The 57671-nt window shown below is 44.5% G+C and carries 44 protein-coding genes and 1 CRISPR repeat array (1 of these 45 running past the window's edge); of the genes, 25 read left to right on the top strand and 19 right to left on the bottom strand.

Going from position 1 to position 57671, the window contains the following annotated elements:
• The 3 genes in view from LU351_RS00220 to LU351_RS00210 are tightly spaced (at most 35 nt apart) and all read right to left on the bottom strand, a layout consistent with a single transcriptional unit that may run on beyond the window.
• On the bottom strand, positions 1–1394 hold the beginning of the coding sequence (locus tag LU351_RS00220) for a tetratricopeptide repeat protein (RefSeq protein ID WP_232591983.1). 1549 nt of this gene lie to the left of the window's left edge; only the first 1394 of its 2943 coding nucleotides appear in the window; it begins with the start codon at positions 1392–1394; the stop codon falls past the left edge of the window.
• A complete protein-coding gene (locus tag LU351_RS00215) occupies positions 1384–3108 on the bottom strand; it encodes a tetratricopeptide repeat protein (RefSeq protein WP_232591982.1) in 1725 nt (574 codons plus the stop codon). Before LU351_RS00215 ends, LU351_RS00220 begins: the two co-directional genes overlap by 11 nt.
• Positions 3109–3143: 35 nt before the next feature.
• On the bottom strand, positions 3144–3764 hold the full coding sequence (locus tag LU351_RS00210; RefSeq protein ID WP_232591981.1) for an AraC family transcriptional regulator: 621 nt from the start codon (positions 3762–3764) through the stop codon (positions 3144–3146).
• Positions 3765–4317: 553 nt separating this feature from the next.
• Here LU351_RS00210 and LU351_RS00205 point away from each other — a divergent pair.
• From LU351_RS00205 to LU351_RS00175, 7 genes are all read left to right on the top strand, one after another.
• Positions 4318–4965, top strand: a complete 648-nt coding sequence (locus LU351_RS00205) for an outer membrane beta-barrel domain-containing protein (RefSeq protein ID WP_232591980.1) — start codon at positions 4318–4320, stop codon at positions 4963–4965.
• 37 nt (positions 4966–5002) lie between these two features.
• Positions 5003–5761, top strand: coding sequence for an SH3 domain-containing protein (locus LU351_RS00200; RefSeq protein WP_232591979.1), 759 nt, complete (start codon positions 5003–5005; stop codon positions 5759–5761).
• Positions 5731–6342 (top strand): outer membrane beta-barrel domain-containing protein, encoded by a 612-nt coding sequence (locus tag LU351_RS00195; RefSeq protein ID WP_232591978.1) that lies wholly within the window; start codon positions 5731–5733, stop codon positions 6340–6342. Before LU351_RS00200 ends, LU351_RS00195 begins: the two co-directional genes overlap by 31 nt.
• A gap of 217 nt (positions 6343–6559) precedes the next feature.
• Positions 6560–8221: a cation diffusion facilitator family transporter gene (locus LU351_RS00190; RefSeq protein WP_232591977.1), complete on the top strand. Its 1662-nt coding sequence runs from the start codon at positions 6560–6562 to the stop codon at positions 8219–8221.
• Positions 8222–8310: 89 nt separating this feature from the next.
• Entirely contained in the window at positions 8311–9204 is an 894-nt protein-coding gene (gene hflC / locus LU351_RS00185; protein ID WP_232591976.1) for a protease modulator HflC, read from the top strand.
• An 88-nt stretch (positions 9205–9292) separates the two neighbouring features.
• Positions 9293–10276: an FtsH protease activity modulator HflK gene (gene hflK, locus LU351_RS00180; RefSeq protein ID WP_232591975.1), complete on the top strand. Its 984-nt coding sequence runs from the start codon at positions 9293–9295 to the stop codon at positions 10274–10276.
• A gap of 671 nt (positions 10277–10947) precedes the next feature.
• Positions 10948–12126 (top strand): acetyl-CoA C-acyltransferase, encoded by a 1179-nt coding sequence (locus LU351_RS00175; RefSeq protein WP_232591974.1) that lies wholly within the window; start codon positions 10948–10950, stop codon positions 12124–12126.
• Between the two features lie 127 nt (positions 12127–12253).
• Here the strand turns inward: LU351_RS00175 and LU351_RS00170 are convergent, their stop codons facing one another.
• Both LU351_RS00170 and LU351_RS00165 read right to left on the bottom strand, forming a co-directional pair.
• Positions 12254–13981: a hypothetical protein gene (locus LU351_RS00170; RefSeq protein WP_232591973.1), complete on the bottom strand. Its 1728-nt coding sequence runs from the start codon at positions 13979–13981 to the stop codon at positions 12254–12256.
• Positions 13982–14101: 120 nt separating this feature from the next.
• Positions 14102–16030 (bottom strand): alkaline phosphatase PhoX, encoded by a 1929-nt coding sequence (locus tag LU351_RS00165; protein WP_232591972.1) that lies wholly within the window; start codon positions 16028–16030, stop codon positions 14102–14104.
• A 621-nt stretch (positions 16031–16651) separates the two neighbouring features.
• On the opposite strand from LU351_RS00165, the gene LU351_RS00160 reads away from it, so the two are divergent.
• Complete coding sequence (locus LU351_RS00160) at positions 16652–17260, top strand: YceI family protein (RefSeq protein WP_232591971.1); 609 nt, start codon at positions 16652–16654, stop codon at positions 17258–17260.
• Positions 17261–17389: 129 nt separating this feature from the next.
• Complete coding sequence (locus tag LU351_RS00155; protein WP_269783212.1) at positions 17390–18682, top strand: aspartate aminotransferase type Ic; 1293 nt, start codon at positions 17390–17392, stop codon at positions 18680–18682.
• A 693-nt stretch (positions 18683–19375) separates the two neighbouring features.
• On the opposite strand, the gene LU351_RS00150 is transcribed toward LU351_RS00155, so the two are convergent.
• Entirely contained in the window at positions 19376–19549 is a 174-nt protein-coding gene (locus tag LU351_RS00150) for a hypothetical protein (RefSeq protein WP_232591970.1), read from the bottom strand.
• Between the two features lie 327 nt (positions 19550–19876).
• On the opposite strand from LU351_RS00150, the gene LU351_RS00145 reads away from it, so the two are divergent.
• Together LU351_RS00145 and LU351_RS00140 are read left to right on the top strand one after the other, a co-directional pair.
• Positions 19877–20482: an AHH domain-containing protein gene (locus LU351_RS00145; RefSeq protein WP_232591969.1), complete on the top strand. Its 606-nt coding sequence runs from the start codon at positions 19877–19879 to the stop codon at positions 20480–20482.
• Positions 20482–21084, top strand: a complete 603-nt coding sequence (locus LU351_RS00140; RefSeq protein WP_232591968.1) for a hypothetical protein — start codon at positions 20482–20484, stop codon at positions 21082–21084. Before LU351_RS00145 ends, LU351_RS00140 begins: the two co-directional genes overlap by 1 nt.
• 321 nt (positions 21085–21405) lie before the next feature.
• Here the strand turns inward: LU351_RS00140 and LU351_RS00135 are convergent, their stop codons facing one another.
• The 4 genes from LU351_RS00135 to LU351_RS00120 all read right to left on the bottom strand — a co-directional run bounded on the left by LU351_RS00135 (position 21406) and on the right by LU351_RS00120 (position 26728).
• A complete protein-coding gene (locus LU351_RS00135) occupies positions 21406–21987 on the bottom strand; it encodes a hypothetical protein (RefSeq protein ID WP_232591967.1) in 582 nt (193 codons plus the stop codon).
• Complete coding sequence (locus LU351_RS00130; protein WP_232591966.1) at positions 21984–22604, bottom strand: AHH domain-containing protein; 621 nt, start codon at positions 22602–22604, stop codon at positions 21984–21986. Before LU351_RS00130 ends, LU351_RS00135 begins: the two co-directional genes overlap by 4 nt.
• A 237-nt stretch (positions 22605–22841) precedes the next feature.
• Positions 22842–25209: direct repeats of the CRISPR family, unit length 28 nt; unit sequence TTTCTTAGCTGCCTATTCGGCAGTGCAC.
• Positions 25210–25545: 336 nt separating this feature from the next.
• A complete protein-coding gene (locus LU351_RS00125; protein ID WP_232591965.1) occupies positions 25546–26343 on the bottom strand; it encodes an alpha/beta fold hydrolase in 798 nt (265 codons plus the stop codon).
• Positions 26344–26398: 55 nt separating this feature from the next.
• On the bottom strand, positions 26399–26728 hold the full coding sequence (locus LU351_RS00120; RefSeq protein ID WP_232591964.1) for a DUF1820 family protein: 330 nt from the start codon (positions 26726–26728) through the stop codon (positions 26399–26401).
• Positions 26729–26904: 176 nt separating this feature from the next.
• Between LU351_RS00120 and miaB the strand changes: the two genes are divergently transcribed.
• The 6 genes from miaB (at position 26905) to LU351_RS00090 (ending at position 33952) form a co-directional block, all read left to right on the top strand.
• Entirely contained in the window at positions 26905–28317 is a 1413-nt protein-coding gene (gene miaB, locus LU351_RS00115) for a tRNA (N6-isopentenyl adenosine(37)-C2)-methylthiotransferase MiaB (RefSeq protein ID WP_269783211.1), read from the top strand.
• 224 nt (positions 28318–28541) lie between these two features.
• Entirely contained in the window at positions 28542–29699 is a 1158-nt protein-coding gene (locus LU351_RS00110) for a PhoH family protein (protein ID WP_232591963.1), read from the top strand.
• Positions 29696–30232 (top strand): rRNA maturation RNase YbeY, encoded by a 537-nt coding sequence (gene ybeY, locus LU351_RS00105; protein ID WP_232591962.1) that lies wholly within the window; start codon positions 29696–29698, stop codon positions 30230–30232. The genes LU351_RS00110 and ybeY overlap by 4 nt, the downstream gene beginning before the upstream one ends.
• A complete protein-coding gene (locus LU351_RS00100) occupies positions 30222–31082 on the top strand; it encodes an HlyC/CorC family transporter (protein ID WP_232591961.1) in 861 nt (286 codons plus the stop codon). The genes ybeY and LU351_RS00100 overlap by 11 nt, the downstream gene beginning before the upstream one ends.
• 224 nt (positions 31083–31306) lie before the next feature.
• Positions 31307–32905 (top strand): apolipoprotein N-acyltransferase, encoded by a 1599-nt coding sequence (gene lnt, locus LU351_RS00095; RefSeq protein WP_232591960.1) that lies wholly within the window; start codon positions 31307–31309, stop codon positions 32903–32905.
• Positions 32906–33049: 144 nt separating this feature from the next.
• A complete protein-coding gene (locus LU351_RS00090; protein ID WP_232591959.1) occupies positions 33050–33952 on the top strand; it encodes a DUF6279 family lipoprotein in 903 nt (300 codons plus the stop codon).
• Positions 33953–33961: 9 nt separating this feature from the next.
• Here the strand turns inward: LU351_RS00090 and LU351_RS00085 are convergent, their stop codons facing one another.
• The gene (locus LU351_RS00085; RefSeq protein WP_232591958.1) at positions 33962–35011 is read right to left on the bottom strand and encodes a lytic murein transglycosylase; all 1050 of its coding nucleotides are present in this window, start codon (positions 35009–35011) and stop codon (positions 33962–33964) included.
• 642 nt (positions 35012–35653) lie between these two features.
• On the opposite strand from LU351_RS00085, the gene LU351_RS00080 reads away from it, so the two are divergent.
• The 5 genes from LU351_RS00080 to holA all read left to right on the top strand — a co-directional run bounded on the left by LU351_RS00080 (position 35654) and on the right by holA (position 42349).
• On the top strand, positions 35654–36133 hold the full coding sequence (locus tag LU351_RS00080) for a hypothetical protein (RefSeq protein ID WP_232591957.1): 480 nt from the start codon (positions 35654–35656) through the stop codon (positions 36131–36133).
• Positions 36134–36268: 135 nt separating this feature from the next.
• Positions 36269–37879 (top strand): exosortase E/protease, VPEID-CTERM system, encoded by a 1611-nt coding sequence (gene xrtE, locus LU351_RS00075; RefSeq protein WP_232591956.1) that lies wholly within the window; start codon positions 36269–36271, stop codon positions 37877–37879.
• Positions 37880–37981: 102 nt separating this feature from the next.
• Entirely contained in the window at positions 37982–40576 is a 2595-nt protein-coding gene (gene leuS / locus LU351_RS00070) for a leucine--tRNA ligase (protein WP_232591955.1), read from the top strand.
• A gap of 94 nt (positions 40577–40670) precedes the next feature.
• The gene (locus tag LU351_RS00065) at positions 40671–41285 is read left to right on the top strand and encodes an LPS-assembly lipoprotein LptE (RefSeq protein ID WP_232591954.1); all 615 of its coding nucleotides are present in this window, start codon (positions 40671–40673) and stop codon (positions 41283–41285) included.
• An 11-nt stretch (positions 41286–41296) separates the two neighbouring features.
• Positions 41297–42349, top strand: a complete 1053-nt coding sequence (holA, locus tag LU351_RS00060) for a DNA polymerase III subunit delta (protein ID WP_232591953.1) — start codon at positions 41297–41299, stop codon at positions 42347–42349.
• 54 nt (positions 42350–42403) lie between these two features.
• Here holA and LU351_RS00055 read toward each other — a convergent pair whose 3' ends face one another.
• The 8 genes from LU351_RS00055 to LU351_RS00020 all read right to left on the bottom strand — a co-directional run bounded on the left by LU351_RS00055 (position 42404) and on the right by LU351_RS00020 (position 51064).
• The gene (locus LU351_RS00055) at positions 42404–43171 is read right to left on the bottom strand and encodes a hypothetical protein (RefSeq protein ID WP_232591952.1); all 768 of its coding nucleotides are present in this window, start codon (positions 43169–43171) and stop codon (positions 42404–42406) included.
• A 94-nt stretch (positions 43172–43265) separates the two neighbouring features.
• The gene (locus LU351_RS00050; protein WP_232591951.1) at positions 43266–43739 is read right to left on the bottom strand and encodes a hypothetical protein; all 474 of its coding nucleotides are present in this window, start codon (positions 43737–43739) and stop codon (positions 43266–43268) included.
• Positions 43740–43946: 207 nt separating this feature from the next.
• Positions 43947–44810: a hypothetical protein gene (locus LU351_RS00045; RefSeq protein WP_232591950.1), complete on the bottom strand. Its 864-nt coding sequence runs from the start codon at positions 44808–44810 to the stop codon at positions 43947–43949.
• 67 nt (positions 44811–44877) lie between these two features.
• On the bottom strand, positions 44878–45654 hold the full coding sequence (locus LU351_RS00040) for an ATP-binding protein (RefSeq protein ID WP_232591949.1): 777 nt from the start codon (positions 45652–45654) through the stop codon (positions 44878–44880).
• 167 nt (positions 45655–45821) lie between these two features.
• A complete protein-coding gene (locus tag LU351_RS00035) occupies positions 45822–47405 on the bottom strand; it encodes an ABC transporter ATP-binding protein (protein WP_232591948.1) in 1584 nt (527 codons plus the stop codon).
• Positions 47406–47509: 104 nt separating this feature from the next.
• On the bottom strand, positions 47510–48436 hold the full coding sequence (locus LU351_RS00030) for an ABC transporter permease (RefSeq protein ID WP_232592180.1): 927 nt from the start codon (positions 48434–48436) through the stop codon (positions 47510–47512).
• 5 nt (positions 48437–48441) lie between these two features.
• Positions 48442–49377, bottom strand: a complete 936-nt coding sequence (locus LU351_RS00025) for an ABC transporter permease (RefSeq protein WP_232591947.1) — start codon at positions 49375–49377, stop codon at positions 48442–48444.
• A 4-nt stretch (positions 49378–49381) separates the two neighbouring features.
• A complete protein-coding gene (locus tag LU351_RS00020) occupies positions 49382–51064 on the bottom strand; it encodes a peptide ABC transporter substrate-binding protein (protein ID WP_232591946.1) in 1683 nt (560 codons plus the stop codon).
• Between the two features lie 851 nt (positions 51065–51915).
• On the opposite strand from LU351_RS00020, the gene LU351_RS00015 reads away from it, so the two are divergent.
• The 3 genes from LU351_RS00015 to LU351_RS00005 all read left to right on the top strand — a co-directional run bounded on the left by LU351_RS00015 (position 51916) and on the right by LU351_RS00005 (position 57274).
• Complete coding sequence (locus LU351_RS00015) at positions 51916–52506, top strand: RNA polymerase sigma factor (protein WP_232591945.1); 591 nt, start codon at positions 51916–51918, stop codon at positions 52504–52506.
• Between the two features lie 499 nt (positions 52507–53005).
• Positions 53006–54115: a FecR family protein gene (locus LU351_RS00010; protein WP_232591944.1), complete on the top strand. Its 1110-nt coding sequence runs from the start codon at positions 53006–53008 to the stop codon at positions 54113–54115.
• 180 nt (positions 54116–54295) lie between these two features.
• On the top strand, positions 54296–57274 hold the full coding sequence (locus tag LU351_RS00005) for a TonB-dependent receptor (RefSeq protein WP_232591943.1): 2979 nt from the start codon (positions 54296–54298) through the stop codon (positions 57272–57274).
• Positions 57275–57671: the final 397 nt, after the last annotated feature.

Raw genomic sequence — 57671 nt, 5'->3', positions numbered from 1 at the left:
TAAAGAATTTCTGGCAGTCTCGGATCTTGCGGGAAAGTCAATGCATATTCTGAGTAAAATTGTGTCGCTTTATAAAAAGATTCCTTTGCTTGTTTTTTAAGAGTTTCTATCTTCGCAATTTGCTGAGGCGAAGGAATCACCGATTCTGCTGCTTCATCCAATTCTTTTTGATCATCAGAAGCTTTTGTAACAAGCTTTTGTGCACGAGAGTGATAATGAGAGGCTAATTCATCAATATACACTTTCAGCGCCGACAGTACCTCTTCCGTTGTCTCGCCATTTATGGAGGCATACTCAGAACTTATTCCATAATGGGAAACATATTGTTCTTTTTCTTCAAGCGCCAATAACGAAAAACCACCATCCGCATAACTTTCAATCATCTTCTTATGTAGAATGGGTGCATGCTGAGAAAAACGATTTCTTTTTACAAAATGCCGAAAAGTCGCAGCAGAATCTTCAAAACGCTCCTTTTCTAAATAATACTCACCTAAGTGATCATAAACCTTCCAAAGATATGATTTACCCTGCAAAGACGCTACCTGAGCAATCATATCCGGGCCACCCGATTTGGATAACGCCAAACTCATTGAATTGAGAGAATCTTCTTCTAATGATTTTAAAGAGGCATCTAATTCAAGTAGTGACTCTTCTTCAGAGATAGATTCAGCGACTTGTTGATCACCGTCTTTGACAGTTTCAATTGATGATTCAGGGGTATAAATCAAAGCCAATACTTGAGCAAATGAGCGGATACTTGAAGAATATTTAAATTGCTTGTAATAAGCCCACCCCAGCATATAGTGCGCATTCATGAGTAACTGGCGGTCGGTATATTGAGTGACAATCTCGTACTCTTTTTGAGCATTTTTATACTCTTGGCGATTGAAATAAATATCACCAACCCTGAAATGCACTTCTGCAATATTTTTATAAGCCGGATGATACTTTGCTAACTGAGTTAGCATTTTCATCGCCTCATCCTGATGACCATCCAACTCATACGCTCTGGCTAGCTGATAAAGCACATCAGCGTTATCAGGAGAGTTAGGGTATTTTTTCAAAATCTCGTGATAGCTTTTAATCGCCTCATCGTAATAACTACGATACTCTTTCTGATCAATCTGCTGCTGAGAGCCTTCGAGCATATAAACGTCTGCTATTCTGCGTTGAATTTGCTCTTTAATATCATCTTCTTTAAACAGGCTCATTAATTCTTGATATTCACTACGAACATCTTCATAACTTACCTGTTCAAATTCAATGGGCTCTTCCGCCTCTTCTTTATACTCTAAATCACCTAGTGTTTTTACTCCCCCCAACTGACACGCAGGAAGCAAAGGCAGTAAACCGGTAAAGAAAATCGCTTGCTTAATTAATTTATTACTTTTCATTGTCCGACTTCTCTGTCTTTTTCTCAGACTTAGCTTTATCCAATGTCATTAAAGTGGTATCAAAAAGCCGTGCACGTGCTAAACGTGATTGAGCCATATAATATTTCATTCGTTCTTCATGCTTCGATAATTCTGATTCAATCAGGCGTCGAACAATTGGCTCAAGCTTTTGAATGTAGCTATTGGTTTGCACCAAACGGAGTTCAATTTGATTGTGATAATCTTGTATTGTGGTTCGATAACTGGGTGGCTGGCTATAAGGCCTTTCCACATTTGACAAGACCTCTATTCTGCCTTCCAGAGTACGAATCTCACTATCAATATTTTCGATTTGCGCTTCAAATCTAGCTTGGTCTTTCTCTGTCAAAGATAAAGAATATAACTTCAAATCACTTTTCTTTTCTTCTAATGATTTTTTAATATTAGACGCCTCTTGAAGCGACTCTTTCATTTTCTCGCTATACTGCTTCTTTAGAGTATTTTCCAGAATCAACAAATGCTGTGAGGATTCTCTCTGCCACATTAATAAGTTATCTTGCAAAGCATACAAATCCGACAATTCACGCAACGTTTCTGAGAAGGCATGGCTTGAAATAAGATCAATCACAAAAGGAGTAAATTTTTGATAATCTACTGTTGGCTCAACAGCATACCAATCACTGACACCAACAATAGCGTCAAAATTCTTTACAAATTCTCGCGGAACGTCTTGTCGAGCAATAATTTCTCTAGACTCCTCAATATTACTCAGTCCGATTTCAAAAGCTTCTACTGCTAAAATATTATGCTTTAACGCCTTACGTACTTCTCCGCTTTGCTCATATAAGTGGGCAAGCAATACTTTTGTTTCCTGCACTTCAGGGATAGCGATATCACGATCATTAAGAATTTTCAGAGCTGGAATAGCCTCTGTAAAACGCTCGGTTTCAATAGCCGCCCATGCATAGGTCAGTAACGCCCTATTTGAATAAAGGCCCTGTGTTCGAATTTCGGTCAAATAAATCCATGCATTGAGTATGTCACCTTGCTGTAAATACAGTTGGGCCAACCCATGCCTAGCCCGATCGGCTAGAGCCAATAACTCTTTGCTTGAACCACTGTATGCGGCCACTTTGCGTAAGTTACCAATCGCGGATGGAATATCTTCTTGAGCTAACTGGCTAATGGCTAAATTAAACAAAATATAAGAGTACTGAGGATCAAACTCTTCTAACGTCTTCAAATGATCCAATGCAGAAAGCGGCTCATGGTCATAGTTGGCCAAAAGGCTTCTCAAGTAGTGGTACTCAACCAGCAAATGTATAGGCAAATTACCCTTGATATTATTGAGGGCTGAAAACGCTTTTTCATCCTCTGACTTATAATGAAAGATGTTCGCAAGATAATACCAAGCCGAATTACGCACTTCCTCGCTTAACGTATTCCCACTTAATAATTTTGAAAAAATAGCCTCTGATTCATCAGCAATACCATAGGAAAGCATCATCCCGCCTTTTAATAGCTCTCCTTCATGGCTCTTTGCTATAGAGTTATCTAGCTGAACAATATAGTCATATTCTACTAATGCAGAAAAATAGTCTTTTTGAAAATAATCAAATAAGACACTACCCCATTCCAAATCTTCGGGAGTGGAAACATTCTTATAAAAGACATCGGCTAAGCCTGTCACTGAAAATAGACAGGCAAAGAAAATACTGATTATTTTTACTCGCATTGAATCCGCTATCCTGTGCGTTTTTCGCATGGCCTTTACCATTGCTTCATTCTAACAATAGGTTCTTGAGAAGAAGCATCATCACCAATAGACAACTCTAGGTATTCCCCGGTATCACCTTTTTCAAACTCTAGAGTTTGTGCGAGCTTATAGGCTCTACCATTGGGACCAACACCTGTAAAAAATGCCGTAGCAGTGTGATTCCCTTGGCTAAGGTTAGTAATGTAGAGCTTTTGAACACCACCACGAGATAAAGATTGGCGCTGGCTTTCTGAATACATATGTGTGGCTACAAATTCACCATCCAGCTTAAGCTTGACACTTTCTAGGGTAAAAAAGGTGCCTGAACTGAGTGATACAAATACGGAATATTTCGTACTAGAAGGAAAAAGCAATTTCTCCTCCATCTCACGAAGGCCACTATTCAACTCAATGACATTTCGCTTCAGTTGTTGTAAACCATTAGAGATCTCAGAAAGTTCTTTTAAAGCTTCTTGCTGGGCCTGCTCGGCACTGACGGAATTACTTGTCTCATCACCTGAGCTGGCATTAGAAGCATCAGAATAAGCACTAGGTATGATGGCCATACAAATAGCCATTACAGTGAATACGGCTGTTAACAGAGATTTCACTCTTTGCACTATTACGAACGGCATTTCTTGCCCCCCTTCTTTCATCTCGTCCTTAAGCTGCTCGCCCAAACTGAGGGCGCTGTGCAAAAGGTTATTTTTCTTTTTCTGCCACTAGAGAGCTGTCGACTCCCATAACCACTCCCTTTTGCACCCTAAGAAAAAACCAGTTAACTAAAACCAAGCTATCCAGTTATCAATTTTGAAAAAAAACCTTAATTTTTCTTAATTTCAAGCAATGCAAAAGATCAACAATTGTGCGCGAATCATACAGTAGAGAATAAAATCAATAACACTATGCCAACACCATTAGTTGAGCTCATTCACATTTTTTTTAACGCCAAAAGCAAAACCTAAACCTTTGTCACAATTACTTTTTTTTCCGTTCGATGGAATGAGTAAAGTCTTTACGATATCCGTGACTTTGATGCGTAAACAATCACACTTTTAACCGAATCGTTCTTCACAAACTTGGCACTTTTAATCACTAGATAAGCAAGAATAATTATGTTAGTGACAAAAAATTGACGAATTTTACAAAATCCTGTGAAAAACGAGATAAATATGGAACACGGAAAACATGTTAAGGTGGACTCGAATCCAGAGATTACTGCCCGTAACCCTGGGATTACTTCTCTTTCAAAGTGCGAACTCTTTCGCACAAACCAGCCCAGATGTCACCATTATCGAGCCTTCTAAAAAAGTCGATACTGTCAAGTACGCAGCTTTAGACGATGAGCAATTTGAATTTGGCATCTCCGTTGGCAGTCTTTCTATTGAAGACTTTGGCAACAGTGCGGTCACTACATTCAAATTTGCATACCACGTCACACCTAAGTGGATGACTCAATTTGAATATGGCCGTTCCGAAGTCGGAGTCGCGTCTTTTGAAGAAGTGGTAAACAATCGCTTTTTAAGTGACGAAGACCGAAGGTTTACCTATACCAATTTAACCTTGGGCTATCGCGCCTTATACGGTCGATCCTTCTTCGGGGGTAAAAATCGATTTAACTCCAATATTTATTTAAACGCAGGTGTTGAAAATATCGACTTCGCGGGGCAAAGCAACACTGGCCTTGTTATTGGCACCACCTATAAAACCGTGTTGACCGACTGGCTAACACTCAATCTAGATTTAAAAAATCACATTTTTGAACGTGAATTTCTCAATGATGAAAAGCTTACCCAAAATATAGAATTTGGCGTCGGCGCGATGATCATGTTTTAAACAGAGATATTAATTACGGATAACTAGGTAAAATACAATGAAGCTCGCTAGACTACTTTTCTCTATAGTGATCTGCTTCACTTCGTTTCATTACGCCCACGGAGAGGCAAAATCCTCAGGTGTAAAACTCGAAGTGATCGATCCTTTTATCGAAATTCACACTGGCCCAGGGGTCGGCTACCCTGTTTTTTACACAGTAGAACAGGGTGAAATGGTAGAAGTGCTCACCCGCCGTACTGGCTGGTATGAACTAAAAATTGCCAACCAACAAACCGGCTGGGCAAAAGCCTCTCAAATTGCTCGAACACTCTTACCCACAGGCGAGCCTGTTGACTTACCCACGATTTCCTACGGAGATTATCTTACCAATAAATTTCGTACAGGCTTCAGGGCAGGTCAATTCAGTGGCGACGATCTCAATAATATCGATTTTTTTAGCTTATCTGCAGGGTATCAGGTACTTAGTTGGCTAGGTATTGAGGCCGAAGCTGGAAAGCTCTACGACACCAACATTCGTGGTGATTTTTATGGGGCAAATATCGTTTTTGAACCTTTCAGCCGATATCGACTCTCGCCTATTTTACTTCTTGGTGGCGGTAACATTGAATTTGATTCACAGCCCGAGCTGACCCCCATCGACTTCGGTGAAGAGTCATACTACAACATCGGACTCGGCGCTAATTACTACTTAGGAAGAAACTTTGTACTTCAAGCTGGATACTCTAGCTACGTCATCAATTCTGAAAACGAAGAGGAACTGGAGCGATGGAATTTAGGCTTCAACGCTTTCTTTTAAGCGCGTTACTGACACTTGGAATAGCTGGATCACAGGTTTGTTTTGGTCAATCCGCAGACGAAAAGCCAAGCAACCTTAAAGATGTCGACACTGAGTATTTTGACATTGGTCTCTTCTACGGCTCGATGAACGTTGAAGATTTCACTAGCGCCTCAGTGATTGGTATTAACGCAACCTTCAACGCTGGAGAGAACTACTTTCTGCAAATGAATTATTTGCAATCGGATGTTGATCTTTCTTCCTTTGAAGAGAGCCAAGGGCAAATATTTTCTGGCAGTGACCGAACCTTACAACATTATGATGTTGTATTAGGATACAACTTGTTTCAGGGAGAGCACTTTATTTACGAAGGCAAAGCATTGCTTTCTTCTTTGTACGTTGTCGGTGGTATCGGTGATACAGAGTTTGGTGGAGAATCGAACTTTACTTATGTCGCCGGAGTGGGCTACCAAGTTGCTTTCACTCGAGATATTATCGGTCGTATTGACTACCGAGATTATATCTTCAAAACCAACGCTATTGGTGATGATGAATTCACGCACAATACTCAGTTTTCTGTAGGCCTTAGCTACTTATTCTAAAGTCTATATTGACTTTGTACATATTCCCCTCTGTTTTGTAAAAAGCCATTTAATCTTATCGTTGAATGGCTTTTCTTAGCCCTTCTCTTAGTCCCTCTTTAATCAGCTCCTCTCTTCGTCTTTGTTTTCTAATTCTTTACTCATCCTTTCTCATTAGTAACAAAAGTGACAAACGACGTTGTTACACTTTTGTTAACTCATCATTACTTAGGTCATCATGATTTCAGATCGCCGAATTCGTACGTCGCTCGTTGCCATTGGAGCGGACTGTTTGCTGACTGCTATGAAAGCATTTCTAGCCATCATTACGGGCAGCCAAGCTTTATTAGCCGATGCTTATCACTCGTTATCCGATTTTATTGTCTCAATATTGTTATTACTTGGCATTGTCATTCGCCATTATGCCGAGAAGCATCAAGACGAAACAAAAACACTGAGAGCCCGACGTCTGGAGTCCCTGTTAGCTGTAGTCGTTGCAGCCTCGATTCTCTATGTGCCAGTAGAGATTATTTCCAATACTTATGACCAACAAGAGACCGCCATTCGTAATCTAGGCTGGGGGATTTCCGGCACACTTGTCATTATTGCCTTAGTTTTTTTTATGGCAAAACTAAAAACCCATGTGGGAAAAGAGACCGATTCTCCCGCGTTAGAGGCAGATGGCTATCACAGTATGGTAGATGTTTTCTCTTCTGTAGCTGTACTGTTTTCGCTCGTGGGGTTAATGGTGGGTATCAACATCGATGAATTTGTTGCCCTCCTCATTGCGGCAATGATTGGTTATTCTGGTGTTGAACTGTTGTTGTCAGGTTTAAAAAGCCTTACCAAAGGCACAGAATTTGATCAACTTTCTTTAGGCGATATCCTACGTACGTTGTTCTTTCGAACCACCAATAGCAAAGCCATTTTTAATACCGTTGAAAACACCACTCGAATAATATTAAAACACCGTTATAACGTACTTGGCTTAGTATTAATTGCCTATGGCTTAAGTGGTTTTACCTCCGTCCCATTAGGACACACAGGTATTCAATATCACTTCAATAAAGCACAGTCCGATGCGCTTTCACCTGGCCTACATTATCACTGGCCTGCACCCTTTGGACGTATTTCTTTAATAGAAACAGGAACCGTGGAAGCCATTACGCTGGGGAGCCGCATTGAAATCTCTACCACTGAAGACGGCGCGACCTTATGGCGGGAACTCAAAGAAAGCCGTGTACTATCAGACGATGTTGAATATCTTGTCACGGCAAACGAAAATTTAATCGACTTGACACTGACACTTCAATATCGTCTTTCTAATGCAGCCACGTCTTATCAGCAATTCGACCAGAGTCAAAAAGTCATCGCACGCTTTGCAGAAGCAGCATTATGGAAAACCGTCGCTCAATTTCGCTATGACGACATCATTAGTCAACGATCCATATCGTTTAGTGCAGCAGTAGAAAAACAACTTTTAAAAAGCCTTGCTACCGTTCATTTGCCCATTGATATCATCCACACGAATATCGTCGCCGCACAACCTCCGGCTATGGTTGTCGGTGCCTATCGAGATGTGCTTACAGCCGATCAGGAACAAAATCAGCGTGTTAATCGAGCCGAAGCAGAACAGTTAAATGACTTACCTTTGGCTCGCGCAAAAGCTCATCAAGAGATAACCGAAGCGTATTCTTCAGCACTTGAAATAGAGCTCAGAGCCCTTGGTGAAGTAGAACGCATTTCTTCACTGGCCAGTATTTATCAACAATACCCTGACGCCTTTGAGTTTAATCAACACATCACAACACTAGAAAATGTGCTCAAAGATAAGTCACTTATTATTACCGACCCTAAAGTAAATCCACGGGAATTGCAGGTTTGGCAAACACAACCTTGATTGAATAGCCAATAACAAGTGTATGTTTAATAGAGTTCATCACCTTTACCGCACTTTTCCAGCGTTATCGACATTTTTGAGGTAAGACATTGAATAGAAAAATTGCCCTGCTTTTAATCGGCATTGTTACCCTATACTCGCTTGCTACCAGTATCGTTGCCGTCAAAGAGTCTGAAATCGCCATTGTATTCGAGTTTGGCCGACCAGTGCGTGTTATTGATACGGCCGGGCCCGCCTTCAAGCTGCCCAACCCAATTCAAACGGTACGCACATTGGATAAACGTATTCAGCTTTTTGATATACCCACAGGAGAATTTGGGACGTCCGACCGGCGCAACCTTATTGTCAGTACATTTGTCATCTGGAAAATCAGCGATGCCAAAACCTTCCTTACCAGCGTGAGAAATAAAGAAGTCGCGGAACAACGTCTGGAAACCATCACTACAGCCGAAATTGGTGCCGCTATTGGTGCAACAACATTGGATCGTATTTTTACCACAGAAGAAGGTGACAGCCAGGTTGCAAAAATATTCAACGACATTTCCACCGCTGCTAACCACATCGCCAATCAAGAATTAGGTATAGAGATTGTCGCTATTGAACCCAGTCATATTGGTTTTCCAAAACAAAATTTATTGGCCATCTACAAGCGTATGGAATCGGAATGGGAAAAACTGGCTAAACAATATCGCGCCGAGGGTCAAGAACAAGCAGCAAAAATTCGTTCTGCAACAGAACGAGAGGTGAGAGAATTACAAGCAAAAGCTTACCGAGAAGCACAAGCCACACGAGGAAAAAGTGAAGCAGAAGCCGCCAAAATTTATGCCGAAGCCTTCCAGGAAAATCGTCAGTTTTACGAATTTACACGCTCCATGGAAGCCTACGAAAAAATCTTAAACAAAGATACTCAGCTGATATTATCTTCTGAACTGCCTGTATTTAATACATTATTACAACCACCAAAGACTCATTCATTACAATAGCGTCGAATCACAGACTTGAGAACGCCGACAACAGACCGGAACATAAACAAACTCATCACGCTATTTTATCCAACTCAGTGAAAATACCATGAGACTGACTGACGACATCGTAACCGTTTATCAAGCCTATCAACAAAAAGGTTTAATATTAGCCGCGTGCATTATCCCAGCACTCTATGTCATGAGTGGTTTTTATTCCGTCGGGCCGGAACAGCGAGCCATCGTTACTCGACTTGGTAAAATCGTCAACGACAATGTGAACCCTGGTATGCACTATCGGCTACCATGGCCCCTAGAAGAAGAAAAAAAATTCCCCGCTGCGATGCTACGCTCTATGGTCATTGATTTTTCCGAGGATACAGCCAAATACCGTCAGCCGGAGCTGACAACCGGCGACGGGAATTTAAGCGATACCTCTATCGAAGTACAATACGCGGTAGGACAACCAGGACTATTTTACTCGACCTCCAAAGAAACAGAGACCCTATTGGAAAAAATTGCACGCGCCAATACCGTCAATATTATCGGGGCGACCGCATTCGACCCTTTGTTAACCACTGAAAGGAATCGCTTTCAAAACAAACTAAAATACCAACTTCAAGCACAAGCAGACGGTCTCTCTTTAGGGCTGCGAATTACTTCTGTACAAATTCGTCGCCTAGACCCTCCTAAAAGCATAAAAAAGGCCTACGATAATGTCACTGTCGCCCGCACCGAAAAACAAAAAAGTATTCAAATTGCCAAGGGTGAAAGAAGCACACAGCTAGCTCACGCTCGTAGTAAAGCAAATCAAATTACGGTTAGCGCACAAGCAAAGGCAGGTGAAGTGATCGAAATCGCCAAAGGGGATGACGAACGCTTTCGTACACGATTAGCCTCATACTTAAATGCACCCAATTTGAATGACACCCGCCTTTATCTTGCTAATATAGAGAAATTACTGGGACAATCTAAAATAACCGTTGTCAGTACCGGCAAGAGCAATAAAGATATCAATATCAATACAAACGGTATCAACACAAACGGTATCAATACGGGCGGTATCAAAATCGGCAGCAATCACACCGATTAAGTAATCACACCAACCAATTGGCACGTGATTAAACATTCTCCACCTTCCACCGCTCCCTATCTTCTCTCATCACCCTTTATCACTGGCTTAATATGCCAATTGTGTCTATATACACTGCTGTGATATTTATCCAACTTCTTTTATAGCCGTAGAAGCTCGATTTTCTCTTCATTTTCTGAATTGGGCGCCAGACAAAAAACATCAGGTGCTAACCTTTGCTTGTCATCCGGCGGTATTAGTATCTACAGGAAAGAGTTGGGTATACTCACAGGAAAAGTATGTTGGGAACGTTTGAATACGAGAACTCAAGAAATAATAAACGGTAGGAATAAACCGTAACTACAAACCATAACTACAAACCATAACTACAAACCATAACTACAAACCGTAGAAGCATAAACTGTAGAAGCAGTAACCGTGTTTTGGTGTCTTTAACCGATACCTTTACACAAATTTATGGCTGAATGGATAACACTATAAAAGGATAACCCTATAACCTGTTAAAAAATAAGAGTATTTGAAATACTTATGACAGGAAAAACAAACGAGAAATTACGCATATTAAAAGTGGCGCCTGCCATACCGGCATAGCCGACAATAACAGCGAAAACCATAGCAACCGCCTGCAATTACAGATTGTTGGCATTTAAAATACTTCGGAGTTGATTGATATGAGTGATCCAATTGTCATAGTGGGTATAGCGCGTACAGCGATGGGTGGAATGCAGGGTGTTTTCAGTAACGTCACTGCACCAGAACTTGGTGCGACAGCAATCAAAGCGGCACTAGAAGAATCTGGACTCAAGCCTGAAGATGTCGACCAAGTATTAATGGGTTGTGTACTGCCCGCTGCAACAGGCCAAGCGCCTGCACGACAAGCCGCCTTAGCTGCTGGCTTACCGAACAGTGTTTCTGCCACTACCGTCAATAAAGTGTGTGGCTCAGGTATGAAAACCATCCATATGGCCTGTGATGCCTTAGCGACCGGTAAAAGTCATGTCGTCATCGCCGGCGGTATGGAAAGCATGACTAATGCCCCATACATGCTCACCAAAGCCCGTGGCGGTTATCGTCTTGGCCATGGTGAAGTCACTGACCATATGTTCTTCGATGGCTTACAAGATGCCTACTCTGGAGAACTAATGGGCACCTTCGCAGAAAATACCGCCGACAAATACAGCTTTAGCCGCGAGTCTCAAGACGCCTTTGCTATCGAGTCTTTAGCCCGTGCCAATAAAGCCATTGAAGACGGCCACTTCAAGCGAGAAATTACCCCGTTTACCATTTCCAGTCGCAAAGGCGATACCGTTGTCGATACTGATGAGCAACCCGGTAACGCACGCCCAGATAAAATTCCAAGCCTGCGCCCCGCATTTCGCAAAGACGGCACCGTCACCGCCGCCAATGCGTCTTCCATTTCAGACGGTGCCGCTGCTCTGGTTCTAATGCGCAAGTCAGACGCCGAAGCGCGTGGTGTAAAGCCGTTAGCTATTATTCGTGCCGAAGCGGAACACTCTCATGAGCCAGAGTGGTTTACGACCGCCCCCTGTGGCGCCATGAAAAAAGTATTGGAAGGCGCCGGTTGGGCGGCCTCGGAAGTGGATTTATACGAAATTAACGAAGCCTTTGCGGTAGTCACCATGGCAGCTATGCATGAGCTGGACATTCCCCATGATAAAGTCAATGTACATGGCGGTGCTTGTGCGCTGGGTCACCCATTAGGTGCTTCAGGGGCTCGTGTTGCGGTTACCCTTCTTGCAGCGTTAGAAACCTATGGTAAATCTAAAGGCGTTGCGAGCTTGTGTATTGGTGGTGGTGAAGGCATCTCACTTGCCATTGAGCGCGTTTAAGTTTTTCTCACAGAATAAAAAAACCGCCATTTTTGGCGGTTTTTTTATGTGCGACCGTGATGGAGGCCTTATCCAACACTCTTAATAAGAATAACAGTATTGGCTCTATAAGAATAACGATATTGGCTCAATGAGAATAACTGTATTGAGAAGAAGGCACTTCTTGTTGAGACCAATCCAAACGCATATCGTATTGGTGACGGTTTTCAGGTAACAGCGGCACAGTTTCTCGATCGATATCTTTTAAAACGTTTGTGGCCGGCTTCATCACAGTGTCTCGACCGTATAAATAACTCTGCTCTTTTACAATGGCCAGATACGCTTTATTAAGCGATAAAGCACGGTCGACCGATGGAGCAATTAATTCATAGATATTGTTTAAACGCTTAACCTCGTCTTTTTTCACTTCACCTGCCGAGTCAAACCACCGTTCCAGCATTTCTGCATTCTGACGAAATTCATCACCGCCACCAACTCGCTCTAAATAAGTGAGATACTCACCCTCAGATTCACCGACATTTGGAACATCTGTTAACTTCGTTAAATCAATGTAACCCCAACCCGCTGCACCAGTGAGTTTTCGCGGAAAAGAGAAGGTATGATCAATATTGGCCCCAATACTTTTATGGCACCCCATACAAAACATTTGTTCTTCATGATGTTGTTTACGAAGCTCCCCTTGAGCATCTTCAATAAATCCCCAAACCATCCAACCATTTTTATTACTCATTCCATTATCACCGTAGTCAGAAACCATCGGTAATTTTTCAAAATGTTTTTCCTTACGTTCATTGTAAGTTACGCTGTTGATGTGCTTAGGGTCCATAAACTTACGCTTTTGCAAATAACGCACTTCTTTCATTCGTTTTGAATTAACGATCCGCCCATTCTCTTCCACACCCAAATAACGAACCGTATGTAAGAACTCCGTATCTTTAGGGTAAAGCATGTGCACAAGTGGAATACTCGCAGCATCACCAAGATAATAATCACCGCGAATAATTCGAGTGGCCGACACACTCAAAACACCATCCTGATCAATATCAATATTCATAGCGGCTTCATTGAGCGGTGGCGTGCTCATTTCATCCATGCCCTTAATATTCATCTCAAGCAAGCTCAAGTTGGCAAAGTAGAGATCTTTCGAAAAAGCGCCGTCTACTTCAGAAAAAGCGTTGGGCAAACGAATCATGACATCATCCGTAGAGCCATTTGTTGGCCAAAAAGTACTGGGCAATGGTTTATAATTAAAAGCGACCCAGCGCGATCCATCCAGCGCCAACCCCCACTCATCAAACGCCAAAGCTCCCTCTTGCAAATCTTTAATATAAGGCACCTCGCCTTTCCAGTTTTTTGAATTCATCCATGAAATTAATGACGAGTAATTATCGGCATTAACGTACTCTAAAATTTTCTCATCAGAGATAGAATCAATAAAATCCGTTCGATCTTTAAAAAGATTCACCCATCGATTTTTAACACCAAAGTCTGAAAATATATATTGGCCCTGAAGGAAGCCATCATTCATTTTATTACTGTGATTATTACTTGCAGGATAACTCTGATGACAAACATAACACGGGTTAGAGACACCATCGGTTTTGGTGTAACACTGTGAAGGAATGGGGGCTTCTGGGTTGTAAACTTCTCCATGCTCTACCCACTCTAACGCAGCAATTTCATCAATACTTCGCGCCCCCTCCGGTATGTCATCAGATTGAGAGGAACTAGATTGAATGGAACTAGAATCACCCTCGCCATTGACGGCGATATTGCCATCATCTGAACACCCTATCATGGAGAAAATTCCTAACCAAATGATGAACCACTTCTTTAACCCATGATTACTGAGCATTTTTTTATCTCTATGTTTATTAAATGACTTAAAAACAAAAAAGGATGCACGAAATGCACCCTTTTTAATTCGGTAATGACTCATATTAAAAATCATTACCTTATTAATCCACAATGCAGATTAATTATTTTCTGAAGGATCATACATCCACAAAGTATTATTGGTTTGACCACCATCTTCACCAATAATAATGCGGCCATCGTCAGCAACAATCACATTATCAGGTTGAGATAAGGCGTTTACATCGCAACGTGCTGCACCATCCAGTGACGAACGATAAGTCGCCCCCATCAAGACAGGTTCAATTCTCGCCACATCGTAACCCGCTTCCAACTTCATACGGTAAACACCACCGCACTCTTGTACTCTTGAAGATAATTGAATATCCCCTTCATCGTCGATCATGCCATTATCGATGTCAGAGATAGCGAAATAGACATAAGCCTCATCTACTACTTCATCAGGAATTAAATCAACACCACTTACCGCTTCTTCTGCGCGTTTTTGGTTGACATAAATACCTTCAAATTTACGCCATTCGGCAGTAGCGCCTTTTGCGCGTGCCGCTCTGCGAGACTCCAAGAAAGCAATTCGGTTATCCATTGGAGCACCTGCGGTGACCGCACCGCCATACACATCGGCACCTTCATACCCTGCTGTTTCAGCATCGGCGTATACCATATCCGCCGACGGGTAATTTGGATCTTCGTTTGCCCAAGCAATGGCATCCGCATCCGTCAGGTAACTGCTTTTGCCATCCACATAATCGTCTAAACCAATGGCATCGTATTGAGCAATCCAAGCTTCAATGGTCGCATTATCGCCATGCGCAAGTTCAATCCACTGGATATCAAAGCCTGTGGTCGCCGGCTCATTACTGCCCGCATCTTGAGTTAATTTCGCGGCATACAATATCCCTGCGCTTAAATCACCCGCAACGTCTGCAACAAATTTAAAGAACACACCATCGGTATTATCTTGAGATAAATACACGGTTTTTTGATCCGGCATTACGATGGCATTTTCGTGCTCATAACGTCCCATCGTATAATGCTTAACCGGAACAGGATTGGCCATCGTTGGGTTGGTAATTTCAACAATATAGTGGTAACGATAGGTATTCGGGAACGTCGTTATGGTCGCTTGATCATCAATATCAACATTCGAATCAATATATTTTGCCAAAGGCATACGCGCACGCACTTTGCGCAAGTCACTGTCTGCAGGCGCAGGGTTATTCCAGACTTCGGTATCGTTACCGGCATTTCCCCACTCTTCGGAGGTCAACGGTGTTCCCCAAGGCGATACGGAACCGAAACAGTTTGCAATAGTGCCGTAAGCGCCAAAATCTAACATCTCAGCATCACCCACTTCCCATTGATAGGTAGACGGGTTTTTGGTTAATTCAATGCGGCTCATTCCACCAGGAAAATACTCCCAGTTAGTAAATAAATAACCGGTGGTGGCACTGGTCGGAATGTAAGCATTGAAATCCACCATATCGACAGAAGCAAACTCGTATAAACCATCGGCAGAGGTAATCGCGCCCAAACCTTCAGGGGCACTGGTGAATAAATCATCTTGTTGTGCAATAACTTGATAAGTGCCGTAGGCACTGTGAATAAGCTGCTTTTCTTCGTCCGACTCTGGAACCGGTAAAGAGATAGGGTTTCTCGGCAATTGATGAAGATTCACACCACTGAGCACACCGATTGTGCCTTTGTTGTGCAGTTTTCCATCTGCATCTTCCATTTCATTAGATGTATCAGGGTGTTGCGCGTTAAAAAATAAATCGCCATCTTCGGTTAAGTACAGGCCGGTCACTTCCGCACCTAATGGCACGGTAGCCAAGCGCATAAGACCTTTTGCCATTAAAGAACCATCAGCGCCATCCGTTCCTGCTTCGCCATCTACACCAGGCGTGCCCGCAACACCGGTGGCACCATCATTTCCATCATCACCACTACAAGCAATCAAACTCAATACGGGAACAAGAACGACCATGGCGCGGCGCACGGCTAACGACAACTCCAACTGTTTAAAAAACATATCTCCTCCAGGCTTTTATTGTGATAAATCGAGAATGAATATAAAAAGAAAAATGAAGATTGATCTTTCACGGATGCAGGCGTATGCAGCGGAATTGACTTGTTCCCTAAGACACAAAAGCCGATCGCCCCAAATTATTTATTTGTATCGATGCTCAAGTACCAACTTGTTAATTCACTTGGTGTTCGAACATATTCTTTAGTTGCTGTGCAATCGGTCGCGAAAGTAACAATCCTCCATGACACTTCAATTAACTTGAAATGTCATATTTTTTTACTTTTTATTACAATTCAAAGTAATAATTATTTTCTCCTTACAAAACAATCATTTATGCGCCATCCTTAAACCAATAAAATACACCTGTCATCTAGCCACCTAGACTAAGGGCTAATATGTGGTTTTGTGTCGTACACCCCGTTAATGCTCTACTTACCCTGAAAAACCAAATCACATAGAAATAAAACCCACAGCAACACACCGTGCGTACCATGAATCAACATGCGTACTGTGCATCGACGAAAGTGTTAAAATTTCGATAAAATAAGTGAAATACCCCATGGCTAAGGTGTCTGAGCAGGGGGCTTTACTTTCAAAACAGGGGTTAAGAAGGGGTTATTTATTATGCAAAAAAAGCGCGCTTCCACAATTTGTAGCGGTATTATTCTACTGAGTGCATTGCTTTCTAATTTGGCGTGGGCCGACTGGGCTTTAGTGAGCAACCAGTCTGCACTTACATTTGTCTCCACAAAAGCAGGCAATATTGCCGAAGTGCATAAATTTTCATCAATCAAAGGGCAAGTGACCGCTAAGGGCGCTGCAATCATCGAAATTGACTTAATTTCTATTGATAGCGCCATTCCCATTCGTGATGAACGTATGCAGAAATTCCTTTTTGAAACCGCAAAATTCCCCAAAGCCAAGATCGTGGCCGATGTATCGGGCGTCTTAAAAAAATCGAAATCCGCTGCTTATGTCACCGCAAGCGTACCCGCTCAACTGCAACTGCACGGACAAGAACAGTCGATTACGTTGGAGTTAGCCGTCGCCACACTTAATGATGGACAGATTATGGTGAGCGCGACACAGCCCACTATTGTTAATGCTAGCGGTTTCGACCTAGTGGCTGGCATTGAAAAGTTACGCGAGATTGCCGGCTTACCCGCGATTAGTCATTCTGTACCGGTGAGTTTTTCACTTTTATTCGCCCCCTCCCCAACCAAAGCCCATTAACAGAGAAACGCTAAAATAGGGAAAAACGCTAAAAAAATGTGTCCATCCTGACTATAATCGGGGTGGATTTAACTGACTCTGGTTTGACTTCCGCGCATTGCGGTATCACTTTTTATCGAGGTACTCACCTTGCAATCTGATGCACTCTCTCAACTTTCCTCTCTCTCTTCCGATCAACTCCAAGCGCTGGCTTCAGCCTTAACCACTGAATACCAAGCGCACAAAGACAAAGGTCTGAAACTGGATTTGACCCGTGGTAAGCCATCTTCTGAACAATTGGATTTATCCGATGCCTTAGACGGCATTTTAAATGGCGATTACACCACTGCAAACGGCACTGATGCTCGCAATTACGGCGGCATTGACGGTATCAGCGAATTAAAAGCATTAGGAGCAGAGATTCTTGATGTTAAACCAGAGCAAATTTTAGTCGGCGGTAACGCCAGCTTGGCACTGATGTTCCAAGCCGTTATGCAAGCTCATGTTTTTGGTTTCAATGGCCCAGAATCGGCCTGGAACAAAGAAACGACAGTGAAGTTTTTATGCCCCGTCCCCGGCTATGACCGCCACTTCAGTATTTGCGAAACCTTTGGTATCGAAATGGTGACCGTACCCATGACTGCCACCGGCCCAGACATGGATCAAGTAGAAGCCATGATCAAAGCCGACAGCCAAATTAAAGGCATCTGGTGTGTACCGAAGTATTCAAACCCGACCGGTGTGGTTTACAGCGATGACACCGTCAAACGCATTGCCGAGTTAGCCAAAATTGCCGGCCCGAACTTCAAAGTCTTTTGGGATAACGCTTACATCGTTCACGATTTAACCGACACACCCAAAACGTTGGCCAACATCATGAGCTTGGCAGAAGCGGCTGGCACCGAAGACAGCATTCTGCAATTTTGTTCTACTTCTAAAATTTCTCACGCCGGTGCCGGTGTGGCCTTTTTGAATGCCAGCACAGCGAACTTAGCCACATTCAAAAAATTATTGGGTATCGGCACCATTGGGCCGGACAAAGTCAACCAACTGCGCCATGCCAAACTGTTCCCAACTGTGGATGCGTTAAAAGCTCACATGAAGAAACATGCAGAAATTCTGCAACCCCGTTTTGAATGCGTGTTGAAACACTTGAATGAAGCGTTTGGAGATAACACCCTAGGCGCATGGGAATCTGTCGAAGGCGGCTATTTTATTTCTTTTGATACCCAACCGGGTTTGGCTTCAAAAGTGGTTACTTTAGCCGCCGAAGCCGGCGTGAAATTAACCCCAGCGGGGGCCACCTTCCCCTACGGGAAAGACCCAGAAGACAAAAACATTCGCATTGCGCCGAGTGTTCCCACAATGGACGAAGTGGATGCGGCTATGGCCATCTTCGTCACTTGTGTGCAATTAGCCACAGTTGAACAACAGCTCGGTTAAAAAAATGGAGGGATAACGCTTTCCTCCATTACCCAATTTAGCGGTCGCTTCTTTCGCCCCAAAAAAGCCCAAAAAAAAGATTGAAAGAACGACCGCTATAGTAAACATAAAATAGAAGGGAAAAATATTCCCCCTTTGGGACAGATTTTTTCATCAAAGACGTCACAGCCCGTACTCGATTTATTAGTAGCCTAAATGTCCGGCAAACACAGGATTTTGTATTGCTGGTCCCGATGCTTAAGCTAATAATCATCCGCGTATTACCAGTATATTTGTGAGATAACTTCGTAGAAAATTGACTTCAATTTACCAAGCTCAACACTTGGTATCACATTCTGTCATGAGTTGTAATTTGTTGTAATATTCCGTCATTACCAATTTAAAAAAAGTGTTATGAATATACTCATACAAGTCGATTCAGAATACATTTTTTAAAAATCAGTGCATCAAACTAAAACCGCGCCCTTTATAACTTTGAAAAAAAGCGTATGGCAAGAAGTGTTCTATTTTGATGTTGGTTAGGTACTTTCGTATTATTGGGAATACGGATACGCCAATGAACACCCCGTGTTGTTTCCAGTTCATCCGGTCCAGACACAAGACCCAGACATCATGAGGGGCCATCCAAGAAACAATGATTCTGGCAATTTAATTCAAACAGAGGTCGTTATTTTTAAAAAAGCGTTTCAAGCGTTAGTGGTTAGAAGCAATTTGAGCGGTTCCTCCCATGTATTCGGCCAATACCGCGAGATTGACACTTCCAGAGATAATGAGATTAATCATGAGATGCGCCAAACATTCGGCGCAGGATTGATGCCAGCCCAATAGGGGCTTAAGCTTGTGGGTCAGTGAGCGAACGTCTTTCATTTACCGGTTACACGTTTGGTTTGGTCACTTTAGTGTACCGTATGAAAGCGTTCGCTCACTCCTGTAGGCCTTGCCAACAGTGTGTTTCAGGAATTATTGTCCCCTACAGAGATCATATATTATAAATTTACAGATAGAAAAGCTCTTTTGATGAAAACGATGTCACCGAAAATTCGCTATCACGGCGCTAGATTTAGGCTTACGCCATGGATTCAATAATTATTGTCCTCTACAGAGAATGAGAAGTTAAAATATCGTACACTCGTTAACTTTATAGATGCGATTATTTGGATAATAACTTAACCCTTATAAGCATCAGGAGATGCCATGGCTATTCCTAGTAGCACATTGAAAATATATGAAATGACCCGTATCGATCGTGCAATAGAAGCTTTTGTTCAAATTGAAAATCCTAAAGCTTCTGATTTAAATCTTATTAAGGTACAGAGCGATATTGAAAACGGTTTAGAGCAATATCGGATAGGTGCACTGTCAATGACAGAGAGGGAACGGTTAGATGAAAAGCATTGTTCCAGTAAACTGGCAGCATTTATGACAGCTGAGGGTGACACTAGGCCACATCCGGAATGCCATTGTCATGCAATTGTTTCTGGTGCTCACAGTGAGGCTGCGGTGTTACGTGCTGTTTTGGCATGGCTAGCAGTAAGAATTGATGATCCAAGAAATGGCTGTTGGTTACCTAGAAATACGGCTGCACGATCCAAAATGCCAGAGTGGCTTAAAAATGCAATACCGCATAGTAGAATACATCGCAAAACGTATTATCGATGGTTAGAAGATAATATTAACTTTACAATGACCCCTACATTAAATGACTTGGTTCTTAAATTGAAAATAATTCGCACCTGTTTACAACAGGGTAATGTTCGGCCAGATATTTTATTAGACCTTGGTTATGAAGTGAGTAATTAATGACGCTTTATTCTATATACGCTGACAGTGATCAATATCGAAAAGTAGAATTTGATAAAGAGCAAATGTTTGAAGACTTTGGATCGTTAAGAAACCATTTTGATGTGAATTTTTCTCCAAAGCCTATAGCATTAACTCTTAAACGCCCTTTAATGGTGAATTTTCTATGCGAAAACACAGAATATCATGGTGATGTGATGCCAGATATTACAGAACACTATGGACGGTTGTTCTTAAATCAAAAAGCTTACGATATTCTGCACAACGTGATAAAAGATGATGGTGAATTTTTGCCCGTCATTTATAGCAATACGGAGGGCTATATATTTAACCCTTTACAAGTTGCAGAAAGTGTAGAGGGTCTCAACCAATCACTGAGTTTGAAGGATGAATATGGAAACCGAAAAAGTATCGTTTTTTATGAAGATCGTGTAAGAGAATTCAAAATCTTTAAAACAAAATTCGATAGTTATATAAATTCATTTATCCAGTTGGAGGTCAAAGAATTAATTGAAGAAAATCAATTGAAGGGTGTGTATTTTACTGAAGATTTGGGTGACCCATTTTCTGCGAAATATTCAGAAAAGCTCCTAAAAAGTTAGGCTCAATTTATGTCTCCTTTAGTATTATTATAGCGAATTTATTAAAGGTTGGGAAAAGACGTACCTGTCAATTTCTTATCTGCCTATTCGGCAGTGCACGATCTCAGTAACACTAAATGTGTAGGATCGCATAAGAAATCATAACGCGCGGCTTTACGATACCCGACCAGCTATTAGACAATGTGCGCAACGATCACGACAATAATCGTGAATAGATTTGATATTACGAGACAGAAACACTACGGCAACAACACACGCCGCCGCTAAGTTTACAAAGTAACAAACTTACACAACCTCCCAAGCCTTAAATGAGACTTGGGATTAATGTTCCCGTTTCATATCGGCATTTGGTGGGAATGGATGGCCAATATCTTCTGAAAATATGATCCCTGTGAGCTGTTTACGCTCAACAATTTCTTTGATCTTAGAGGAAACAAAAAAACCATCTAAATCTATTTCACAACGAAACATATTGATGTCTGATAGTTTTTCTTCATCAAACACAATAGAAAAGCGATCATTTAACGGATCGTGCATACTGCGTTCTTTATTGATCGCACCATGCTGCTCAGCCAAAGTTAGGCAATTAAATATATACCCGTTTTTATCATCATAAGTAACAGGTAAAAATTCACCATAAGAAATTAGCGCGTCCTTCAATCCCTCATATGCACGTAAGCTCAAAAATAACTTACCAACGCGCATAGAAATATCCGGGATTGTATCCGCACCACTGCCATCGTCAAAGAATGTAACATTCATCGATTGCCAGCCTTCACTATAAGAAATAGGACTTGGATCGATATTAAAATCTGTATCTTCACCCAAAGCTTTACGAGCTTCTTTCCCTTCAATGTGTAAACATAAATATTTTTGGGTTATGGGGTGAATACGATAAATCATGATGTAATTTTTGCTCCTGCTGGCAACATAACATAGTCTGGTAAACTTACCATATTAAGTAAACGGCTTTTAATCATAATCAGTTGAAATCGGCAATGACTTTCATCTTTAGTTATCGGCAATCTGATATAGGTATCCATCCATCTGTAATAGTTTTTACGATGAATACGGCTATGTGGTACGGCAGCGCTTCCCATTATTCGTTTAGCTTCTGTATTTTCCGGCAACCAGCACCCGTTATCAGAATCATCAATGCGTATTTTGTATTTGGCAAGGATACCACGCAAAGTTGCAGCCAGTGGGTGTCCGCCAGATATAATAGCATGAGCGTGACATAGTGAGTGAGGTTTTGTGTCGCCAGCGACTGCCATTCTTGCCCCCAGCTTTTGAGAGTTATGCACTTCCTCTTCTAGCTCTGTTCGGGACTTATTGCTGTATCCATCATGAACGTACCCTAGTAGCTCCTGTACTCCGGCTTCGACCTGACCAGTCACTTTTAGCATATTCAGATCGGCAGCCGTGGGCTTTTCAATACCAACAAATTTATCAATGGCACGCTCTGTTAGGCTTTTAAATACATACGGCTTTTCAATTGGCATACCATGGTGAGGCAACATATTTTGATCCTTAAATGATGAGGAGCATTCATAATTGATTGTTTTTAAATCTGGCAGCTATTGTATAATTTTTTATCGCATCAACGATGACATACATGCATATGCAAATAAAGAGATGCCAAAATTATAAATGTGTGACGAGCCTCACGCAGGCTTATAAAGCATACCGCATCCAAGGTCGCACCTTGGTCGTAATCCACTGGCGACACCGTGGTCGAAGTTCGGCAGTTCACTTTTTTTCTTAGCTGCCTATTCGGCAGTGCACAAAACCATAAACTTTCAGTCACCATGCAATCCTTTCTTAGCTGCCTATTCGGCAGTGCACTTAAAAGCCAAAGAGTCTGAATATAGGGAAATTTTCTTAGCTGCCTATTCGGCAGTGCACGATGTGTCACCGTTTCGGATTGATACTTTGACTTTCTTAGCTGCCTATTCGGCAGTGCACTTGAGTGTCGAGTGTTATCACGAGAGGGCAATTTTCTTAGCTGCCTATTCGGCAGTGCACACGGCTATGATTGTTAACTTTGATGTGCAACTTTTCTTAGCTGCCTATTCGGCAGTGCACAAATGGTTTCTGATATAGAGTTTATTCGGACTTTTCTTAGCTGCCTATTCGGCAGTGCACTTTAGTCAACTAAGCAGGTGACTATTCAATGTTTTCTTAGCTGCCTATTCGGCAGTGCACAAATGGCTTAACGGAGAGGGAATGCCATCAATTTTCTTAGCTGCCTATTCGGCAGTGCACCTACCACTGGCTGTGGGTCAGCATCGATATCATTTCTTAGCTGCCTATTCGGCAGTGCACTGATCAGTATGGCTTATCAGCTTGGAGTACAATTTCTTAGCTGCCTATTCGGCAGTGCACGCAGCTGGCGGCAGCCTTGCCGTTGCAAATTGTTTCTTAGCTGCCTATTCGGCAGTGCACGTATTAATGCCGAGTACCGGCACATCGCCTTTTTTCTTAGCTGCCTATTCGGCAGTGCACCCCCAATACGCGTTTTCGTTGCCCTCTCCGGATTTCTTAGCTGCCTATTCGGCAGTGCACAACCAATTAGAGTAGTGATTATTGGCGTCCTCTTTCTTAGCTGCCTATTCGGCAGTGCACTAAACAAGCTCATCCCCATCAACCAAACCATGTTTCTTAGCTGCCTATTCGGCAGTGCACAGTTACGGTAAGGCTTCCGTTTTGATGCTGCATTTCTTAGCTGCCTATTCGGCAGTGCACAAATTGGCTTGTTTGTCAAGCATATTCAAAGCTTTCTTAGCTGCCTATTCGGCAGTGCACTCATTGCGCAGGGAGCGCCCTAGCAGTCCCGATTTCTTAGCTGCCTATTCGGCAGTGCACGGTACTCAATTTATCGATGTTGGTCGACGTATTTTCTTAGCTGCCTATTCGGCAGTGCACCTCACCGGGATCACCTTTAATGATTTCGGCGTTTTCTTAGCTGCCTATTCGGCAGTGCACGCACCGTTCAGGCGCAGCGGCATTGCACTGTTTTTCTTAGCTGCCTATTCGGCAGTGCACCAAACTTGTTATCAATCAGCTAACAGCCCCGATTTCTTAGCTGCCTATTCGGCAGTGCACGCAATTAAAGACAATGATAATGATGCAGTGTTTTTCTTAGCTGCCTATTCGGCAGTGCACTGATGACGGTCGCCCCCTCGCCTTTTTCCGGTTTTCTTAGCTGCCTATTCGGCAGTGCACGTGTATTCGCCCAGTGTGCTCAAGCGCAAGTCTTTCTTAGCTGCCTATTCGGCAGTGCACGCTGACCACGTCAGCTGCGTACATACCTGACTTTTCTTAGCTGCCTATTCGGCAGTGCACGGTACGGCAGCATGCCGGCCTCTAACTTATCATTTCTTAGCTGCCTATTCGGCAGTGCACTCTCTCCTAATGCGGTTGGTAAGTGGCTAAAATTTCTTAGCTGCCTATTCGGCAGTGCACACATATTAAGCACTTGGCCCCAATGCCCCCATTTTCTTAGCTGCCTATTCGGCAGTGCACTTTTTCAATCTCAGCGTAACACGCCTCCCCTATTTCTTAGCTGCCTATTCGGCAGTGCACAATATAGCGCATCTAACCCCGTTCCTATATCCTTTCTTAGCTGCCTATTCGGCAGTGCACGTAAAACGGCTGGTTTGCCTGGAGGCATCATTTTTCTTAGCTGCCTATTCGGCAGTGCACGTGGCGCAGCTGGAGGCGCGCCTAAGTCGTATTTTCTTAGCTGCCTATTCGGCAGTGCACCGACTGTGACAGGACTAATCTTGGTCATGTCTTTTCTTAGCTGCCTATTCGGCAGTGCACTAACGGGGTTTAAGTGTGGGGTATGCTCCGCATTTCTTAGCTGCCTATTCGGCAGTGCACCGGGGGCTTTATGCGCTTACGCGGCTATCAAATTTCTTAGCTGCCTATTCGGCAGTGCACGAAACCAGCCTTGAGTTCGACGTACCAGTCTGTTTCTTAGCTGCCTATTCGGCAGTGCACGTGAAAAAGTTTCCAGTGGAAACTTTTCTGAATTTCTTAGCTGCCTATTCGGCAGTGCACGACAACAAGCGTGTGATCGCCATTGAATTTGATTTCTTAGCTGCCTATTCGGCAGTGCACTAGAGTGTAATGGAGATAAGTCACTGATAATAGTGATATTTTGGTGAATACAGGTGTGTTAACCCTTTTTACTTTACTTGTAAAAAAGTACTTATAAATCAATAGGTTAATTTTGGCCTTAAAAAAAGGGGTAACGCCATCAAATGTAAAAAACAGAATACTGTCGTTAAATTACATTTATTGGCGCATCTTCGCCTATTTTTCTTATTTTGTTGGCTTATTATTTCGCACCGTATGACTAGAAGCTTTTAAGTAAAAAGCCTCTGTAGGATACAATAATGCCTAAAACATACTGTTGGTAAGGCCTACAGGAGTGAGCAAACGCTTAGTCTAGGTTTAACGCTTCAAAAATGCCTTCATTAAGCTGGCAAACGTTTCTGGCTTTTCGGCATGAAGCCAATGGCCGGTGTTAGGAATAATTTTTACCTGCGCATTTGGAAAACGCTGCAATACCTGTTCTCGATATTCCGGCAGAATGTAATCCGATTGATCTCCCTTAATGAACAGCACATCACCATCAAACGTACAATCCTCTCGATTACCACCAATAATATGAGAGTAATTACTTTTTAGCCCTGCAATATTCGGCTTCCAAGCAAACTGGCCCTGATCGTTTTTGTGTAAGTTTTTTAAAATAAAACTCCGTACGGCAGATTCCTGAATGTGTTGTTTAAGCACATCATCCGCCTCACCGCGAGATTGAATGGATGACAACGGCACACTTTCCATACCTACAAACACATTGTTATGCCGGGGCTCAAGGTAAGCAATGGGTGCGATATCTCCCACAACTACTTTCGCCACTCGATCTGGGTAAGTTAATGCCATTTCCATCATCGCCTTTCCACCTAGAGAGTGCCCGAAGAGATGGGCTTTCTCGATTCGATGTTCATCCATGTACTTCAGTACATCTTCCGCCAGTACCGAAAGTGTCATTGTGTCATCGTGAGGAGAGCGACCATGATTTCGCATGTCCAAACTGATTACTCGGAAGTCATCCACCAACAAACGCCCGACACCGGCAAGATTTTCCAAAGAACCAAACAGACCGTGCATCATGATCAACGGCTCACCCTGAGTGCTCATTTCTTTGCTATTTAAAGGTACGGCATGTATCGATGGCGTGTCAGACATAATTCGTCACTTAGCAGTTTGCATTCAACAAAAAGGGAACAAACCCACTGCTCAATCAGTCGGTTTGAGGCGTTTGACCTTGGAAGGGAAATGTCGCAATTTTATCGCCAGGTTTAATGTCACTGACTTTACCCACACCGCCCTTTTCCACTTCATCAATACGAATGATGGCCTGCATGGGAATGTACGATCGAGTGACGTTGGCAAACTCCCCTTTCAACTTTTCTTCACCGGGGTCAACCACCAACTGTGTACGCTCACCAAATACAAATTCTTCTACTTCAATAAACCCGTACATATCACTTTGGTAAATCGCTTTCGCAAAGATCTCATAGACCTGATGACGGTTATAAAAAATCACTTTATAAATGGGCTTGTTACTCATAGCAGTCTCTAACTAATTGGGGGCGCGAGAATAGCATATTAGTGGATATTGTTGCCGTTTTTTCAACCCCACTCATACCACGTAAACGTCGACGCAAAGGTGGGCAACCCAAGCGAGTCCAGCTATAATCCGCCCTCTTTCTTTATTGTCGGTTAATTTTTAAACAGGTGCATTTCATGTCGGACCCAACAGCAGCCATCGAGGCAGCCACCTCAGAGACCTCCACCGAAGACCAAAAGGTGAAAAAGCTGTTTATTCAAACTCACGGATGCCAGATGAATGAGTATGACTCAAATCGTATGCGTGATTTGTTGGGCGAGTCGCACCAGATGGTCGCAACTGAAGACCCGGAAGAAGCCGACGTACTCTTGATCAATACCTGCTCTATACGTGAGAAAGCCCAAGAAAAGCTTTTCCATCAATTAGGCCGCTGGAAGCATTTAAAAAGCAAAAATCCAGATGTCGTCATTGGCGTTGGAGGCTGTGTTGCGAGCCAAGAAGGCGATGCCATCGCCAAGCGTGCGCCCTTTGTCGATCTCATTTTTGGCCCACAAACCTTGCATCGCTTACCGGAGATGATGGAAACCCCTCGCGACAACGGCGCCGTCGTGGTCGACATCAGCTTTCCGGAAATCGAAAAATTTGATCGCCTACCCGAACCTGAAGCCGATGGTGTTTCTGCGTTTGTCTCCATTATGGAAGGCTGTTCAAAATACTGCACCTTCTGCGTTGTGCCTTATACCCGAGGCGAAGAAGTGAGCCGCCCCGTGGCCGATGTGCTCGCAGAAGTCGCACACCTTGCCGGCCAAGGCGTTCGTGAAATTAACCTTTTGGGCCAAAATGTGAATGCCTATCGGGGTGATGGCCCCCATGGTGCCTCCGTCGATTTAGCCGAATTAATTCACTACGTTGCAGCCATTGATGGCATTGACCGTATTCGCTTCACCACTTCGCACCCCGTCGAATTTTCAGATAGCTTGATCGAAGCTTATGCTGAAGTACCAGAGCTGGTGAGCCATTTGCACCTGCCTGTCCAAAGTGGTTCTGACCGTATTTTAATGGCAATGAAGCGTGGCCATACCGCCCTAGAATATAAGTCTAAGCTGAGAAAAATCCGTAAACTGCGGCCTGACATCAGCTTTTCATCTGACTTCATCATCGGTTTCCCGGGTGAAACTGAGGCCGATTTCGAAGCCACCATGAAGCTCATCGCAGATATGGAGTTCGATACCTCTTTTAGCTTTATCTACAGCCAGCGCCCCGGTACTCCTGCGGCAGACTTGCCCGATGACACCCCAGAAGAGGTGAAGAAGCAACGTCTGAAAATCTTACAGGACCGCATTGTCCAGCAGGCGATGGCCATTAGCCGTCGTATGGTCGGCAACACCGAACGGGTGTTGGTGAGCGGATATTCCAAGAAAGACCCTGGGCAACTTTCAGGCCGTACCGAAAACAACCGTGTGGTTAACTTCCGCTGCGATACCCCGGAACTGATTGGTAAATTTGCCGATATCTTAATTGAAGAAGCCCTACCCAACTCCTTACGCGGGACGTTAATGGCTTCTGAGCTAGAAGAAGACTTCTTTTAATGGTTCTTTTTAATAGTTCTTTTATAACAACTGGCCGCCTTCAAACAGGCCAGTGAATACCAGAGTGGGCCACTATCATTACTATGCTGAGCCCACTTCTTAGCCTCTCCAGACCTCTCACTATGCCCCTGACTTCGGCTATCCGGCCCGTAGCTCTTCCATGTCTTTAGCCGATGGTTTAGTCTACAGGTATCGATAGAAAACGCAGGAGCTGATAGCCCCCTTTGAACAGTCAGATTGAAGCACCGAATCGCACACAAGACACAACCACACACAGCACTGATACCTCTTCTTCTCAGTCTGCTGCACTCGCTAGCGATTCGCCAAAAACCACCCATAAGCTCTCCCTAGAACCCAATGATGCCCGCCGGTTAGCTAACTTATGCGGACAATTTGACGAGCATATAAAGCAAATTGAAAAGCGCCTCGGTATTAAAATTCGTAACCGGGGTAATGAGTTTGCGTTAATAGGGCAAGAACACGCCACCCACGCCGCTCGCCTTTTGCTGAAATCACTCTATGGAGAAACCCACTCCGGGGAAACTCTCACCCCAGACCAAGTGCACCTCGCACTGCAGGAAGCCAACGTAGAAGCCGTTATGATGCAAGCCACCGAAGCCAGTGATACCTCTAGTCCAGAACAAGAAGATTTTGGCAGCCCCGTCTTAATTCGCACCAAAAAATGCACCGTGAAACCTCGCGGCCTTAACCAACAGCATTATGTGCAGGCGGTACAAAAGAACGACATCAACTTCGGTATCGGGCCTGCAGGTACGGGGAAAACCTATCTTGCCGTGGCTTGCGCGGTTGAATCACTGTTAAACGACAATATCGAGCGAATCCTTTTAGTTCGTCCGGCGGTAGAAGCCGGTGAGAAGCTCGGCTTTTTGCCCGGTGATTTATCCCAAAAGGTCGACCCCTATTTACGACCACTCTACGATGCCCTCTACGAGATGCTTGGGTTTGAAACTGTAGATAAGTTAATCGAACGTAATGTGATTGAAGTGGCGCCACTGGCCTATATGCGTGGCCGCACACTGAATAATGCGTTTGTGATTTTGGATGAAAGCCAAAATACCACGAGAGAACAAATGAAAATGTTCCTCACTCGTATCGGTTTTGGCACCACCGCTGTGATCAATGGCGACCCAAGTCAGATTGATTTACCGAAAGGTCAAGCCTCTGGCCTTCGCCACGCGACAAACGTACTGGAAAACGTCAACGGCATTAGCTTTACCTACTTCGGGGCGAAGGATGTGGTTCGTCACCCCTTAGTTCAGCGCATTGTTGAAGCCTATGACGCCGCAGAAGCGGCGGCAGAACAAGCGAAAAAACAGGCTCAAGCGGAAAACGCAAATAAGGCAGCATCACAAGCGCCATGAATCTCCAGCTTGACCTCCAAATTGCGGTAGAGCCGAATAACCTCCCCTCTACTGCAGAGTTCCAACAATGGGCCGAGCTTGCCATCGCATATGGACGAGCCACGCCCGAAAGCACACCTGAAGGTGCCGTTGAGCTCACCATACGACTCGCGCCCAGCGATGAAATTCAGGAGCTCAATCGTACCTACCGTCAAAAAAACAAGCCGACCAATGTATTGTCTTTCCCGGCAGACATTCCCGAAGCGTTGGGAATGGAAATGGGCATAGATTTGCTTGGTGATCTAATCATCTGTCCTGCGGTTGTTGAGTCTGAAGCACAAGAACAAGAAAAAGCACTCATCTCACATTGGGCGCACATGGTCATTCATGGCACCTTGCATCTTTTAGGTTACGACCACATAGAAGACGACGAAGCCCATGAGATGGAATCGTTAGAAATTCAATTGCTAGAAAAACTGGGCTACCCAGCCCCTTACCAGATTAAATCATCTGACACCCCAAAAAATGGAGTCAAAAAATCCAATGAGCGATGACCCGTCGAGTAGTACACCGTCCTCACGCGGACAGGAGAAATCCTGGTTTGAGAAACTAATGGGTGGCTTTAGTGCCGAACCCAAATCTCGTGAGGACCTCATTAAAATCATCAAAGACGCCGCCAACAATAACCTACTCGATGAAGAGGCGGTGAGTATCATCGAAGGTGCCATGGACGTGCAGGATCAACAAGTCCGCAATGTCATGGTGCCTCGCTCACAAATGGTGGTGGTCAATCTCAACGACGACCCAGAAGCATTTTTGACCAAAGTGATGGAATCCGGTCACTCCCGCTTCCCCGTAGTGGGCGACACCATCGACGATATCAAGGGTATTTTGCTCGCCAAAGATCTTCTGCCTCTGATTCTCAGCGGTACCAAAGATTTCCGTTTAGAAAACGTAATTCGCCCAGCCAGCATCATTCCCGAAAGTAAACGCTTGAATGTATTGCTTCGGGAGTTTCGTGAAAACCGGTATCACATGGCCCTCGTTATTGATGAATACGGTGCTATTTCAGGGCTCGTCACCATCGAAGACGTGCTGGAAGAAATTGTGGGTGAAATCGAAGACGAAACCGATGAAGACGATGATGAGTCGTTCATTCGTAAGGTGGCAGACAATGAATACATCATCAAAGCACTGCTCCCCATTGAAGACTTCAACGAAGAGTTTGGTGCACAATTCAGCGAAGAAGAATTTGATACCATCGGTGGTATTTTGATGCGTGCATTTGGGCACCTGCCCCAACGTAATGAACACACCGACATTGACGGCTATACCTTCCGGGTGCTTTACGCCGATAGTCGACAAATTCATTTACTGCGCCTAACCACACCAGGGCCCCACTAACCCAAACCACCTTTGCTTTATGGCACATTACGGGGTATTTACCTCTCGGAATGTGCCGTAAAGCAAAAATTAATCACTAAGACACGGCGTCATAAGCCCATCACCACCTGTAATCATCAACTCTCGCTAGACTCTTTTCCCCACACGCCGTCATAATTGACTCTGTTCATTAGAACGCCCTATTAAAATGCCTTGCCCATTTAGACATCAATAAGGACACCCTTTTGACCGCACCCGCTCACTCTCATTCATTGGGCACAGGCAATATTGCCTCAAATAAAGCCACAAATTTGAAATACCTAGCCATCAATACCATCGCCGGTGCCGCTACCCCTCTCGCACTCGCCCCTTGGAATTGGTGGCCAGTCGCCATCCTGTCACTAGCGGTGCTGTCTTTAACATTACGCAACGTAACTGGCCGTCACGCCTTCTTCCGCACATTGGCGTTTGGGTTGGGTATGTTTGGCACTGGGGCGTCATGGGTGTTTGTGAGTATCCATACCTTTGGCATGACCTCTCTACCACTGGCGATTGTAATGACGACCTTATTCGTCGCCTTCCTCGCGCTGGTATTTGCGCTGCCCTACCTGCTTCTCCCAAGGTTCACCCCCAACGTAACATTGGGAATGTTAATTACCTTTCCGGTATTTTGGAGTATCACCGAGTGGTTAAGAAGCTGGCTACTGACGGGATTTCCCTGGTTGTATGTGGGATATGGGCACCTCAACTCCCCACTTTCTGGCTTTGCCCCCGTCGGCGGGGTTTTACTCATTGGGTTTGGGGTCGCCTTTTCCGCCGCCGTTCTGGCCTTTGGAATTGACCTCTTTCTCCGCAGAAAAGCCGATAATAACGAGACAATTCATAAGAAGGCCTTTGCTCTCGCCTCAAGTGCACTACTTGGTGTTTGGGTTGCTGGCTATGAGCTTTCTAAGCAAGAATGGACAACGCCCTATCGGGATGCCATTTCTGTGGGTATTGTCCAAGCCAATATTCCTCAAGAGCTAAAATGGGCGCCCGAATTTCGCGAAGAAACGTATAACCGCTACCGAGAGATGACCCAAACCCTTTGGGAAAACGATTGGGTTATTTGGCCTGAAGCGGCTATTCCAGAGCTGTATCAACAGGCGATTCCTTTTCTCGATGAGTTTCACCATAAAGCGGCTGCCAGCAATACTACCCTCATTACCGGTGTACTCACCCTGAGCCCCTCTCGCGATAGCGCTCGTAATTCCATTACCGCCTTAGGCACCGGGTTGGGTATTTATCACAAAACTCGCCTAGTTCCCTTTGGCGAATACGTCCCCTTGGAAGAGTGGCTACGCGGCGCCATTGCCTTCTTTGATTTACCCACTTCGGTGATTTCACGTGGCCCAGAAGGCCAACGAGGGCTGCAATCGGGGGCGGTCATGCTCTCCCCGAGCATTTGTTATGAAGTGGTCTACCCCACATTGGTGAGTCAATCTGCTAAAGACGCCCAAGTTCTGATCACCATCAGTAACGATGCTTGGTTTGGACATTCCATCGGCCCTCTTCAGCATATGCAGATGGCCCAAATGCGCGCCTTAGAAACCGGCAGACCTCTCATTCGTGCCACCAATAACGGCATCAGTGCTCTTGTTGACTCACGCGGCCAGTTTATTGCTCAAACCCCACAATTTGTTCAAGAGACCTTATCGGGCACCCTGCAGCCTATGACCGGGCACACTCCTTTTATGAGTTGGGAAAATGAGCCCCTATTGGCACTACTTTTGGCAGGTTTATTGATCACAGGCACAATGCAACTTCGAAAAAAACGGCAGAGTAAGAAGGCCATTCCGGTATAAAAGAATATCGATAATTACTCACTTCTTATATTAGGAAACCTCCACTGTCGACAACAGTCGTACATTAGACACAACTGATAGCTTCCTATTTGCGTAAGAATTTTTTAGTTGTAGTCACCCAAAGGGCTTAATCGAGAGAGCATAATGAAGTACACGGATATCCCAACATACTGCCCCAAAAACATTTTACCTTACCGACAACTGTGTAAAGTGTTTGTGATTGCCGCATTGTGTATGGCTCTCTTCTCATGCTCTTCAACAAAAATAGGCTATCGCTTTTTAGACAACTGGCTGCGATGGCAATTAGATGACTATGTCGACCTAAACCGCACACAAGAACAACAGGTCATTCGTTTCACCAAAGAATTTCACTCTTGGCATCAGACAACCCAGCTACCGGTATATGTGGATTTTATCAACCAGCAAATTACCATTATCGAAAAACCCTCTCTCACACCAGAAGACATTCAACAAAGTTTGGATGGCAGCTACGAACTTTGGTTAGCAAGTGCATTGGAACTTTTGCCCAAAGGCATGGCCGTGTTAAAGACCCTAGATGAATCACAGCTGGCACAAACGATTGAGGCACTGAAGGAAAATGAAGCCGAATTCGAAGAAGAAATGGTAAGCAAGCCTTTAGCTGAACAGCACGCCTATCGACAAGAAAAAATGACCGACTCCCTACAAAAATGGCTAGGAAAGCTTACAGACCACCAACACAATTTGATTGCAGAGTGGGTAGACAAAATGCGCTATGAGCGAGAGCGAATTTTACAACAACAAATTCAATGGCGTACCGATTTCGCAGAAGCGATGGCAATGAACCGCAACTCAGGAGAGTTTAAGGAACGTATACGAACACTATTTGTCACACCGGACGAGTTATGGGGTGAGGAGTACGAACGCTATATTCAAGATAATCAACAACAAACACTGCTTTTGCTTAGTGGAATTCATCAATCGCTAAGTGACAAGCAACGAAAGAAATTGATCAAACGATTGGTCGCCTATCGCGATGATTTTGAAGATCTTTCTGACGATATCTAACCACGTAAATCACACTTGATCGCCATGTTTATGCCATAAATCCAGCGATTCTTCCTGCCAGAGATAAAGCAAAGTCAGCCCTTCATCGACGACTTTCAAATAAGCATCGATAATTTCAGTGGCCAACGAGAACAGCTGGCTGCTATCCATTCGAATAGCTCTCGGCTCCATCACTTCTTTCTCTACTGTGGTGAGTAAAAACATCAGCTTGAACTCGTACGCTTTAATCAAAGGCAGAGCCGGAATTCGATTGTCCGTATTTTCGCCCAATCGATCCGCTTGATTACGAACTTTCTCGTATTGTACTCGAGTCCCCTGAATAAAGTACTTCAGCTTGCCCAATTCCAGCTCATCCACACTGCCACGGCTTGCTGCCAACGTAGACAACCCCCGAATTTTTGCCACCTGTTCAATCAGCGATGGTAATTGATTACACACAAAAACCAATAACCCTACCTGGCTAAATGCCTGCTTTCTTGCGGAAAGGCCAGCGTTGGTTTTTTCAGGAGAAGCAGAATCAATTCCCACAAACTCATCGGCCACCGGACGCTCCATTCGCCTAGCCAACAACATCATTATCTGGAGCAACTGTTCAATAAAGTGGGAGTGGAACTCAAAGTTCTCCATCACCGAATCTCTCTGCCAACCTTGCTCAATCATACTCCAGGAACTGGCCAACTTTTCCAGCTGATTGTTTGGAAGTAAATGATGAGATTGATGTGCAAAGGCTTGCAAGGTGCGCATACGACGCGCTACTTGGCGTTGTAAAGATAAAAACTCACTTGAAAATTGTTCGTAACCGGCAATTAAGGACATTCCTAACCCTCTGTGCCGCTGTATCGCCCGACACAAATGGCTGATTTGCTTAATTAAATCCAAAGACAGCAATCGGTCTGTGTAATTCGTACACGCTAATACCAACTCACTCTGAATTGAATCATTCTGAATGGCAGAGTTCTGTGTCGGCGAGCTCAGGGCGGAAGTACTTTGGCCTGGGTCATCGCGCGTTATGTTGCCTCTAATCGGCCCACTATCGTATGAGGGGTTATTACTGTCCAACGAACTTCGCCTGTACACTAATCATGAATGAGAATACGTTTCATCACGTTATTGTGTCCCCTTTTGAGGCACACTTTAAGCTTGAAGATAATATTTCTACTTCCAACGCAAAGTGTATGCCATTTCCTTGCCTCCTAATATTGCGTTCTTTAACAGTAAGAAAAGATAATTTGATCCTAAAACACCGTTCAATACTAATATTGAATCAAATTCTCCTGCTTGCCAGTCTAGACAGAACGAAATGCACTAAGATAGATCTATTAAGCGCAATATAAAGGTCTTCCCGCTACCCCCTTGATTGCCATGGGAACAAACCAAGACCGCCAAATTGCTCATCCATTGTTTGAAAAAAGCATTCATAATTTGATCCTTTCGTCTTATTTAAGAACTAAATGGCGCCCAAGTTTGCAAAATCACTCAATAAGGTTATAAAATAATCATCATCACTTACGACAAAGCGTGACAAAAATCACAAATCGTGAGGGAGAGGCTAGAACGCTTAGCAATCAACATGAAGACGTGTTCGCCGATAAGGGAAAGTGATCCGAACTGGTGCTTATCGCACTCCACAGAATCTACCCCTACACACAACTGGAAGACCGCTGATACTCAGCAAATGCATTCACACATTGGAGGTTAACAATGAAGCTAATAGCCCAATTACTCGTTGCGGCATTCATCTCATTGAGCATGGTAGGTACTGCAAGTGCTAACTATTCAAAGCTCAGTAACGAATCTTGTATAAAGACGAAATCATGGCTGTTTTGGTCTTACGATGTTGAAGATAAGGCTTGTCGTAAATATCAAAGACAACAACGCACAAAAGAGCCTAAAGCAACAAACAAGAAAGGTATTAAACAATACCTCAGCTCAAACGGATTCAGATTCCATCAGTACGGCCGCGACAAAAAATGCATGAAGGCGAGCAAATGGTGGGGGTGGTCATTCAAAAAAGTCAACAAAGCTTGTCGCAATCATGATGGTGGCGGTAAACCCGACACAAAAAAAGTACCTGAATTAGACGCCGCATCTGCTAGTATTTCCGTTGCACTCGTTACCGGTTTACTGGCATTGGGCCTAGAGCGTCGAAGAAGAAAGTCTGCACGCCGCTCCCCAAAATAAATAACATAGTTTGCAGTCTTTACTTAACAAAGTAATCAGGAAACGGGCGACATAGTCGCCCGTTTTTTTATTGTCGTGAAAATACTGTTTAAACAATATCATTTATCACTTCCTATCACGGCTTTGCTCATCCTCTTGAGTGAGGTTCTTGCTGTCAGTTTTTTTTATGACTCTGCCTTACTTAGTCAACACTCCCAAACCCCACTAAGTGTCTTTCTCTCAGAGCTCAGTCTCTTAATCAAATGGTTCGTTGCCTTTGGCGTTGCCTTTGGCATTACACTATTGGCTCATTCAGAAACGACTCATTCAAAAGCCACAATCGGCACAGATGATTCAATCACCCCGCATCAATGGCCCATTGCCTTAGGCTTGAACGTCATCGCCTACCTATGCTTTCTTGTATTAACCGAGAGTCTATTTAGCAACTCAACAGTTGAAACCAACGCACTCGCTATCCATTTACTTTCTATCCTTTCACCCACTACAAATGCATTACTTTGGTTTCTGTGCGGAACGATTGTCGCAACCACGGCCCTCTTGCTTGCTGCACCTTGGCGATACTGGAAGCAGCATTTAACACAGCACCGAAAAGCCTTGGCTGTCTGTACTGTGATTGCCAGTTTCATTACCCTAAGCTCTCTGGCGTCCAAACAGTTTTGGCCTGCCTTTATCGAGCCCACGTTTTTGGTTTCTACGGGTTTATTGATGCTGGTATCCAACAGCATCTACATTGATAGCGAGCATTTTGACCTTGGCCTCAGCCACTTTGTCGTGAATGTCTCTCCTGAATGCTCCGGCCTCGAAGGAATGGGGCTAGCACTCTCCTTCTCTTGCTTGTATTTGTATCTCTTCCGCAAACAGCTGCCCTTTCCAAAAGCTTTTGTGTTACTTCCCATTGCAGCAGTGGCCAGCTGGTTCCTCAATGCCTGTCGTATTGCCTTGCTCATTATGATTGGAGAATGGGTCTCCCCAGAATTTGCCATCGGTGGCTTTCACAGCCAGGCAGGGTGGATTACCTTCACCGCCTTATCATTACTCATCGTCTTTACTTTCCATAAATTCATGAGTGTTAACGCCACTGAAATTCAGGAAGTTCAGAGAAGTTCAGAAGAAGATTCCGAACTGCCACTGGCCAACGCGTTAATCATTCCCTTTCTAGCTTTTCTCTGTATCTCGCTGTTAAGCGGCCTAGACAGTCGCACTGTGAGCTTTACGTATTTCCTTAAAGTCATCGGCACAGGTGCTGCACTGTGGTATTGGTGGAAAACACTGCAATTGACAAAACCACTGGGTCGCTTGAAAGCCATAGGCATCGGTGCCAGCGTGGCCATTCTTTGGGTATGGATGATTCCCGCAGACGCACAGTACAATTTGTCCTTCAATACTGACTTGGAAGAAATGGGAATTCTCTGGGGAAGTCTCTGGCTGATCTCCCGTGTTCTGGGCTCGATTCTCATTGCCCCCTTGGTGGAAGAACTGATGTTCCGAGGCTATTTATTGGCTCGTTTATCTCGCCAACCTTTCGGCCTTAACCAACCGATAACAGCAACATGGACAGCTATAATCATCAGTGCAGTCGCCTTTGGTGCCATACACCAACACTGGATTGCCGGTTGCCTTGCCGGCCTTGCCTACGGATTCGTAAGACATCGAGGCAATGTCAGCTCCGCCATTCTCGCCCACAGCGTCACCAATGGGCTTTTATGCGTCTACGTTTTATTCACACTTAACTGGACGGTACTTTAAGCCACACACGGCAATCGCATTCCTGCCCACAAATACCTATAATCTCCGGCTTTATTATTCATTACATTCAGCGTTTATTTTCCAACAGGCTAACGACATACGATGGAAGAACAATACAACCCGTCAGCAATTGAACAAAGTGCCCAATCTTTCTGGGATGAAAACAAAAGCTTCGCCGTCACCGAAGACGACAGCAAATCCAAATTTTATTGCTTAGCGATGTTTCCCTACCCCAGTGGCAAGCTGCATATGGGGCATGTTCGTAACTACACCATCACCGATGTTATTTCTCGCTTTCATCGCATGAAAGGCAAAAACGTCCTACACCCCATGGGCTGGGACGCTTTCGGCCTACCGGCAGAAAACGCCGCCATTCAAAATAAAACCGCCCCGGCAAAATGGACCTACAGCAATATCGACTACATGAAGTGTCAGCTGAAAAGCTTAGGATTCAGTTTTGATTGGGACAGAGAGTTGGCTACCTGCCAAAGCAGTTACTACAAGTGGGAACAATGGTTCTTTACTCGCTTGTATGAAAAAGGCTTGGTCTACAAAAAAATGGCCACCGTTAACTGGGACCCGGTCGATCAAACCGTTCTTGCCAACGAGCAAGTGGTAGACGGACGCGGATGGCGCTCTGGTGCGTTGGTGGAGCGCAAAGAAATTCCTCAGTGGTTCATCAAAATTACCGATTACGCCGATGAACTGCTGAAAGACTTAGACGGTTTAACCGAGTGGCCTGAGCAGGTCAAAACCATGCAACGTAACTGGATTGGCAAATCCAAAGGGGTCGAGCTGAGTTTCGGTTTGAGCACCCCCGTTGCCGGGCTTGATCATTTCGACGTTTACACCACTCGCCCCGATACCTTAATGGGCGTGACTTACGTCAGCTTGGCCGCTGAGCACCCAGTAAGTTTAGAGCTGGCGAAATCAAACCCGGAATTGGCCGCCTTTATCGAAGAATGCAAAAGCCAATCGGTTTCCGAAGCCGATATGGCGTCCATGGAAAAGAAAGGCATGGACACCGGCATCAAAGCCATTCACCCAATTACCGGCGAAGACGTTTCCGTTTGGGTTGCCAATTACGTACTCATGGATTACGGCTCCGGTGCGGTTATGGCCGTTCCGGCCCACGATGAGCGCGATTTCGAATTTGCCCAAAAATACGATTTGCCGATCACGCAAGTAGTAGCACCAAAAGACAACTCAGAAGTCGACCTCACCACCGCCGCGTTCACAAATAAAGGGTTGTTAATCAACTCCGGTGAATTTGACGGACTGGACTTCAAGAAAGCCTTCAAAGCCATCGCCGATAAATTGATAAGCCTTGAGAAAGGTCGCATCAAAACCAATTTCCGCCTGCGCGACTGGGGCGTCTCTCGTCAGCGTTATTGGGGGGCTCCCATCCCTATGCTGAACTTACCTGAGGGCGGTGAAATTCCTGTTCCCGCCGACCGGCTCCCTGTGCTGCTACCTGAAGACGTAGAAATGGATGGCGTGCAGTCTCCGATTAAGGCAGACGCCGAATGGCGTAAAACCGAATACCAAGGCCAAGCCGCCGAACATGAAACCGATACCTTCGACACCTTTATGGAGTCCAGTTGGTATTACGCGCGCTTCACCTGCCCTAATTTTGAAGACGCCATGCTCGACAAAAATGCTGCCGATTACTGGTTACCAGTAGACCAATACGTTGGCGGTATTGAACACGCTATTTTGCATCTGCTTTACGCCCGTTTTTTCCACAAACTCATGCGTGACGAAGGCTTGGTGAGCTGCGATGAGCCGTTCAAAAAGCTCTTGTGTCAAGGCATGGTTCTGGCCGAGTCCTTCTACAAAGACAATAGCGATGGCTCGAAAACTTGGTTTAACCCGGCGGAAGTGAAGCTCGAACAAGACGAAAAAGGCAAAATTATCGGTGCCAGCCACCCTGACGCCGGCGCACTCGAATTGGGCGGCACCACGAAGATGTCCAAATCGAAAAACAACGGCATCGACCCTCGTGCCGCCGTAGAAGAATACGGTGCCGATACTGTTCGACTGTTCACCATGTTCGCCGCACCACCGGAGCAAACTCTGGAATGGAAAGATTCTGGTGTGGAAGGGGCGAGCCGATTCTTGCGCCGATTCTGGAAAACCGTTCATACCCACATCGCGACAGGAGCACCCGGTGAACTGAACGCGGAGGCCTTAAACGACGAGCAGAAAGATTTGCGCCGTAAAGTGCATGAAACCATTGCCAAGGTCAGTGACGATTACGAGCGCCGCCAGACGTTTAATACCGCTGTGGCCGCCGTAATGGAACTCTTAAATGAAGTGACCCGCAAAGCCGATCGCAGCACACCAGAGAGTTTGGCAGTGGAACGTGAGGCCTTAGAAGCGATCACGTTATTACTGGCACCGGTGGTACCGCACATGAGCCATCAAATCTGGCAAGCGCTTGGACACAACGATAGCGTTATTGATGCCCCTTGGCCGAAGGTGGATGAAGCGGCTTTGGTGAAATCCAATATCACATTAGCCGTTCAGGTAAACGGTAAAGTTCGCGCGCAATTGCAAGTTCCGGTGGAAGCCGCTGACGATGACATTATCGCCATGGCAAAAGCCGAACCCGGTGTCGAAAAATTCTTGGCAGGCAAAGAAATTAAAATGTGCAAAGTAATTAAAGGTAAATTAGTCACTTTCGCGGTGAAATAATTTTTATCGCCTTTGCCAAACATTAATGGACGGCTTTCACTTAGCCGTCCATTATTCACCCTTCCTATTCATTCAACACAAAACGCCTATTACTATGCGCACTTTTATTTGGCAACGCCGGTATTTTTCCATCGTTCATTCACGCCCAATTAAAGCTCTTGTTGTTATTATGTTGGCGTTTATTCTCAATGCCTGTGGATGGCATTTACGCGGCTCCATTGCACTCCCTTCCGACTTGAGAAACCTTTCTGTCATTAACAATGGCGTCAGCAGTGCGTTAGATGCTGAGTTTTCGAAAGCCCTCAAACAAAATAATATTGAGCGGGTTTCTCCAACGGAAGCGTCTTACACCATCACCGTTAGCGATGAATACGACAACCGCCGAACCTTATCGGTTGGCACCAGCGGTCTAGCCACTCAATATGAACTTACGTTAGAAATTACCTACGGCATCACCAAAGCGGACGGCACCATTCTCGTCGAGCCAGAACCATTGAGAATGAACCGCAACTACGATTTCGATCAGCAAAATATCGCCGGTAAAGCTCAGGAAGAACAACTATTGAGAGAAACCATGCGCCGCGAACTGGTTCAACAGGTCATGCGTCGCTTCCGTTACGCCTTACTGGGGTCGTCAACTCAATCGTCAGAATCTTCATCACCGAATACTCAGCCACCGCAAACCGAATCATTGGATACCCCTAACTAGCGTTATCAATCATGGCTAATGTCCGTCCCGAACAACTTGCCCAAGCCTGTAAGCGTGGGTTGGCTCCTGTGTACGTCATCTCTGGCGATGAACCTTTATTAGTGCAAGAAGCCTGCGACACCATTCGCACAGAAGCCCGCGCCCAAGGGTTTAGTGAACGCGAGCTGTATCATTCCGATACCGGTATTGACTGGGAAGGGCTGATGATGAGTGCCAACAGCTTATCCCTGTTTGCGGAACGAAAAATCATTGAAATTCGTCTTCATAATGGCAAACCCAAAGATGAAGGCGCAAAAGCGCTAACCACTCTCGCCAATTCCGGCAATCCCGATACGCTTCTTCTCATCCTCACTCCTAAATTGGAAGCAAACACAAAAAAAACAAAATGGTTTAAAGCCCTCGACTCCGTTGGCACCACCGTTGCGGTCTGGCCTATTAATGCCGAACAGCTGCCCTCTTGGATTGACCGTCGCCTCCGACAAGCTGGTCTTAAAGCCGATTCCCAAGCCATTGATGTATTAGCCAATCGAGTAGAAGGGAATTTACTGGCCGCCTCCCAAGAAATTGAAAAACTGAAACTCTTGGTGGGTGACAGCAAACTGGTCACGGCAGAATTAATGCTCAATGCGGTAGGCGACAGTGCTCGCTTTGATGTCTTTAACTTAGTCGACAAAGCCTTAATGGGCGATGGCCCAGCCTCCACACGCACATTACAAGGGCTCAGAGGGGAAGGCGTCGATGCCACCATTGTGTTATGGGCACTGGCGCGAGAAATACGAACGCTACACTCTGTACAAGAAAGCGTAAATAACGGCATTGCTTTTGATCGTGCTTGCCAAGCGAATCGAATTTGGGATATACGAAAAGGCTTAATTCGAATGGCCTTACCACGATTACCGTTACCCATACTTCAGCAATTATTACGTAAAGCCCACACCGTCGATAAAGCCATTAAGGGAATACGGCGCGCCGACCCTTGGCCTGAATTAATGGATTTGTGTTTGGATTTTGCTGGCACTAAATGTTTGCACCCGAAAATCGATAAACTTTTAAGTCGGTCATAGCACTGGTGATAACAGAGTATCTGAATTAACTTGTATAAAATCCGTTACCTTTCATCACTCATCATTATGGGAGATAAAAACAATACTTTTAAACGGAGTGCTCCCACCTTGAGTAGAAACAACCTGTGTGCGATAAGGCCAACGAACCAACGGTTGATCTCCACCCAATAATTCGTCCATACTCTCTTCATCTTGATAGGCCACCACCAGACGACACATATTTCCTTGACAGGTGGCCGTTTCCAATACTGCATCATTCAGATCTAATTGCTGAAAACCTTCCGTAATATCATCCACAAACTGCAACTCTTTTAATGGGTTTGATGCTTGGCTCTGATAACGCGCCTCAAATAAATCCAAGCGCTGTTCTAACGCCACCTCATTTGATGAGATCAATGTATTATCCACATTTGTGTCATCCACATTGCGAGCGTTGTTATTCAAATCATGGTGAACGATTCGAGCATTGGTTGTCACACCATGATGAACACGTAAAACTCCCGCTTCTAACTCTTGAAATTGTTTCGTCAGAGCCGCAATACGCTCTCGACTTTCACGCTCTGATTTCAGCAAATCACTTTGATTATGCTTTAGTGATGCCCATTCCTGATGAATTTCAAATAATTGATCTTCAATATTATCTAACCGAGCAACAAAAGAAGAGAAGTTTTCATTTCGGGAAAGAGAATTAACCGCATCCTCTTGCTGATGAACTTGCTGATGAAAATAAAATTTCCCTACTAAAAAACCAGCAATAATCACTGACAAGAAAAACCATCTCAGTATAGGACTCTTAATAAAATTCCTCATCAAGCTTTTCATAACACCTCCTTAAAGAAGACATTAAAAAACGGCGCAAACTTCACGCCGACTCATAGTTTTTTAAGCTTAAATTTTTTTAAATAACTTTTTTACACTAAATTTCACTCATCGAATAAGAGCGAATAATGGTCTTTCTAGCGCCTTGCCGTTCAGGCAAAATACAGTACAACGCCGCATTGGAACCATTAATCGTTGCCAATGGACCAAGGTTAAGAGAACACGCACCAATTCCTACTGGGCAGGTGGCCGAATCGGTACTCAACGTAACGCCATCTGCATTGCGCGAAGCCAACACACAGCGTGTCACCGCTGTAGAATGATTATTAAAAATTCTGACATTCACCCGTTGTAAACCATTAGGATTTGCAGCAGCAATATCTTTCACTAAAGGACAATAAAACGTTCCCGAAGTATTATCCCAATTGGAAATACCCCCCAAACTTCGACGAATATCTTGGGTTTCTTGAATAGGAAGACACCCCACCCCTGAATAACTTTTCCAATCTTGAGCCTGTACTGCACCGCTAATACCGATACAACATGCAATCGCCATCCACATTTTTTTCATGGTGATCTCCTTATGATAAGAGGTACAAAATAGAGAGAAATCAATAGCATTACTCACCATCACATGAGCAGCTACAACAACAACTACAATAACAACTACAATAGAAACTACAGAAACAATGAAAAAAAGCGGACAGGTGTGCGACTGCCTAATGAAAAGGCAAACTCATTCACTTCATGACAAGAAAAGTTAAAGAAAGAAAATACTCTAAGGGTTCAACAACGACCAATTTTCAACATGTGGATGAAGCACAGAGGCTTTACGGTACGCCTGATGAATTCGGCCTTTCACCCTGAGCTTGCGAAGACCCCGCTGCAATTGCAAAAAACGCCGACGCCCATCACTATCTACTCGGCTCACAAGGTAATGTCGGGTCGCTTTCGCATTGACTTTTAAGCCATGCACGGGGGTTAATAAATGCCCATCCATCGTTAACGTTTGAGTTGTATCAATGGGGAATGGCATTAACAGAAAATCCGCCGCCCCACCGCAGACTGTCGCGACGGGTTGACTGGATAAATTTTTCTTTTTCACATTCAACGAATTTAATACGGCTGTTGCAGTTTGATCTCGCACATCCGACGTCCCCACGAGATTGGATAAAGACTGTCTAAAATCATCGGCCTTCATCGTCGTACCACAGGTGTAAATACCGTATTCAAATTCGCCTTTACGAATCACCGCGTCACTCAACCATAATTTATTTTCTTGACGAGCCACCTCTAAACGCCACTCACTAATAGCAGACATGACCGCCTCACCCTTGGCCACCGACTCTAAGGCAATTTCTGGATTATCAACGGCACGAACAACGAGTTCATCCTTATAACCACCTTCGCGAAGTGCTTGTATGGCAATGACTAAATCCAGCAAGTCACGGTCGTGTGCTAATAAGTTGTAATCTCTAAAACGGGCAATATCTGTTTGGGTATTTAATTTATTGAATGCTTTTAGTGCATGAGGGGATGTCAAAATAGGCGATATCTTAGTGGTCGATGTTAAGGTCGTCGATGCAATGGCCTTGGAAGTCAATGCAGAATAAACACCCGCAAAAAAAATAACCGTGCACATTGGTGCCACACAAAAGTATTGAAAAATATTTCGCCAAACGCATCGAGCCAAAGAAGGTCTAGGCATTTTAGCAATCCACCACATTCACAACACTCTGATAAAATTGTTTTGCCGTTCTGGCACTATGGTTTCCACGGGTCATCGCAAATAATTTAGCCGACTCATGAAGCGCTGCCTTGTCTCCAGAATAATTTTCAAATAAATGATCCACCACAGATAAATATTCCGGCCAGTTAATGGGATAGAAAGATAGCCATAAACCAAATCGGTCTGCCAAAGAGAGCTTTTCTTCTACGTTATCTGCGTAGTGAATCTCTTTGTCCGCCATTCGGGCCGCCAGTGTGTCTAAATTATCTTGGTTGGTTTGTGGAATTAAGTGTCGACGATTGGATGTGGCATAAAGCAGTATATTTTCAGGAGGAAGCTCAATTGAGCCTTCTAAAACACTTTTAAGATGCTTGTAACTGGACTCACCGGGCTCAAACGAAAGGTCATCACAAAAGACGATAAATCGAAAATCTAACTCCCGTATTTCATCGACAATATCCGGCAAATCGACCAAATCATCTTTATCCACTTCAATAACTCTTAAGCCTTGATCAGCGTATTCGTTCAATAACGCCTTGATCAAGCTAGACTTACCTGTTCCTCTTGAGCCCCACAGTAATGCATTATTGGCAGGTAAGCCTTTTAGAAAACGTTCGGTGTTATCAACCAACTTCTGCTTTTGCGTATCGACTTGTAAGAGGTGTTCTAATCGGATGGAATCGAGGCGTGTTACCGCGCGAAGCACTGCCTTACGCGGGCGCCAAACCGCCGCATAACAAAGGTTCCAATCTATCATGAGGGCCTGAGATCTATGGTTGAGGTTTTAGGGTTGTAAATTCATTAGCGCTTCTTTCAAGCTGAAATTTCGTTGAATAGTTCGCTATTCTAGCCGAAATCACCATCGGTGGTCAGCTTTTATGAAATCAGCCCCATAAAATGGCACCCTAAAAACCATGGAAAGGCCTAGGGAGCGGCCTTCAATAACGCTTCTGTGTAGTCATGCTGAGGGGAAGACCAAACCGACTCCATAAGCCCAGATTCCACCACTCGGCCTTGCTTCATCACCATAACCCGATCACACAATACGCGCACAACCGCTAAATCGTGAGAAATAAAAAGCATGCTCAAATGATGTTTGTCTACCAAATGAAGGATTAGCTCAAGAATTTGCTTTTGAATAGTGACGTCTAACGCTGAAACAGGTTCATCGGCAATGACCAGCTCAGGCTTGGTGGCAATCGCTCTGCCAATGGCAATACGTTGGCGCTGACCACCTGAAAACTCGTGAGGGTATTTACGCACGTAGGCCCGAGCCAAGCCTACATCATCCATCAATTCGAGTACCGCTTTGTTCAATTGTGGGCCCTTAGCCAAATCATGGAGCACCAAAGGCTCAGCAAGCGTATCGTAGATAGTCATCCTTGGGTTGAGCGATGCATAGGGGTCTTGAAAGATCATCTGCATACGACGCCGATAAGGTCGCATAGCTTTGGCTGTTAGGTCTTGAATTTCTTCTCCATCAAATACAATCGAACCAGAATCTGACTGAGCCAATTTTAACACTGACCGCCCCAAAGTCGATTTGCCGGAACCCGACTCGCCCACCAACCCTAAGATTTCTCCACGCTGAAGCTCAAAGCTGATATCGTCGACCGCCTTGAAACGATCGCCAGAATGGCGATCTGCAAAAGTGGTGACAAGATTGTTCACACTTAGCAATGGGTGACTCATTTGAGCTGTATCGTGAGCCGAGGCCTTTGACCCCGCTGGAATCGCGGCCAGCAACTTCTTGGTGTAGTCATGGTCAGGGCAGTTAAAAATCGACGGTGCATCACCCCGCTCAACCACGCGACCGGTTTTCATCACCACCACCTGATCAGCCAAATCCTTCACTACCGCCAAGTCATGGCTGATAAAAATCACACCAATGTCCCGATGTTGTTGAATCTCTTTCACTAGCTCCAAAATTTGTTTTTGGATGGTGACATCTAACGCCGTCGTGGGTTCATCCGCAATCAATAACTTCGGTTCAGCAATCAATGCCATGGCAATCATGACCCGCTGGCGCATTCCCCCCGAGAACTCATGGGGCCAAGCGTGATAGGTTTTTTCTGGATCTCGAATACCCACCTCTTGAAGCAGGCTGCGTGCTTTCTCAGCTGCCTCAGCACGAGACAATTTGTGGTGAAAAATCAGAGGCTCAATCAGTTGCTCTCCTACCGTAAGATAGGGATTTAGACTGGTCATTGGGTCTTGGAAAATCATTGCGATTTTACTGCCGCGAATCTGACGGAGCTCTGCTTGAGAGGCTTTCAGTAAATCACGTCCGTCAAACCAAGCCTCTCCAGCTTCAATACGACCCGGTGGGGATGGGATGAGTCCGAGCATGGAGTAACAACTGACTGACTTCCCCGAGCCGGACTCCCCAACGATGGCAAGCGTTTCACCCGATTTCACGGTAAAGCTCACGTCATCTACCGCCTTTACTACACCATTGCGAGTGTGAAAATAGGTGGTCAGGTTTTTTACTTCTAGTAATGCGGTCATGAAACCCAGCCCTAAAATGATCGTCCAAATCGTTGCATGTAATAAGTTGCGTTTAATGAATAGGCACAAGCGCTCTACATAACAACTCTATGAGTGGTTCAGAATCAATCTTTGGATGCCCGAACGTCCAATGCGTCACGCAAACCATCACCAAGAAAGTTCAATGCAAATAACGTTAAGGTCAACGTCAGCCCCGGATAGATGAGCAGCCATGGGTACTCTTCCATTGACTCCACGCCATAAGAAATTAACAACCCCCAAGAGGACTGGGGCGGTTGAATCCCTAAGCCCAAAAAGCTTAAAAAAGCCTCCAACAACATGACACTGGGAATCGTCAATGTGGTATACACAATTACCGGGCCGAGAGCGTTTGGAATTAAGTGACGACGAATAATGGCCCATTTAGAGAGACCAATAGAGATGGCCGCCTCAACAAACTCTTGCTCTTTCAACGATTGCACTTGACCACGCACAATACGCGCCATCGTCAACCACTCCACCGCACCAATTGCAAAGAACAACAACCAAAGGTTTCGCCCAAATACCACCATCAACAACACAATGAAAATCATAAATGGCAATGCATAGATGATATCCACCAGCCTCATCATCACAGCATCCACCTTACCTCCAACAAACCCTGCTATGGCACCCCAAGTGACACCAATCAACAAGGCCACGGAAGTCGCAATCAAACCAACCATCAATGAAACCCGCCCACCATAGAGAATTCGAGTCAGAAGATCTCGACCAAAGGTATCCGTGCCCAGCCAGTGCTGAGGCGAAGGTGGGCTCGCGCCAAGTAACAAATTTTGCTCTTCATAGCCATAGGGAGCGATCCACGGTGTACATAAACACGCCAATGCGATGAAGACTAAAAAGCCAAGTCCTGTTAACGCAAGAGGGTTCTTTTTAAGCCTTAACCACGCATCGGACCACAGTGAAGTCCCTTTTTCATACTCATTAATGGAGTCAACCCTGCCTGATTGAGAAGAGGTTGAGCCCTGCGCTTCAGAGGTCGAATTCAACATCTCACTCATTGATTGCCTCCCAGTTGTGATCTAAGCCTTGGGTTCATCCACGCGGCCAGCAAATCGGAAAGCAAATTGAATACGACTATTAATGTCGCCAAAAACACGGTACACCCAAGAATCATCGTATAATCTCGATTAAACGCTGCCTGCACATAAAAACGGCCTAAACCATGAATTTGGAAAATGGTCTCGATCACAAATGACCCTGATAAAATTCCGGCAAACGCCGGTCCTAAATAGGCAACCACCGGAATCATCCCACCACGCAAGCCATGCTTGAGTACCACCACTCGCTCAGGAAGACCTTTCGCTCTTGCTGTGCGAATGTAATCTTGAGACATCACCTCTAACATGCCACCACGACTCAACCTGGCAACATAGGCAGCGTAGGCCGCGCCTAAAGTAAAACTGGGAAGAATTTTATCGCCAGGTAGATCACCCCAACCCGATACGGGTAACCACTCCAGCCAAATGCCAAACACCAAAATCAATAACGGCCCCAGTAAAAAGGTCGGCATACAAATCCCTAACATGGCCAGCGACATTGGCACATAGTCTTGTGCTGTATTGGGTTTCAGGGCAGCAACCACGCCAGATATGCCACCAATGCACAATGCAATTAAAATGGCGTACAAACCCAATTCCGCAGTGACTGGGAATCCCGTAGCAATCAACTCATTCACAGATCGGCCTGGATATTTAAACGAAGGCCCTAAATCGCCTTGAGCTAAATCCCCCAAATACGCTGCGTACTGTGAAAACAACGGTTGATCGAGACGATACTGAGCCTCCAAAGCCGCCTTGACCTCTGGCTCAACGGATTTCTCGTCGTCAAAAGGCCCCCCAGGCGCAAACCGCACTAAAAAGAAGGTAATCGTAATCACCACAAAGATGACCGGTATGGATTGCATCGAACGGCTGAGAATAAAGTTAAGCATCTCGTTAATCCTCTTCCGTCACTGCGTTATCTGCCACCTCATCATTGCCAAGGGTGACATGTTTATAGCTGTAGTAATCCATCAAATTCGCCGGCAACCCTTTCACCCCTTTATCTCTTAAAAACATGGTGTGATAGGTGTAAATCGGCACAAACGGCATCGCTTCCATCAAGTAAGTTTCTGCCTCGAAAAATCGCTCCAGTCGCTCTTTGGGGGTAGTAGCGCTCGGGATGTATTCTTTGATGAGGTAATCGTAATGGGGGTCGCTATAAGCAGAACGGTTGTTGCCATTATCAGAAAGGCCTAAATCTAAGAAATTCATAGGATCCACAAAATCGCCTATCCATGCTGCACGGGCAATATCGTATTGGAGCTGATCCCGTGAGCTGAGATACACCTTCCACTCTTGATTGACGATGTTCACATTAATATTTAAGTGATCTTTCCACATTTGCTGCACTGCAACCGCCACCTTACGATGCTGCTCACTGGTGTTATAAAGCAATTCAATGACAGGAAACCCCTCCCCATTGGGAAAACCTGCTTCCGCTAAGAGCTTTCTGGCTTTATTGGGGTCAAATCCAACCAATTTGGGAGGCTGATACCCCAATGTTCCCGGCGGGGTCAGAGAATAAGCGGCTGTGACTGAGCTATTCAAAACGGTTTTAATCAGCGCATCACGATCAATCGCAAACGCAAGCGCTTGACGAACCTTGACGTTTTTAAAAGGCTCACGGCTCAAATTAAACTGATAGTAATACGTACCGAGATACCGCTCGTTTACGAAAGAATCTGGATCATTCTCACGATAGACCGGCGCTTTATCGAGAGGAATATATTTCGTCATATGGAGCTGGCCCACTCGAAACATTCGCTCTTCGGTGGTCAGGTTTTCTGTGGGATAGAACATAATCGCATTCAGTGCAACGTTTTCCGCATCCCAATAATGTTCATTCTTTTCTACCCGAATATGCCGATAAAGCTTCCATTCCGTGAGCTTAAACGGGCCATTACCCACCAAATTACCGGGCCTCGTCCAATCGGAGTATCGAGCGGTGGGGGAACCGTGTTTTTCGATAGAGGGACGATGAACAGCATAGGCACTGTGATGATCAAGGAGTTGAAGGAAATAGGGGGTTGGATTATTGAGGGTAACTTCAAGGATTTGAGGAGATATGACCTTTACCCCTACCTGTGAAAAATCACCTATTTTTCCTGTGGCAAAAGCTTCCGCGTTTTTGATGGGGTACAACATATACGCATATTGATTTCCCATCGCGGGTGTTAAGGCCCGCTCCCAAGACCACCGATAATCTTCTGCAGTCATCAAGTCTCCATTAGACCATCGAGCATTCTCCCGAATATAAAATCGATAGGTCAGCCTGTCTTCACCCACCTCCCATCGCTCAGCAACACCGGGAACCGGCTCGAGTGTGGTTGGGTGCTTGGAAACCAACCCTTCAAAAATAGCCAATTGAATGTGATGCTCAGGTACGCCAGTACTCACATGAGGATCTAAACTTTGAGGTTCAGTGGCGTTTCCAACGTGAAAGACCCCTGTTCTATTACCACTCTCTACTCGGGTTTCAGAAGAACCGCAACCAGAGATGAGCCCTCCTAGTATCAATAAGAAAACGGTCAATAAGACGTGAAAAGCGCGTGTTACAGACCTAAAGCCATTACCCATTACCCAATCTCATCTATGTAATATTCAGAATTGGCTGATACTCTTTCCTCTGTATCACCCATCTCGCGTACAACCGTTTGAATGCATTTTAAGACGATGTATTTTTAAATACGTGTGTTTTTAGAGTCGTGTGTTTTGAAAGCCATATAGGAAGTAAACGTACTTACCTTTGATTACCTTACAAAAAGTTGTCGGCCCCTTTCGTCAGCTAGCAGAACCTACTCATCATATTCACTTCACTCAAACCGCTGTTCAAATACATCGGATAAAAAGAAAATACCGAAAAAGAATCAAAATTTATCAAAATATGGTCGTCTGACCCTTTTTTGACGCCGCAGAATGTGTCACATTTATGTAACAACTGAGGCGTAACAATGCACACATAAGGTGCAGTGTTACCAAATGCGTGCATTTGGGTGGATTGGAGCCACACACAAAGACACTTATAAAAATGCTGACCAAAAAGTCGAGCATCTCAGATACGTTGAATCAAAAGTTCATAGTTATTATTTTTTAGAGCAGTTTCTAGTAAAAACCCATTACTTTCGCGACTGATCGACAATAACCAACAAGAAGTAACTGATATTTACCATTCGCCAGACAAATTAAAATGGCGCCATGGCCCACATGTTGCTTCTAGTACCGCTTTAGCTTTGCCAATTTTAAAAGGCAAGGCGTGCCAAACAGGCGGGAACTTAGGGTTAGGTGTCATCAACAATCAAGAGATGAACAAGCGTTTTACCAAACGTTAATGTTACTTGTTCACCCATGCATGCCTAATTAACGAGCAACCGTGACTAATAGATACACTCTATTTAGCTCACGACAACCTCAGAAGCGGAAGGTATTTAATGGCTATCAGCTACAGATCAACGTTTCAATTTACCGAAGGAAATTCAGCCTTGGCGATGCAGGCATCCGAGCAAGAGAACCACTTTTTAGAAAATATGTTTTCTAACCATTTGCAAGGCTTGATTCGCTTTCTAAGCCGGAAAGTCAAAAACCCAGAAGATGCTGAGGATATCGCTCATAACGCATTTATCCGTATTCAGCGCCTCGCCAACTCTGGCGACCTCGAAAACCCGAAAGCGTACCTTTATCAAACCGCCGCCAACCTTGCTATTGACCAAATGCGGCGTGAAAAGCTCCATCAAAATTACCTACAAGGTGAAAATTGCGATCATTTGCCACCAGAAGAGTCTAGCCAGGCGGATAATCTATCTCCTGAACGATTGTTGGCAGCAAAACAACAATTGCAAAGCATCGAAAACGCATTGAATCAATTGCCAACTAAGTGTAAGCAAGCATTCATGCTGCATCGCGTAAAGGGTCTGTCTTACAGTGACATCGCCAAAGACATGGGCGTGTCCGTTTCGAGTGTAGAAAAATACATTCTGCAAGCATTAAAACATTGCCGTGCAGCGAATGCCGAAATGAGTTAACCCAACCTGCATTCCAAAGCTTTCGCCCGTAGCATTATTTTCGAATCGAAAATTTATCCTCTATTCTCAAGAGGAATAAAAGTAAAACGTAAAACAGCATCATGGAAGGCTAAGCAGTAAACAGACACTGCAGTAATAATAAAAACACAAAAACAATACAAAGAATTAAGAAATACGTGTTTATTGCGGCAAATGCCGCATAAAACGCACTATGCGAGTGTAAACGCCAGTAAACATGACGTGCTTAAACGCACAAATATAGAGCGATTGATGCAGTACCTCACAAAAACTTTGCATTTTGACTGATGGGGTCCTCGTGTCGTTCGTCTGTAAGATTGAAGGTGCCTAAAAGGCCAGAGAACTTAATCTCTGGTTTTACAACTAACCTAATAGGCATTGTCTGCAAGTCATTCAGTAATGAACTGTTAAAACACATGCGATGTAAAAATCCTGTGCAATACTTGTTACAGACGCAAAATACTTCTTTTTTAGAGAAAACATGAATACTGGTGCAGTAAGGGCAGCAAGCAACGTGAAACCTTTTACATCAACAAACAATAAAGCGAATGAAGAAGCTGCCTTTTGGGTTGCCAGACTCAGTTCTGACCGCGTGAGCACCTCAGATAGAATTGCTTTCTCAAATTGGTTAAACCAAAGCGAATCCAACATCAAAGCATTTGATGAAATGGAAGCAACTCTCGTTGCCATGGAACATTTTAGTGCAAACGCAAAAGCTGATATCTCTGCCATTACATCCAACGCTACCGCCACACCCCTTTCAACTGAATTTTCACGAGACGACAGAAACCCCTCAAACGAAGAAGTACATCCTAATAAACACTCTGTAAACCGCCTTTTAAATCTACTTTCTCCACCGATCTTTGCGGTTGCCGCCATACTTTTAACCGTTAATGCACTTTTTCCCTCACTGCTTCAATTCTCATCACCATCAGTAGAATTCAATCAGTACACCACCCAGGCCGGAGAAAAGCGTGAACTTCAGTTGCCCGATGGGTCTAGCGTACTTTTGAACACAAAGTCTCATATTGAGATAGCCTACACCAGCGACGAGAGAAAAATTCACTTGCACTCTGGGGAAGCATTTTTTGATGTTGCTTCAAACCCTTCCCGCCCCTTCGTTGTGGATATCGGCCGAGGCAGCGTCAGAGCTGTAGGAACCGCCTTCAATATTCATGTGACAAATGCATCTTCTAAAGTCACTGTGACAGAGGGCACCGTTGAAGTAAAAGAACGCCAAGACGCCACTACGCCTTACCCAGACAAAACATTGGTCAAAATGGATCAAGAAGTTTCCATTAATTCAAGAGGGCTTACCCGCGTTACGCCATCGCACACAGATACCTCTATCGCTTGGATGAGTGATCTCATTGTTTTTGATAACGAACCTTTGAGTGATGCACTCAGCGAGCTTAATCGTTATATGGATCAAAGTATCGACTATTCCCACCCCTCCCTAAAGCACGTGCATGTCTCTGGCACATTTAGCTTATCTTCTCCAGAAAAAACGCTTCAAGCACTCATGACTACTTTTGACTTAAGAGTCAAAAGCTCTTCATCTGGACGGTACTTGTACAAAGAAGTCAAATAAGCTATATGTGGGTCTACTTTTACATCAGATAACGTCGTTAGGCGCAAAAATTGCTCAAAAAAGTCGTGGTTTTCGTCTTTAAAAAATGACCATTGCTACTACGTAAGTCATTTTTAATAATACGAATCACTCATCACGCGACTAAGCAATCGAGCCACTAGACCAACTGAAATAAGTTTTGTGAGATCCATCAAGCACAGCATAATCGCCGGGTTGATAACGGCCTGCATTTCAACATCGCTATCGGCTGACACAGAAGCACGCCGAGAATTATGCCTGCCCCCTCAAAACCTATCGTCAGCGCTCATCAGCATTGGAAAGTCTTTTGGTATCAGCATTATTTACCCCTCCTCATTATTGAAGGATGTCAAAACCGCAGGCATTAAGGGTATTTATGCACCACAGGAAGCCATTGAAAAGCTCATAGAAGGGCAACAACTCAAGCCCATCATACTGAGCCCAAACGTCATTGCCTTAAAGGCTGTAAAGATACCCTCCACTACCACTGCCATTAGCGCTTCAGAGGGAGAATTTGAAGAGTTGACTGTGGTTGATTCGATTCTAGTCGGCTCCAGAATTGGAGACAGCAATGCAGGTTACACCGCATCCATTGATGTCATTAACTCACCTACGCTGGAATTATCGGGCGCTCAATCTCTAATTGATTTTTTTAAATTCACCCCCGCCGTCACGGGTAATTCAACCAGTACGTCTGTCAGCAATGGGGGAAATGGTACTTCGACCGTTACTCTTCGAGGGCTGCCTGCCAATAACACCCTTGTACTCATTAACGGACAAAGGGTAGCCTTTAATGGCTTATCCGGTGACTCCGTTGATTTAAACAGTATCCCTCCTTCTGCCATTGAACGTATTGAAATACTTAAAGATGGTGCCTCTGCCTACTATGGATCAGACGCCATAGCCGGTGTTGTTAATATCGTGCTACGTAATCAGCAAGAGGGATTTACCGTTGAGCAATACTACGGACAGACTTATTACGAAGACTTACGTACTCGTAACACCATTATCAGTGGTGGCCACAAAACAGGAGATTGGAGCTTTTACGGAAACGCAAACTTCCTCGATCAGTCGGGAATTAACAGCAGAGATCGAGACTTTTCAGCGTCTGCCGATGCCAGAAACCAAGGGGGATCTGACACTCGTTCATCCACAACACCAACTGCCCGCATCAGCCTCAATAACGGTCAAACCGTAACACTTGATGTCAATACCGATAGGGGTGGCATTTCAACACTAGATGAGCGTAGCGAAAGCGCCCGATATCGAGACGTTACTGAAGAGGACTTGTTCAACTACCTTCAATACACCTCTTCAACCTCCCCGATAGAGCAAACAAACCTGTATTTGAGTGGTCAATACACACCCTCATCAACCTTTACCTTTCAAGCGAATGCCGCTTATTCACAGACCGAGTCGACAATCAATTTAGCTCCACTGCCCCTCTCTACTGGACGCAATCAAATATCTCCCATTACCGTTTCCAGTGAAAACCGCTTCAATCCATTTGAAGAAGACATAACAGACATACGCCGAAGAGTATTGGAGGCAGGAAACCGTGTACAAGAATTTACCTCTGAAAGTACACGCTTCAATATCAGTGCGGACGGAAGCCATCACGGGATAAATTGGAGTTCAGCGGCCTACTGGAGCAAGAGTGAGGCTAATCGCCATTCTTTTGGCATTGCCAGTGGCAATCGAGTCAGAAGGGCTTTAGGACCAAGTCGTGATTGCCAAGGTAGGGAAATTGACGGCTGTACTCCCCTAAATTTATTTGGCTCCCCCGGCTCTATTACGCAAGAACAACTCGACTACATATTGACGGAAAACGAACTGAAAGGCTTCACTCGTATTCACGGCTTACACACGGCCATAGACTGGGAAGTCGGAGAGTGGTGGTCAGCAGGTCCTGTACTCGCCGCCGCAGGTATTGACTGGCGTATGGAGCGCATTCGATCCAGGTCTTCTGCCCCGGACGATGATTTTTTAATCGGACAAAATGACGTTTCCGATACCAACGGCAGCCGACAAATTCAAGAAGTCTTCGCTGAAATTCATATTCCCATACTCAAGCATGAGCCTTACGCCGAATCGCTCGACTTAAACATTGCTCTTCGCGCATCACAGTACAGTGACTTTGGCAACAATACCTCACCTCATCTCTCTATCGGATATAGCCCTACTCCCAATTGGGTATTACGTGCTAACTTTTCAAAAGGCTTTAGAGCGCCGAGTTTAGACGAATTACAAAGGGAAGGACTTCAAACCCAAGCCGCACTAAACGATCCTTGTGCAAACCCCGATAATGTTGAAGTTCTCCCAGGCTGCACACAGCAATCCGATCCAACTGTCAGCCAATTCCTAACCATCTTTCAAGGAGATGAGGATTTACAACCAGAAAAATCAATCAATCGCAGCGCCGGCATTGTTTGGCAATCGACAGTTAATGATAACAATGATCTCAAAATCAGCGCCGATTATTTTTCCATTTCCCAAAAAGATGTCATCAATACCAACCCTCAATTTATCGTGAATGAAAATGCAGAAACAGGACGTTACAGAGACCTTGTACAGCGCAATGCCGAGGGAGACATTACCAAAATATTCGCACCACACATTAATATTGGTCAATTAGATGTCCAAGGAATAGACTTATCCTTAAATTATCAACATACAAGCAAGCATCGAGGCGTATTTAATTACACATTTAACGCTGTAAATTTGCATGAATTTACGGAAAAGATTGCCGACGGGGAAACACCAAGAAATCTCGTCGGCTTTTATGTGGACAGCGCAGCAGAAGGCTATGGCACCATTCCAAAATGGAAAGCCAGCGCAGGTTTCGAATGGAGAAAAAACAAAATAACACTTGCCTACAACATGCATTATCTTGATTCATTAAAAGAAACACCACCACGATTTAATCAAGCTCGAAAAATCGAAAGCTGGACAACTCACAACGCCCAACTCAATATTAAAAACGTGTGGAAAAAAAATCTGAATTTCACTTTTGGTATCGACAACATTACCAATGAAGAGCCTCCGTTTGTTGACTCTAGCATTAATGATAATTACGACCCTTATTCATACAACGCCAAACAAATGTTTTGGTATTTGAAGCTTGGGTATAGGTTTCAATAAATTATCAGCCGACAGCTATGCTGAGCCTAGAGCAAACACTTCCTACAGTGATTTTCATCTTTTAGATCAACAATTAAAGCAAGATCAATGTTGAATGGAAATAAAATCGCAAACAAGTTACAGTGAAGTTTAACCCACCTAAAAATTTTCAGATCATTAAATTACCCGCAACTGATGTCAATGTTAAAAATATCAAACCATACAAAGTAAATTCTCGAAAGCGCCTGAGACAAAATCACGCAAAAAATACTAGGATCTTTTAACACTAATGTAAACGCCAAACCAACAACCTCCTACAACCCCACCTTCCAAACCAATAACCTACAGTCTCCACCCAAAGGAGACCAACATGCCCAAATACCGCCGTTACAACTGGCCCCACCTCTTGTCAGAATTT

This window comes from Marinibactrum halimedae, assembly GCF_021234875.1.
Classification (GTDB): domain Bacteria; phylum Pseudomonadota; class Gammaproteobacteria; order Pseudomonadales; family Cellvibrionaceae; genus Marinibactrum; species Marinibactrum halimedae.
The sequence above is the reverse complement of the archived record's forward strand: the minus strand, read 5'-3'. Positions and strand labels throughout refer to the sequence as shown.

Excerpts from the sequence above, each read along its gene's own strand:
- LU351_RS00215 (WP_232591982.1), bottom strand. The coding sequence starts at position 3,108 with ATGCGAGTAAAAATAATCAGTATTTTCTTTGCCTGTCTATTTTCAGTG.
- LU351_RS00065 (WP_232591954.1), top strand. The coding sequence starts at position 40,671 with ATGCGCACTTTTATTTGGCAACGCCGGTATTTTTCCATCGTTCATTCA.
- LU351_RS00130 (WP_232591966.1), bottom strand. The coding sequence starts at position 22,604 with ATGTTGCCTCACCATGGTATGCCAATTGAAAAGCCGTATGTATTTAAA.
- hflK (WP_232591975.1), top strand. The coding sequence starts at position 9,293 with ATGAGACTGACTGACGACATCGTAACCGTTTATCAAGCCTATCAACAA.
- LU351_RS00145 (WP_232591969.1), top strand. The coding sequence starts at position 19,877 with ATGGCTATTCCTAGTAGCACATTGAAAATATATGAAATGACCCGTATC.
- LU351_RS00030 (WP_232592180.1), bottom strand. The coding sequence starts at position 48,436 with ATGTTGAATTCGACCTCTGAAGCGCAGGGCTCAACCTCTTCTCAATCA.
- LU351_RS00055 (WP_232591952.1), bottom strand. The coding sequence starts at position 43,171 with ATGAAAAGCTTGATGAGGAATTTTATTAAGAGTCCTATACTGAGATGG.
- miaB (WP_269783211.1), top strand. The coding sequence starts at position 26,905 with ATGTCGGACCCAACAGCAGCCATCGAGGCAGCCACCTCAGAGACCTCC.
- LU351_RS00205 (WP_232591980.1), top strand. The coding sequence starts at position 4,318 with ATGTTAAGGTGGACTCGAATCCAGAGATTACTGCCCGTAACCCTGGGA.
- LU351_RS00090 (WP_232591959.1), top strand. The coding sequence starts at position 33,050 with ATGAAGTACACGGATATCCCAACATACTGCCCCAAAAACATTTTACCT.
- LU351_RS00080 (WP_232591957.1), top strand. The coding sequence starts at position 35,654 with ATGAAGCTAATAGCCCAATTACTCGTTGCGGCATTCATCTCATTGAGC.
- LU351_RS00035 (WP_232591948.1), bottom strand. The coding sequence starts at position 47,405 with ATGACCGCATTACTAGAAGTAAAAAACCTGACCACCTATTTTCACACT.
- LU351_RS00140 (WP_232591968.1), top strand. The coding sequence starts at position 20,482 with ATGACGCTTTATTCTATATACGCTGACAGTGATCAATATCGAAAAGTA.
- LU351_RS00150 (WP_232591970.1), bottom strand. The coding sequence starts at position 19,549 with ATGAAAGACGTTCGCTCACTGACCCACAAGCTTAAGCCCCTATTGGGC.
- holA (WP_232591953.1), top strand. The coding sequence starts at position 41,297 with ATGGCTAATGTCCGTCCCGAACAACTTGCCCAAGCCTGTAAGCGTGGG.
- LU351_RS00195 (WP_232591978.1), top strand. The coding sequence starts at position 5,731 with ATGGAATTTAGGCTTCAACGCTTTCTTTTAAGCGCGTTACTGACACTT.
- leuS (WP_232591955.1), top strand. The coding sequence starts at position 37,982 with ATGGAAGAACAATACAACCCGTCAGCAATTGAACAAAGTGCCCAATCT.
- LU351_RS00175 (WP_232591974.1), top strand. The coding sequence starts at position 10,948 with ATGAGTGATCCAATTGTCATAGTGGGTATAGCGCGTACAGCGATGGGT.
- LU351_RS00045 (WP_232591950.1), bottom strand. The coding sequence starts at position 44,810 with ATGTGCACGGTTATTTTTTTTGCGGGTGTTTATTCTGCATTGACTTCC.
- LU351_RS00135 (WP_232591967.1), bottom strand. The coding sequence starts at position 21,987 with ATGATTTATCGTATTCACCCCATAACCCAAAAATATTTATGTTTACAC.
- LU351_RS00015 (WP_232591945.1), top strand. The coding sequence starts at position 51,916 with ATGGCTATCAGCTACAGATCAACGTTTCAATTTACCGAAGGAAATTCA.
- LU351_RS00170 (WP_232591973.1), bottom strand. The coding sequence starts at position 13,981 with ATGCTCAGTAATCATGGGTTAAAGAAGTGGTTCATCATTTGGTTAGGA.
- ybeY (WP_232591962.1), top strand. The coding sequence starts at position 29,696 with ATGAATCTCCAGCTTGACCTCCAAATTGCGGTAGAGCCGAATAACCTC.
- LU351_RS00125 (WP_232591965.1), bottom strand. The coding sequence starts at position 26,343 with ATGTCTGACACGCCATCGATACATGCCGTACCTTTAAATAGCAAAGAA.
- LU351_RS00190 (WP_232591977.1), top strand. The coding sequence starts at position 6,560 with ATGATTTCAGATCGCCGAATTCGTACGTCGCTCGTTGCCATTGGAGCG.
- LU351_RS00200 (WP_232591979.1), top strand. The coding sequence starts at position 5,003 with ATGAAGCTCGCTAGACTACTTTTCTCTATAGTGATCTGCTTCACTTCG.
- LU351_RS00210 (WP_232591981.1), bottom strand. The coding sequence starts at position 3,764 with ATGCCGTTCGTAATAGTGCAAAGAGTGAAATCTCTGTTAACAGCCGTA.
- LU351_RS00160 (WP_232591971.1), top strand. The coding sequence starts at position 16,652 with ATGCAAAAAAAGCGCGCTTCCACAATTTGTAGCGGTATTATTCTACTG.
- LU351_RS00100 (WP_232591961.1), top strand. The coding sequence starts at position 30,222 with ATGAGCGATGACCCGTCGAGTAGTACACCGTCCTCACGCGGACAGGAG.
- LU351_RS00020 (WP_232591946.1), bottom strand. The coding sequence starts at position 51,064 with ATGGGTAATGGCTTTAGGTCTGTAACACGCGCTTTTCACGTCTTATTG.
- LU351_RS00120 (WP_232591964.1), bottom strand. The coding sequence starts at position 26,728 with ATGAGTAACAAGCCCATTTATAAAGTGATTTTTTATAACCGTCATCAG.
- LU351_RS00040 (WP_232591949.1), bottom strand. The coding sequence starts at position 45,654 with ATGATAGATTGGAACCTTTGTTATGCGGCGGTTTGGCGCCCGCGTAAG.
- LU351_RS00010 (WP_232591944.1), top strand. The coding sequence starts at position 53,006 with ATGAATACTGGTGCAGTAAGGGCAGCAAGCAACGTGAAACCTTTTACA.
- LU351_RS00050 (WP_232591951.1), bottom strand. The coding sequence starts at position 43,739 with ATGAAAAAAATGTGGATGGCGATTGCATGTTGTATCGGTATTAGCGGT.
- LU351_RS00165 (WP_232591972.1), bottom strand. The coding sequence starts at position 16,030 with ATGTTTTTTAAACAGTTGGAGTTGTCGTTAGCCGTGCGCCGCGCCATG.
- LU351_RS00025 (WP_232591947.1), bottom strand. The coding sequence starts at position 49,377 with ATGCTTAACTTTATTCTCAGCCGTTCGATGCAATCCATACCGGTCATC.